This is a genomic window from Variovorax beijingensis, assembly GCF_003951285.1.
Lineage (GTDB): Bacteria > Pseudomonadota > Gammaproteobacteria > Burkholderiales > Burkholderiaceae_C > Variovorax > Variovorax beijingensis.
This window is the reverse complement of the sequence record NZ_RXFQ01000010.1, coordinates 166,977-223,241: the sequence shown is the minus strand read 5'-3', so window position 1 is coordinate 223,241 and position 56,265 is coordinate 166,977. Positions and strand designations below refer to the sequence as shown.

Here is a 56,265-nt window from a genome sequence, read left to right as displayed (position 1 = left end):
ATCTGCGCCGCCTCTTCCAGGCTGGGCGCAATGCCCTGCACCACCCCGCGCATGATCATGAAGGCGATGGGCGTGAAGGCGAACAGCTGCGCCACCAGCACGCCCGGCATACCGTAGAACCAGCGCGTCGGCTCGATGCCGAACGCGCTCTCGAGCAGCTGGTTGACGATGCCCGCGCGGCCGAACAGGAGGATCAGCCCCAATCCCACCACGAAAGGCGGCGTGATGATCGGCAGCAGCGCCAGCACCCGCAGCGCGCCCTGGCCGCGCTTGCTGCCGCGCTCGGCCATCAGCGCCATCAGGGTGCCGAGGAAGGTGGTGCCGGCGGCCGTCAGCAGCGCCAGCACGAGCGTGTTCCACGCCACGCCGCAGCGCACGCCGCCCGCCAGGCAGCCCACGCCCCAGATGCGTTCGGCGAACACGCGCGCGGCAAAGGCCGTGATCGACCAGCGGCCGTCTTCGTCGAGGAAGGCACCCGCGAGCGCCTTGCTCACCGGATAGGCGATGAACAGCGCCATCAGCACCCCGCAGCCGATGACCGCGGCCGCCACGAACAGGTCGCCCTTGAAAAGCCCGAGCCGCGCAATGCCGAAGGCCGCCAGCATCGTGAGCGCCGTGAGCGCCACGAAGCCGCCCGCACCGATGCCGAACTGGTTGATCGCGAGTTCGCCGAACTGCGTGTTGAGCGCCGCAAGGCTCCAGCCGCGCGCGCCGATGGTGAAGCCGGCAATGGCCAGGCCGAAGGCACCGATGGCGCCGCCCGCCAGCAGCCAGCGCCCCTGCGCGCGGCCGGCCGGCCGCCAGGCGCCAATGGCGCACATCGCCAGGCCGGCGAGCCCGATGAAGAGCCAGCCGCGCCCCTGCGTGAGCGCCTGCATCAGGCCGTTGGCGCCCTCGGCCCGGCCGAAAACCTGCGGAACGGCTTCGTACCAGGTGGCATCCTGGATCGCATACCAGGGCAGCAGCAGGTAGGCCGCGAAACCCAGCGCCACCCAGGCCCGGATCCAACGCTGCGCCCGCCGGGCGGCGGCCACCGACGCCGGATTGGCCGGCGCGCCGCCGATGGAAGCGGCCTGCACTTAGCGCGGCAGCGAATTGACGTCTTTTTCCCAGCGCGCGATCAGGCGCCGGCGCTCGGCGCTGGCGCCGTACTTCGCATAGTCGTAGTTGATGAACCTGATCTTCTTGAAGTCAGGGATGCGCGGGTCGAGCTTGGCATTCGCGTTGCTCGGCAACTGGAACTGCTTGTTGGCGGCGCCGAGTTCCTGCGCGCCGGGCGTGAGCGCCCATTCGTAGAACTTCTTCGCGGCCTCGAGGTTGCGCGCGCCCTTGATGATGCTCATGGAGCCGATCTCGGCGCCGGTGCCGTCGCCGGGCGTGACGGTCTCGACCGGGAAGCCCTGCATCTTCTCGCCCGGGCCGTCGTGCACGAAGCTGATCGACACCGCCGTTTCGCCGCGCGCCACCGCCTTGATGGGACCGGTGCCGGAACGGGTGTACTGGCCCACGTTCCTGTGCAGCGCCTTCAGGTAATCGAAGGCCTTGTCCTCGCCCATCAGCTGCACCAGCGTGGCGATCATGGTGTAGGCCGTGCCGCTCGATGCGGGGTTGGCCACCTGGATGTCGCCCTTGTATTCGGGCTTGAGCAGGTCGGCCCAGGTCTTGGGCACGGGCAGCTTCTTCTTGGCGAGCAGCTCGGGGTTGTAGCCGAAGCCCAGCGGGCCGGAGTAGATGCCCACGGTCCTGTAGCCCGACTGCCTGGCCTGCTGCTGGGCCCAGGGGTGCAGCTGCGCCAGCGTGGGCGACTTGTATTCGAGCGTCAGGCCCTGCTCGGCCGCCTGCAGGTGCGGGTCTCCGGTGCCGCCGAACCAGATGTCGGTCTTGGGGTTGTCCTTCTCGGCAATGAGCTGGGCCAGCGCCTCGCCCGAGCCCTTGAGCGACATGTTGATGCGGGTACCCGTGGTGCGCGCATACACGGTGGCAATCACGTTGCACCATTCGGCCTGGACCGAGCAGATCACGTTGACCGTGCCCTGTGCCGACGCGGCGGCCGACAAACCCACCAAGGCCGCTGCAGTAAAAAGCTTCTTCATGTGAAAACCCGCCTCCAAAACAAAAATAGGCCTCCCGGCCGGGGTCGAGCGTAGCTTTCGTACAGGTTTCATGAATTGGTACAAGTACCATTCGGTTGAACCGGAGAGCCCACTCGGCACCAAGACAAAAGGAAATTCGACTCATGAGCTTCGATCTCGTTCTGTTCGGCGGCACTGGCGATCTCGCATGGCGCAAGCTGATGCCTGCGCTGTTCCAGGCCTTCAGGCATGGCAGCCTTCCGAAAGACGGACGCATCATCGGCGTTGCGCGCGACGACCTCTCGGACGACCAGTACCGCGAACTGATCCAGTCGCGCTTCAATGCCGTCGAAGGCGCCAAGCGCCCTTCGGCCGAGGAGTTCGAGAAGTTCGCCTCGCTGCTGCACTACCTGCGCATGGACCTGTCCAAGCCGGCCGACTACGCGCGGCTTTCCGACCTGCTCAAGCAGCGCAATGCCGACACGGTGGTGATGTACGTGGCCACGGCGCCCGCGCTCTTCACCCAGGTGGTCGAGCAGATCGCCGCGGCCGGCCTGAACGGCCCGTCGACCCGGGTGGTGCTCGAGAAGCCGCTGGGCCACGACCTGGCTTCCAACCGCGCGATCAATGCCGCGGTGTGCAAGGTGCTCGACGAGAAGCAGGTCTTCCGCATCGACCACTACCTGGGCAAGCCCTCGGTGCAGAACCTGTTCGCCATGCGCTTCGGCAATGCGCTGTTCGAGCCCATCTGGCGCCGCGAGCACATTGCCAACATCCAGATCACCATTGCCGAAGACCTGGGCGTCGAAAAGCGCGGTGCCTTCTACGACCAGACCGGCGCGCTGCGCGACATGGTGCAGAACCATGCGCTGCAGCTGGTCTGCGCCATCGGCATGGAGCCGCCGATCAACTCGCATGCCGATGCCATCCGCGACGAGAAGCTCAAGGTGCTGCGCGCACTCAAGCCCTGGACGCCCGAGACGCTGGGGCTGCACGCCATTCGCGGCCAGTACACGGCCGGCACGGCGTATGGCGAACGCGTGCCGGGCTACAAGGACGAGCCCGGCGTCGACCCCGAGAGCCGCACCGAGACCTTCGTGGCACTGCGCACGGAAATCGCCAACTGGCGCTGGGCCGGCGTTCCGCTCTACATCCGCACCGGCAAGCGGCTGGCCTCGCGCGACGCGCGCATCGAGGTCAACTTCCGGCCCACGCCGCATGCGATCTACCGCGCGCCCGCCGGCGCCGTCAACAAGCTGGTGATCAACCTCCAGCCGCGGGACGGACTGGAACTGCACATGCTCGCGCAGGCACAGGACAACCGCCAGCGCAGCAACGGGCACCACAGCACTGCGCAGCTCGCGCCCGTGCAGCTGGATCTCGACTTCGACAAGCGCTTCGGCGCCGAGCGCGTGGGCGCCTACGAACGGCTGCTGCTCGACGTGATCGACGGCCGCCTGAACCTGTTCGTGCGCAGCGACGAGCAGGAAGAAGCCTGGCGCTGGGTCGAGCCGCTGATCGACAGCTGGGCATCGGACGGCGGGCCACGCCCCTACGCCGCCGGTACCTGGGGCCCGAGCGCCTCGAGCGCGATGATTGCGCGCGACGGCTTCTCGTGGAGCGAAGAGCAGTAGACCCGCGCGCCTGTCGTCAGCCGAACTGGATGCAGCGCATGCTCAGCGTGCCGGACTGGAATCCCTCGTAGACCGTCTTCGCGCGCTCGCTCGTTCCCGCGGCGCCGAGCGCGTAGAGAAACGGAAAGTAGTGGTCCGGCGTGGCCACTGCGGTCGAAGCGCCCGCCAGTTTTTCATAGCCGACCAGCGCGCGGTCGTCCCGCCCCGCGAGCGCGGCCTTCACCGCATCGTCGAACGATTGCGCCCAGGGTCGGCTGGCCGTGAGCCCATCGGGTGTGCCGCGGTCGGTGGCCCGCAGGTTGTGCACCACGTTGCCGCTTCCCATCACGAGCACGCCCTTGTCGCGAAGCGCCGCCAGGTCGCGGCCGACCGCGTAGTGGAAGGCGGCCGGCTGGTCGTAGTCGATGCTGAGCTGGAAGACCGGGATGTCGGCCTTCGGGTACAGGTGCTTCAGCACCGTCCATGTTCCGTGGTCCAGGCCCCATTGCTGGGTACCGACCACCGCGGCCTGCTTCACCGCGCCGACGGTTTCGCGCGCGAGCGCAGGGTGGCCGGGCGCCGGGTATTCGATGTCGAACAGCGCCTGCGGAAAGCCGCCGAAGTCGTGGATCGTCTTCGGCCGCTCCTGCATTCCGACGCCGGTGGCGCCGCGGCTCAGCCAGTGGGCCGAAACGCTCAGGATGGCCGAGGGCCGCGCAAGCTCCCTGCCCCAGGCGGCCAGCCGGCGCGTGAAGGCGTTGTCGGCCAGCGCATTCATCGGCGAGCCGTGGCCGATGAAGATGACCGGCATCCGCTGCGACGCGGCCGCGCCCGCCGCGTGCGACAGCGAGCAAAGCGAAGCCAGCGTCGAAGTGGCCGCTAGCGCGGAACCCATGAGAAAGCCGCGGCGGCCCAGCGCCGGCGGGATCGCCGGGTTGCCGCCGGTGCCTGTGTTCTTCTTCATGGTCATGGCCGCACTCTGCGCCGCTTTGCCGCGCATGTCGGTGCGTTTACGCACACCTTGGGCTAGATGCGGCCTTCCTCGGCCGCATGGCAGGCCACCTGCACGCCCCTGATGCTCAGCAGCTTCGGCCGCTCGGCCGAGCACCGCGCATTCGCGTGCGGACAGCGCGGATGGAACGCGCAGCCGGTTGGCGGATTCAGCGGGTTCGGCACTTCGCCCTGCACCGGCGTGCGCGCGCGGCCGGTGTGCTTCATCTGCGGAATCGCGTCGAGCAGCATCCGGGTATACGGATGCTGCGGTTCGGCGAAGAGCTTCTGCTTGTCGGCCACCTCGACCAGCCGGCCCAGGTACATCACGCCGACCTGGTCGGCCACGTGCCGCACCACCGCAAGGTTGTGCGAGATGAAGAGATAGGTCAGGCCCTGCTGGCGCTGCAGGTCCTTCATGATGTTGAGCACCTGCGCCTGCACGCTGACGTCGAGCGCCGAGGTGGGCTCGTCGCACACCAGGAACTCGGGCTCGGTGGCGAGCGCGCGCGCAATGGAGATGCGCTGGCGCTGGCCGCCCGAGAACTGGTGCGGATACTTGCTCATGTCCAGCGGCGAGAGGCCGACCGACTTGAGCAGCTCGCCCACGCGCTCGCGCAGTTCGGCCTTGCCGCTGAGGATGCCGTGCTCGCGCAGCGGCTCGCCGACGATGTCTTCCACGATCCAGCGCGGGTTCAGGCTTGCGTACGGGTCCTGGAAGATCATCTGGATGCGCCGGCGCAGCTTGCGGCCTTCGGGGGTCTTGAACGCGGCATGCGCATCCTGCCCATCGAACTGCAGGCCGCCGCGCGTGGGTGCGTAAAGGCCCACCAGCAGCCGCGCCACGGTGCTCTTGCCACAGCCCGATTCGCCCACCAGCGCCAGCGTCTTGCCGCGCTCGATCGAAAAGCTCACGCCGTCCACCGCATGCAGCAGCACGCGTGGCTTGCGTTCGAGCACGCGGTTGAGCCACGGCGGCGAGACGTCGAAGGTGCGGGCGAGGTCGTGCGCCACCACGAGCGGTGCGGTGCTCATCGGCTCACCTCCGCAAGCGGTGCGGCCGCATCGGGCACGGCGCGCTCGCCGGCCAGCTGCGCGTCGTGGTGCCGGGCCGCCAGTTCGGCCTGGCCCTTGTGCGGATCGGTGGCATCGTGCAGCCAGCATGCGGCGCGCGTGGCACCGGCATGCATGAGCTCGGGCCGCTCGGTGAGGCAGCGTGCAAAGGTGCGCGGGCAGCGCGGGTTGTAGGCGCAGCCCTGCGGGATGGCATTGAGCCGCGGCATCGCGCCGTCGATCTGGTTGAGCCGTTCGCGGTCGCTCGTCATGTCGGGAATCGAGGCCATCAGGCCCGAGGTGTAGGGATGCGCCGGCTGGTGGATCACTTCGTGCACCGGGCCGATCTCCGCGATGCGGCCCGCGTACATCACGGCCACGCGGTCGCAGGTCTCGGCGATCACGCCCATGTCGTGCGTGATCAGCATCACGGCGGCACCGCGGTCCTTGCAGATGCGCTTGAGCAGCTGGATGATCTGCGCCTGGATCGACACGTCGAGCGCCGTGGTCGGCTCGTCGGCCACGATGAGCTTGGGCTCGGCCGCCAGCGCCAGGGCAATCACCACGCGCTGGCGCATGCCGCCCGAGAACTGGTGCGGGAAGTGGTCGATGCGCTGCTCGGCAGCCGGAATGCCGGTGTCCTGCAAGAGGCCGATGGCGCGGCGGCGCGCTTCGGCCTCGGTCACCGGCAGGTGGGCGCGGATGGTCTCCACCAGTTGCCGGCCGACGGTGTAGAGCGGGTTCAGCGAGGTCAGCGGGTCCTGGAAGATCGCGCCGATCTTGCGGCCGCGAATGGGCCGCATCGCATCGAAGCCGAGGTTGTCGATGCGCTGGCCTTCGAGCACGATCTCCCCGCTGGCCACGCGGCCCGGCGGCTCGAGCAGCCCGATGATGGCCGCGCCCGTGAGCGACTTTCCGGCGCCCGACTCGCCCACCACGCCAAGGATTTCCCCGGGCGCGATGTCGAAGGAAATTCCGTCGAGCGCGCGCAGCGTGCCGCGGCGGTGCGGGAACTCGACGACAAGGTTCTTGACCTGGAGCAGCGTCATGGTGGCGTTGTCCTTTTTTTTATCAGCGCAGGCGCGGGTTCAGCGCGTCCCGCAGCCAGTCGCCCAAGAGGTTCACGCTGAGCGCGATCAGCACCAGCATCAGGCCCGGAAACACGGTGATCCACCACTCGCCCGAGAACAGGTACTGGTTGCCGATGCTGATCAGCGTACCCAGCGAAGGTGAGGTCGGTGGCACGCCGACGCCGAGGAACGACAGGGTCGCCTCGGTGATGATCGCGGTGGCCACCTGGATGGTGGCCAGCACCATCACCGGCCCCATCACGTTGGGCAGCACGTGGCGCAGCATGATGCGCAGCGGCGCCACGCCGGTCACGCGGGCGGCCTGCACGTATTCCTTGTTGCGCTCCACCAGCGTGGAGCCGCGCACCGTGCGCGCGTACTGCACCCAGCCGGTCAGCGAGATGGAAATGATGAGCACGCCGAAGGCCAGCGACTCATGCGCATTGGGAAACAGCGCGCGGCCGACGCCGGCAATCAGCAGCGCCACCAGGATGGGCGGAAACGACAGCATCACGTCGCACAGGCGCATGAGGAACGAATCGAGCCAGCCGCCGAGAAAGCCGGCCAGGAGGCCGAGCACCACGCCCACCGTGATCGACAGCGCCACCGATACGATGCCGACGATCAGCGAGATGCGCGCGCCGTAGATCACGGCCGAGAGGATGTCGCGGCCCTGATCGTCGGTGCCCAGCAGGTATTTGGAGGAGCCTTCCGCGCTCCATGCGGGCGGCAGGCGCGCGTCGCCGAGTTCGAGCGTCGCAAGGTCGAACGGATTGTGCGGCGAAACCCACCCGGCAAAGACTGCGCAGAACAGGCAGGCCAGTGCGATGAGCGCTGCCACCATGGCCACGGGCGAAGTGCGAAAGCTGTAGCCGACGTCGCTGTCGAGCCATCGAGCGAATGTTTTTTTCATCGTGAGGCAAAAAGGATGGGCCCGCAAGAAGCGGGCCCAGGATCGAGCCACTCAGGCCGCCCGCTGGCGGGCGGCCCGCGGGATCACGGCTTGATGCTCATCCACTTGAAGGGCATGTAGTTGTCGGCCATCTGCGTCAGCGCCACCTTCTTGCTCACGCCCCAGGCCAGCGCCTGCTGGTGCAGCGGCAGGTGGCCGACGTCCACGGTGTGCAGGTCGAAGGCTTCCTTGATCATCGCGTCGCGCTTGGGCTTGTCGGTTTCCGACTGGATCTTCTTGGTCAGCTCGTCCAGCTTCGGGTTGCAGTAGGCACCCAGGTTGAACTGTCCGGCGCCGGTCTTGTCGTCCGGGCAGGCCATCAGCGCCGTGAGCGCGTTGTGCGAGTCGTAGGTGGTCGGGGTCCAGCCCAGCAGGTAGAAGCTGGTGTCGCGGCGCAGGATCTTGGGGAAGTAGGTGCCCTTGGTTTCCGCCGCGAGGTTGATCTTGACGCCGATCTTCGCAAGGTTGGAAGCCACGCTCTGGCAGATCTGGCCGTCGTTCACGTAGCGGTCGTTCGGGCAGTTCATCGTCACTTCGAAACCGCTGGGATAGCCGGCTTCAGCCAGCAGCTTCTTGGCGGCCTCCACGTCGTAGGGCGGGCGCTTGTCCTGCGCTTCGTTCCAGCCGTTGATGCCGGGGCCGACCATCAGCGCCGTGGGGCGCGATGCGCCGCGCATCACCGTGCGCTGGATGCCGACGATATCGATGGCCTGGTAGAAGGCCTGGCGCACGCGCTTGTCCTTGAACGGGTTCTTGCCCTTGACGCTGGAGTACAGCAGTTCGTCGCGCTTCTGGTCCATGCCCAGGAAGATGGTGCGCAGTTCGGGGCCGGAGATCACGCGCGCGCTCGGGCTCGCGTTGATGCGCGCCACGTCCTGCACCGGCACCGGCTCCATCACGTCGATCTCGCCGGACACCAGCGCCGCGACGCGGGTGGCGGGATTGGCGATGGGCGTGAAGATGATCTCCTGCGCGTTGCCTTCGATCTTGCCCCAGTAGGTGGGATTGCGCACGAACACCGTGCGCACGTTGGGCTGGCGCTCGCGCACGCGGAACGGGCCCGTGCCGTTGGCCTTGAACGAGGCGGTGTTCTCGATGCCCTTGCGTCGATCGACGGGCGTGACGGCCTTGTTCTCTTCGCACCACTTCTTGCTCATGATCATGAGCTGGGTGATGACATCCGGAAGAATGGGGAACGGGCCCTTGGTCTCGATCTCGATGGTGTGCGCGTCGACCTTGCGCACTTCCTTGATGTCGGTGGTGTTGGACTTCATGTCCGAGCCCTCGCCGGCGGCGCGGGCGAAGCTGAAGAGCACGTCGTCGGCCGTGAAAGGCGTGCCGTCGTGGAACTGGACGTTCTTGCGCAGTTCGAAGCGCCACACGGTGGGCGAGGTCTGCTTCCAGCTGGTGGCCAGCAGCGGGGCAACGCTCAGGTCCTTGTTGCGGCCGACCAGCGTTTCATAGACGTTGGCGGTGGTGCTCAGCTGCAGCGACTCATTGAGCGAGTGCGGGTCGAGCGACAGCGCGTCCCCCTGGTTCGCGACGCGAATGGTCTGCGCGCCGGCCATCAGGCTGGTGGCGCCCAGCATGCACAAAACTGCGACCGCGGCCGCCTTCTTCTGGAAACTCATGGGAACACTCCTCGGGTTGGAATCGGAAATACATCAAGACGCCGCGGTAGCGGCGTCTCTCACGGGCTGCTCGCTGCGGGTAGCAGCCAGCGGCATGCCCTGCTCGATCAGCCCCGCATGCAATGCGGCGCCGAGCGGCAGGATCTCGTCGTTGAAGTCGTAGCGGCTGTTGTGCAGGAACGCGCCGCACTTGGCGTCCTGGCCGATGCGCAGGTAGGCGCCGGCCTTTTTCTGCAGCATGAAGGAGAAGTCTTCGGCGCCCATGCTGGGCTCCATGCTGCGGTCGACATTCTTCGCGCCGACCAGCGACTCGGCCACGTCGGCCGCGAACATCGCCTCCGGCGCGGTGTTGATGGTGGCCGGATAGATGCGCTCGTACTTGATGGTGGCCGTGGCGCCGAAGCCGGCGGCCACGGCCGTGCACAGCTCGGTCAGGCGCTGCTCGACCTGCGCCTGCACGCGTGCGCTGAAGGTGCGCACGGTGCCCACCAGCGTGGCCTCGCCCGGAATCACGCTCATCGCGCCCAGGTCGCCCGCCTGCACCGCGCAGATGCTGACCACCGCCGCATCGATCGGCCGCACGCTGCGCGACACGATGGTCTGCGCGGCGGTGATGATGTGCGCGGCGACCACCACGGGGTCGATGGTCTGGTAGGCATGGGCACCGTGGCCGCCCTTGCCCTTGATGTCGATCGTCACGCGGTCGGCCGCGGCCATCATGGCGCCGCGGTTGATGCCCACGGTGCCCGCGGGCATGGCGGGCCAGTTGTGCATCGCATAGACCGAGTCGACCGGAAAGCGGTCGAACAGGCCGTCTTCGATCATCACGCGTGCGCCGGCAAAGCCTTCTTCGCCGGGCTGGAAGATCAGCACCGCGGTGCCATCGAAGCTGCGGGTTTCGGCCAGGTAGCGCGCAGCGCCAACCAGCATGGCTGTGTGCCCGTCATGTCCGCAGCCGTGCATCAGGCCGTCGTTGGCGGAACGCCAGCCGAAGTCGTTGTCTTCGCGCATGGGCAGCGCGTCCATGTCGGCGCGCAGGCCGATCATCCGCCCGCTCGCCGTGGAGCGGCCGCGAATGACGCCCACCACGCCGGTCTTGCCGATGCCGTCGTGGATCTCGTCCACGCCGCAGGCACGCAGCGCTTCGCGCACGCGACCGGCCGTGTAGACCTCTTCGAAGCCGAGCTCAGGGTGGGCGTGCAGGTCGCGGCGAAAGGCCGTGATCTCCGGGTAGAAGCTCGCGATGTGCGCAAACGCCCTGCCCGAGGCTTGCAGTCGCGGTGCTGCAGCTGCAACCGTCATTTCAATGTCCTCCCGCCTTGCCCACGCGCAGTCGCGGATCGACCACGAAGTACAGCAGGTCGACCACCAGGTTGATCACCACGAAGATCAAGGCAATGAGGCACAGGTAGGCCGCCATCACCGGAACGTCGGCAAAGGTCACGGCCTGGATGAACAAGAGTCCCATGCCGGGCCACTGGAACACCGACTCGGTGATGATGGCAAAGGCAATGAGGCCGCCGAGCTGAAGGCCCGTGATGGTCATCACCGGCACCAGCGTGTTCTTGAGCGCATGGCCGAAATGGATGGCGCGGTTCGTCAGGCCGCGGGCCCGCGCAAACTTGATGTAGTCGGTGCGCAGGACCTCGAGCATCTCGGCGCGCACCAGCCGCATGATCAGGGTCAGCTGGAAGATCGCGAGCGTGACGGCCGGCAGGATGATGTGATGCCATCCGTCGGCCCGGAACAGGCCGCTGCTCCACCAGCCGAACTGCACGGTCTCCCCGCGCCCGAAACTCGGAAACCAGCCCAGCATCACCGCAAAGACCAGGATCAGCAGGATGCCGATCAGGAAGGTGGGCAGGGACACGCCGAGCAGCGACACGGTCATGAACACCTGGCTCAGGAAAGTGCCGCGGCGCAGCGCGGTGTACACGCCCATCGGGATGCCGATGAACAGCGCCAGCACCGCGGCCACGAGCGCGAGTTCGAGCGTGGCCGGAAAGCGCTCGCCGATGAGGCGCGAGACCTTCGCGCCCTGGCGCAGGCTCAGGCCGAACTCGCCCTGGGCCGCATTGACGAGAAAGTGCCAGAACTGCACGAAGAAGGGCTGGTCGAGCCCCAATGCGGCGCGCAGCTCGCGGATCTGCTCGGGCTTGGCGTCCTGGCCCAGCAGAAAGACGACGGGGTCGCCCACATATTGGAAGAGAAGAAAGGCGATGAACGCGACCGCGATCATGACGATCACGGCCTGGATCAGGCGGCGCAGGACGAAGGCAATCATTCAGCAAGCAAAGTGAACAGGCATGCTAGCAGTGCAAGGTGCGTGCCCGCACGGTGATTCCCCGGGGGTGCACGCGGATGGTGCGCTTCGGATGTGCACACGCAACATCAGCGAAGCCACAAATAAAAAAGCCACTCGACTTTCGTCGAGTGGCTTTTGAGTCTTTCGATTCAAAGCTGGCGCAAGGCCAGCCTCAAATTAGAAAGCGTGACGGATACCGAAGTCGTAGCCGGTGGAGTTCTTCGGGGTGAAGACGGCGTTGTTGATGAAAGCCGGGCCACCAACGGTCAGAGCTGCACCGTTCTTGTTGCTCACGCGAGCGATCGTTGCGTACAGAGCCGTGCGCTTCGACAGGTTGTGCACGTAGCCCAGAGCCAGCTTGCTGGCCTTCGGGTCGGCAACCGACGGTTCGAACGGCAGTTGGACTTCGTTGAAGTCGTACTTGACGCGCGAGTAGGAAGCGCGGATCAGGCCAGCACCGACCGGCACGGTCACGCCGAGCAGGTAGCCGGTGAGGTCGACGTCTGCAGCAGCCACGAACGGGGTGACTTCGTAGTCAACCTTGTTCTTGGTGCGCGACACTTCACCGAAGAGCTTCACGGGACCGAAGTCATACGAAGCGCCGAGGTTCAGGGTGTTGAGCTTCGTGGTCGTGCCAGCGTAGAACTGATCACCGATCGTGCTGCTGCCGTAAGCGATTGCGACGTCCAGAGGACCGTTCGCGTAGCCGAAGCGGCCAGCGATGTTACGGCCGGTGCGCGAGTTGTTCGCGACGTTAGGCGTAGCCAGGCCCGGATCGTACTTGGTCTTCTCGTGGAAGCCGTACTGCAGCTGACCGTAGAAGCCACCCAGGTTCGGCGGCAGGAAGTAGCCGATGGTGTTGCTTGCGCGGGTGGGGTGACCGAAGTCGGCGACAGCCGTCTGGATCAGGTTGGTGCCAACGCCGTTGGTGCCGAACGGATCGAACACGGTGTTGTTCCAGAACGTGGGGGTGTAGTCACGGCCGAGGCGGACTTCACCGAAACCACCCGACAGGCTCACGGTCGAACGACGGTTGAACGTTGCGACGCCTTCCGAGCCGTCGTCGTTCTTGATCGGGGCTTCGAGCCAGAAGCTGGCTGCCAGGCCACCACCGAGGTCTTCCGTACCACGGAAGCCCAGACGGCTGGAGTTGTAGCCCGAGTTAGCCAGTTCACGACGGCTGACCTTGACGCTGCCTTGGTTCAGGTAGAACGGGTTCAGGAACGTGGCACCGTTCAGGTCACGCGAGGTGCTCGAATAGCTGCTGATCGAAGCGTCGACCACGCCGAACAGCGTGACGGACGACTGAGCCGAGGCAACACCGGCAACAGCCAGGGCAGCCAGAGCAACTAGAGATTTTTTCATTGCAAGTTTCTCCAAGGTTAAACATAGGGCTCCGGTGCGAAGGGCTCACCGTGACTGGCACTTTTGTGCTCCCACCGGACCCCGGGCCAACCTCCTTTTGGGAAGTTGATGCTATTGCACCAGAGCCGCTGCGGCAGGGCAAAACAAATCGCCCGAAATCTCCAGCGGCCCACGCGTTTCGTTGCAGTCCTGCAACAAAGGACTTTGGCGCGCTCACAAACCACCATATGAAATGAAGCAACTGTTTCGCGCTGCTCTTTCCGCATACGTTCAAATACGGGCATGACTTCCACGCTCGACCCCGTCCTGACTGCGGCTGATGCGGCATTGCGCACTCTTTTTGCCCGACCCCATGCAACACGGGCCACGCCTGCGCCCACCCAGGCGCCCGGCGAGATGACCGATTCGGAGCGGCGCGAGGCCGGGGCATTGATGCGGGTGAACCACGTGGGCGAGGTGTGCGCCCAGGCGCTCTACACCGCCCAGGCCGCGGTGGCGCGCGACCCTGTCCTGCGGGCCCGCCTGCTCGAAGCCTCGCACGAAGAAACCGATCACCTGGCCTGGACGCGCCAGCGGCTGGACGAACTCGGCGCCCGGCCTTCCGTGTTGAACCCGCTCTGGTATGCGGGTGCCTTCGGCCTGGGCCTGGTGGCCGGACGCCTGGGGGATCCGCTGAGCCTCGGGTTCGTTGCCGAGACCGAACGCCAGGTGGAAGCCCACCTGGAGAGCCATCTCGGCCGCCTGCCGGCCGCCGACAGCGCCTCCAGGGCCGTGGTCGAGCAGATGAAGATCGATGAAGCGCAGCACGCCGCGCAAGCCATCGATGCCGGAGCGGCGGAGCTGCCGGCGCCGGCCAAGGCCCTGATGCGGTTCGCCTCCCGCGTGATGACCACGGTGGCGCACCGGATCTGAGGGCTGGCCGGACTCAGGTTTCGATCAGGTCGAAGCTGGTGGTGATCTCGGCGGTCTTCGCCAGCATGATGCTGGCCGAGCAGTAGGTTTCATGGCTCAGGGCAATCGCACGCTCGACGGCGGCGGCAGGAATGCCCTTGCCCGCCACGGTGAAATGCATGTGGATCCTGGTGAAGACCTTGGGGTCCTTTTCCGCGCGCTCGCTGGTCAGCTTGACGCTGCAGCGCTCGACCCGGTGGCGGCCCCGCTTCAGTATCAGCACCACGTCGTAGGCAGTGCAGCCCCCCGTGCCCGCGAGCACGGTTTCCATGGGCCTGGCCGCCAGGTTCTGGCCGCCGTTTTCGGGTTTGGCGGCGTCGGGCGCACCGTCCATCATCAAGACATGGCCGCTGCCCGTCTCGGCCACGAAACCCATGGCCGAGCGCGTTCCGGCGTCGCCGGTCCAACTTACTGTGCATTCCATCTGTGTCAGATCCATTCAGGATGTTCGGCAAAAAATCACGCCGACATCCAGTAGTGTGTGGGGAAATCGTCACTTGCTTGTTGCAACGCAACAAACACCCGATATACTTTATTTCATGGCGTACGAAACCGTGCGCACCGGTTGTCTCCTCCACCCTTCCAATTGGTGGATTTAGCCCCGAGCTGCAAGGCTCGGGGCTTTTTTCTTTTCGCTCGGGCGCACGAAGGTGTTGACCATCCAGCGGATCGACCATGGCAGCTCCTGCGGCATGACGAGCAGCTCGCGCGCGATCCAGAAGCGCTCGCCGGAGGCCAGCTGATCGAGCACCGGATGCGGCTGCCCGCGCAGTCGGCGCGCAGCCGCCACCACGGCCCGGTACTCCGCAACACTGAAGCTCCCGCGCGGCTGGCTGCGCACCTTGACCTTCGGGAAGGGCGGCGCATCGCGAAGCACACCGATGTTCACGCCGTGCATCAACACCTTTCGCAGCAACACGAGGTACTGCGCAATCGTGGTGCTGGTGAAGCCCTGCGCTCCGAGGTGATCGATCAGGCGCTGCGCATCCGAAGTAGCGAATGCCTGCGCCGGCACGGCACCCAGCAAAGGAATGACGTTCGCGCGCAATCTGTTGCCCATTACCTGCCAGGTCGGCCGTCCGATTTCGCCTCGCTGCACGCGCGCGGCCTCTGCCTGCATCAACCCTTTGGGAAAGGTCGCTGACAGAAAGGGTTAACAGATTTTGCTCATTTGTTAAATGACTGGCGGGCGCCTCGCTCGCGGGATAGCTGCGCGCAAAAAAACCGAATCGTTCGCGGCCGGGGCTCTCTGGATGAGGTCTATGACATTTGCGTCCATGCCATATCCCGTACGCAATCCCGATGCCTCTTATCATCGTCATTTATCAATTGAGATCTCCCTTGGACAAAACCGTGCGCGACGTACCTGTGCCGGCACTGACGCCCGCTGACTATCTCAGGAAAATCCTGAACGCCCGCGTTTACGACGTGGCGGTCGAATCCGGGCTCGAGAAAGCCAATGCGCTCAGCGAAAGGCTCGGCAACACCGTGCTGCTCAAGCGCGAAGACCAGCAGCCGGTGTTCAGCTTCAAGCTGCGCGGCGCCTACAACAAGATGGCGCACCTCTCGGCCGAGCAGCTCGCGAGCGGCGTCATCTGCGCATCGGCCGGCAATCACGCACAAGGCGTGGCGCTGGGTGCGCGCAAGCTGGGTGCGCGCGCGGTGGTGGTCATGCCGGTGACCACGCCTCGGCTCAAGATCGATGCGGTGCGCGGCTTCGGCGGCGAGGTGGTGCTGCACGGCGACAGCTATTCCGATGCCTACCTGCATGCGCTCGAGCTGCAGGCGCAGCAGGGCCTGACCTTCGTGCACCCCTTCGACGATCCCGACGTGATCGCGGGCCAAGGCACCATCGCCATGGAAATCCTGCGCCAGCACCAGGGCCGGCTCGACGCGGTCTTCGTGGCCATCGGCGGCGGCGGGCTCATCTCGGGCGTGGCCAACTACATCAAGGCGGTGCGTCCGGAGATCAAGGTGATCGGCGTGCAGATGAACGACTCCGACGCCATGATGCAGTCGGTGGCGGCGCGCCAGCGCGTGAGCCTGCCCGACGTGGGGCTGTTCTCGGACGGCACGGCGGTCAAGCTGGTGGGCGAAGAAACGTTTCGCATCGCCAGCAACCTGGTCGACGAATACATCGCGGTCGACACCGATGCGGTCTGCGCGGCCATCAAGGACGTGTTCGTCGACACCCGCAGCATCGTGGAGCCGGCGGGGGCGCTCGCGGTGGCCGCCATCAAGCAGTACGTCGCCGGGCACGGCCGCCACGGCGAGACCTACGCGGCGATCCTGTGCGGCGCCAACATGAACTTCGACCGGCTGCGTTTCGTGGCCGAGCGCGCGGAGGTCGGCGAGGAGCGCGAGGCGCTGTTCGCGGTGACCATTCCCGAAGAGCGCGGCAGCTTCCGCCGCTTCTGCGAACTGGTCGGCGAGATGCCGGCCAGCGAGTCGCAGGAAACAGGCTCGATCGGCGGTGCGCTGCGCAACGTGACGGAGTTCAACTACCGCATCAGCGACGCGGCCAAGGCGCATGTGTTCGTGGGCCTGACCACGTCGACGCGCGGCGAATCGACAACCATCGCGCAGACCTTCATTGCCCACGGCTTCGACGCGCTCGACCTCACGCACGACGAGCTCGCCAAGGAGCATCTGCGGCACCTGGTGGGCGGACGCACGGGCCTGGCACATGACGAGCGGCTGCTGCGCTTCGTGTTTCCGGAGCGCCCGGGCGCGCTGCTCAAGTTCCTGAGCCTGATGCGGCCGAACTGGAACATCAGCCTCTTCCACTACCGCAACCAGGGGGCCGACTACGGCCGCATCCTGGTGGGCTTGCAGGTGCCGGCCGGCGACGCGGCCGCCTTCGACGACTTCCTCGAAACGCTGGGCTATCCCTACGTCGAGGAAACGGCGAATCCGGCGTACAGGCTGTTCCTGCAGGCCTGAAAGGCCGCCCGGCTTTTATTGCTGCGCAGGCGGCTGCTGCGCAGAATCTGACGGCGGCGCTTGCGACGCCTGTGACGGTGCAGCTCCGCCGGCAGGTGGCGCCACCACGGGAGGCACCGTCGCCGGAAAAAGCCCGCTGGGCCTGGCCGATGGCGTTGGCGAGGCCGGCCCCCCCGCTGGAGCGGGGCTGCCGAAGCTGATCGGCGCGCGCACGGGCAGCTGCAGCGTGAAGGCCGCCGGTCCCTGCGCGCTGGTGCCTAGCGTCGCCGCGCGCACCCCGACCGACTGCAGCACGTAGTTGTCGCCCACGCGCGAGCCGACGCGGAACGGCCGCGGCGGCTTGCCGTCGATGGAGATCAGTGCAGCGCCCTGGTTGAACGGATCCGCCACCACACCCGACAGTGCAAAGCGGCTGGCCGCCTCGGGTGCGGCGGGCGCCGCGTCGGCCGCCGAAACCACGCCGAGCAGCCGCGCGACCGCATCCGCGTCGGCCGAGACGGCCGCCCGCGGCATGGTGGCCGCCGCGGCCACAGGCTCGGGCGGCGCCGCGAGCCGCAGCCCCCAGAACACCGCCGCACCGGCGGCCAGCGCCCACAGGCCCGTGGTTGCAACGGGGGCGTGCCAGCGCGCGGCGGAATAGGGACTTGTCATGGGCGCGGATTATCATGCAGCGCGCCTTCCGAACCATGTCATCCAAGCTATGAAAAAAATCCTACGCGACGCCACCCGCGCTGCCCAGCGCGGCTTCACGCTGATCGAACTGATGGTGGTGCTGGTCATCATCGGCGTGCTGGCCGCACTGATCGTGCCGAACGTGATCGAGCGCGCCGACGACGCCCGCGTGACCGCCGCCAGGACCGACATCAACAACCTGATGCAGGCGCTCAAGCTCTACCGCCTGGACAACCAGCGCTATCCGACGGCCGAGCAGGGCCTGCAGTCGCTGCTGGTGCGCCCCACCGCCGGGCCGGCCGCACCCAACTGGAAGCCCTACGTCGAGAAGCTGCCGAACGATCCGTGGGGCCATCCGTACCAATACATGAATCCGGGTATCAAGGGCGAAATCGACGTGCTCTCGCTCGGCGCCGATGGCCAGGCCGGCGGCGAGGGCAAGAATGCCGACATCGGCAGCTGGCAGTAGGCGCACGGGCGGCTTCACGCTGCTCGAGCTGATCGTGGTGATCGCGATCATCGCGATCGCGACGGCCAGCGTGAGCTTCGCGATGCGCGACACCAACGCGGCCCGGCTCGACCGCGAGGCCGACCGGCTGGCCGCGCTGCTCGAATCGGCCCGCGCCCAGTCGCGCGCGAGCGGCGTCGCGGTGCGGTGGCGCCTCGTGGAAGGCGGCAGCTTCGTGTTCGACGGCCTGCCGCCCGATGCCCTGCCGAGCGGCTGGGCCGCGAGCGGCATCAGCGCCACCGCCTCGCTGGCCGGTGGCGCGCCGGTGGCGGCGGTGCAACTGGGCCCCGACCCGATCATTGCCGCGCAGCAGATCGTGCTGTATTCCGAAGGCCCGCCCGCACGCTCGCTGCGCATTGCCACCGACGGCCTCAGGCCCTTCACCGTGAGTACGCCATGAGGCTCCGGCGCCATCCGGCATGCGGCGGATTCACGCTGATCGAGGTGCTGATTGCGCTGGGCATCGTCGCGCTGGCACTCGCGGCGGGCTCGCAGGCCACCATGTCGCTGACGCGCAATGCACAGCGCCAGTCCGACCTGCTGCTGGCCGACCTGTGCGCGGAAAACGAGCTCGCCAAGGCGCGGCTCGCCAGGCAGATGCCGGCGGTGGGCGATTCGGGCTCGATCTGCGTGCAGGCCGGCGTCTCGTTCAACGTGACCACCTCCACCATCGCCACGCTCAATCCCAATTTCCGGCGCGTCGACGTGCAGGTGCGCGACGAGGCCAACGCGCCGGTGCTGCGCGTCTCGACCGTGGTGGGCCGCTTCTGATGCGCCGCTTCGTAAGCCAGGGAGCCCGCCGCGGCTTCACGCTGATCGAGCTGCTGGTGGCCATTTCGGTGATGGCGCTGCTCGCGCTCGTGAGCTGGCGCGGCCTGGACAACATGTCGCGCGCCACCACGCAGAACCAGGAGCGCGCCGACGCTGTGCTGACGCTGCAGACCACGCTTGCGCAATGGAGTGTCGACCTCGACGCCGTGACCCCGATCGCGCAGACCCGCCCGATCGACTGGGACGGCCGCGTGCTGCGGCTCACGCGGCGCGGCAGCGATGCGGGCGCCCCCGCCATGCTGGTGGTGGCATGGACGCTGCGTACCGGTGCCGACGGCACCCGCTGGCGGCGCTGGCAATCGCCGCCCTTCACCACGCGCGGCGAATGGCAGCAGGCGTGGAACATGGCCGCCTCGTGGGCGCAGGAAGGCGGCGGCGGCGACGTCGCGCTGATGCCGGTCGCCAGCTGGCAGCTCTACTACTTCCGCGAGAACGCCTGGACGCCCGCGGGCGAGCTGCCGGCCAGCGCGCCCAATCCGGCGAACCCGGCCAATCCGGCCGGCGCCCTCGTGAACATGCCGGACGGCGTTCGCCTGGTGCTGACCCTGTCTCCGGGCGAAGGGCTGGCGGGCACGCTCACGCGCGATTGGGTCAAGCCCACGGTGGGAGCGCCGCGCTCATGACCGCATCCACGGTTTTTCGAACAAACGGGCGACGCCAGCGCGGCGCGGCGCTGCTCGCGGCCATGCTGACCGTGATGCTTGTCGCCACCTTCTCCGCCGCGGCGCTGTGGCAGCAGTGGCGCGCGTCCGAAGTCGAGGCCGCCGAGCGCGGACGCGTGCAGGCGGCGTGGGTGCTGATCGGCGCGCTCGACTGGTCGCGCCTGATCCTGCGCGAGGACGCCCTCACTGGCGGGCCCGACCACCTGGCCGAGCCCTGGGCCGTGCCGCTCGCGGAAGCGCGGCTCACGAGCTTTCTTTCGGCCGAGAGGAACGTGGCCAGCGACAACCTCGAAGGGCTGCCCGACGCCTTCCTGTCAGGCCGCGTGGTCGATGCGCAATCCAAGCTCAACGTGCTGTCGCTGGTCGACGGCAACAAGCCGGTGCCGGCCAGCGTGGCCACCTTCACCAAGCTGTTCAGCATCCTGGGCCTGCCGGCCTCGGAACTCAGCGCGATGACGGCCTCGCTCGCGCGCGCGCTGGCCACCGGCACCGATGCCGCAGGCGGCGGCGATGCCGGCGCGGCGCCGCTGATGCCGCAGGAGGTCTCGCAGCTGGTGTGGCTCGGCCTTTCGCCCTCGACCGCGGCCGCGCTCGAGCCCTACGTGACGATCCTCCCGATACGCACGCCGCTCAACATCAATACCGCGAGCGCCGAAGCCATCAGCGCCAGCCTGCCGTCGCTGAGCATCAGCGACGCGCGCCAGCTGGTGGAAAAGCGCACGCGCTCGTTCTTCAAGCAGATTGCCGACGCCAACGCCGCGCTGCCGAGCAACGGCACGCCATTCAACGCCGGCCAGCACAGCGTGGGCACCCAGTTCTTCGAGGTCTACGGCCGGCTGCGGCTCGACCGCACCTGGGTCGAGGAGCGCTCGCTGCTGCAGCGCGACGGCGTCACGGTGAAGACGATCTGGCGCAACCGCGGCGCCGGCCTTGCCACAGCCACTCCGGCTAAACCCTGAGTGCGACTTTCTTTCTTCATTTCTGTTGCATCAATACATCGTCCAGCGCCCGTCGCATCGACGTCAAATGCTACAAATAGAGTAGCAATGGCACCATCGGCGCACCCCTACAATCACCCGCCCTCCTGAAATCGAAATGACCCCGCTGCTGCTCATCGCCCCCCTCCCCCCGGCCGACGCCGCGGGCGAGTACGACTGGGCCCAGGCTGGCGACGACGGCATCGCACTGCGCAACCATGGCCGCGCGCTGCTCGCGCTGCTGCCGGCCAGCGCGGAAGTCACGCTCGGCATTCCGGCCGCAGCGTTGTCGTGGCACCGCGTCACGCTGCCCAAGGGCAGCATGAGCAGTGCATCGAAGCTGCGCGCCGTGCTCGACGGCCTGCTCGAAGAACATCTGCTCGACGATCCCGAGGTCCTGCACTTTGCGCTCGAACCCGAGGCCAAGGCCGGCGCGCCGGTCTGGGTGGCCGCCTGCAACCGCATCTGGCTGCGCACGCTGGTGCAGGGGCTGGAGTCGGCCGGGCGGCGCGTGGTGCGCATCGTTCCCGAATTCGCGCCGCAGCCCGCGGACGGTCCGCCGCTGCTGCAGGTCACCGGCGAAGCCGAGGCGCCGCAGCTCACGGTGTGCGATGCCGACGGCGTGGTCTCGCTGCCGCTCGCGGGCGCCGGCCTGGCGCTCGCCGCCGGCCTGCCGCTGGACACCGCCGTGATCAGCGCCGAGCCCGCCGTCGCGCAAGCCGCCGAGCACCTGCTCGAACGGCGCCTGCCCATCGTGCAGGCGCCGCAGCGATGGCTGCAGGCGGCGCGCTCGCCCTGGGAGCTCGCGCAGTTTGACCTGGCCGCGACGGGGCGTGCCCGCGCCGGCAAGAAATTTGCGTCGGTGGTCCAGACGCTGCGCTATGCGCCCGAGTGGCGCGCCGCGCGCTGGGGGATCGTCGCCCTGCTGCTGACCCAATTGATCGGCCTGAATGCCTGGGCCTGGAAGGAGCGCAATGCACTCGAGGCCAAGCGCCAGGCCGTCAAGACCATGCTGACCCAGACCTTCCCGTCCGTGAAACTCGTGGTCGACGCGCCGGTGCAGATGGCGCGCGAGGTCGCGGCGCTGCAGCAGGCCGTGGGCGATGTCGCGGGCAGCGACCTCGAACCGATGATCGGCGCGCTCGCTCCCAATCTTCCGCCGGGCAAGACGCCCAGCGCCATCGACTACAGCGCCGGCCAGCTGCGCCTGCGCGGGCTGGGCCTGCAGCCTTCCGAGCTCACGCGGCTCTCGGGCGCGATGGGCCCGCGCGGCTACAGCGTGCGCGCCGAGGGCGATCTGCTCCTGGTGCAGGCCGAGGCTGCGCGATGAACTTCGGCGAACAGCTCCGGGCCCGGTGGGCCGCCCTCGAACTGCGCGAGCGGCGCATGGTCGCCATTGCGGCCGCGCTCGTGACGCTCGCGCTGCTGTGGTGGATTGCGCTTGCACCCGCGCTGCGCACGCTGGCCGCGGCGCCGGCCGAGCATGCGCAGCTCGACGCGCAGCTGCAGCAGATGGCCCTCCTGCAGAACCGCGCCAAGGCGCTGCAGGCGCAGCCCCGACTGAACCGCGACGACGCGCTGCGCGCCCTGGAAACCTCGGTGCGCGAGAGCCTGGGCACCAATGCCCAGCTCATGACAGCCAGCGGCGACGGCGCCGCCACCATCACGATGCGCGCCACGCCGGCCGATGCCGTGGCCCAGTGGCTGGCGCAGGCACGCGGCAATGCGCATGCGGTGCCGCGCGAGGCCCACCTGACCCGTGCGGCCGCCGCGCCGCCGGCCGCCGGCAGCAAGGACCCGCAGCCCGCGAAGGTGCGCTGGGAGGGCACGCTCGTGATGGCGCTGCCCGCAGCCCGTTGAGCCCGGCCCGCATGGCGACGCGCTCCTCCCTTGCCGAATCCGCGCCGCGCCGCGGCTGGCGCTGGGCCCTGCTCGGCATCGTACTGGGGGCGCTGCTGGCGCTGGTACTGTTCGCACCGGCGCGCTGGCTGGCGATGGCGCTCTCGAACTGGAGCCAGGGCCGGCTGCTGCTCGTCAACCCGCGCGGCACGGTCTGGAACGGCACCGCGGCCGTGGTGCTTGCCAGCGGCGCCGGTGGCGCCGAGGCGGTCTCGCTGCCCGGCGCGCTCAACTGGCGCATGCGTCCCGCATGGAGCGGCATGTTCGCCGTGCTCGACCTGCCCTGCTGCGCGGCCCGGCCGCTCCAGCTCAAGGCCAGCCCGCGCACCAATGGCATGCAGCTGCAGTGGGGCGACGGCAGTTCGCGCTGGCCCGCCACCTTGCTGACCGGCCTGGGCGCGCCCTGGAACACGCTCAGGCTCGAAGGCACGCTCGACCTCTCCACCCGGGCCCTTTCCATGCAGTGGGACGGCCCCGTGCTGCGCATCGCGGGCCAGGCCACGCTCGACGCCACCGACGTGTCGTCGAGCCTGTCGACGCTCAAGCCGATGGGCAGCTACCGCCTCACGCTCGAAGGCGGCAGCCGCCCGAGCCTGCTGCTGAGCACGCGCGAAGGCAGCCTGCAGCTGAACGGCAGCGGCAGCTGGAACGGCACCGCCTTTCGCTTCAATGGCGAAGCCAGTGCCGCGGCCGGCCGTGAAGACGCGCTTTCCAATTTGTTGAACATCATCGGACGGCGCGACAACGCACGTTCGATCATCACCCTGGGTTGATCATGATGAAGCCACTGACTTCGCCCGGCAGCCGCCTCGCCGTCGTTGCACTCGCAGCGCAGATGCTGGTTGCCGCCACCTTGCTGCAGGCCGCCCCGCCCGCGTTCGCACAGTCCGGCGATGCGCCGCGCCGGGGCGAGCCCATCACGCTCAACTTCGCCAACGCCGACATCGAGGCCGTGGCCCGCACCATGGCGGTGGTCACCGGCCGCGACGTGGTGGTCGACCCGCGCGTGAAGGGCACGATGAACCTCGTCACCGACCGCGCCATCGCGCCGGCCGCGGCGTTCAACCAGTTCGCTTCCGCGCTGCGCCTGCAGGGCTTTGCGGTGGTGGAGGCCGAGGGGCTCTACAAGGTGGTGCCCGAAGCCGACGCCAAGCTCCAGACCCAGACCGTCAACACCGCCACCCCCAGCGCCGGCTCGGTGGCCGGCAACCAGATCGTCACGCAGATCTTCAGGCTCAACTACGAGTCGCCGAACAGCTTGCTGCCGGTGCTGCGCCCGCTCATTCCGCCCAACAACACCATCAACGTGAATCCGGGCAACAACTCGCTCGTGATCACCGACTACGCGGACAACATGCGCCGGCTGGCACGCATCATCGCGGCGCTCGACGTGCCCAATGCGTCGGACATCGAGGTGATCCCGCTCAAGCATTCGATCGCCACCGACATGCTGCCGCTGATCACCCGGCTGGTCGACGGCAGCGGTTCGGGCGCCACGCCGGGCGCCGCCGCGCCGGGTGCGGCCGATGCGTCGTTCCGCACCACCTTGCTGGCCGACCCGCGCAGCAATGCGCTGATCCTGCGCGCGGCCAACCCGGCGCGCGCGGCGCTGGTGCGCACGCTGGTCCAGAAGCTCGATCGCGCGCCCGCCGAGAGCAGCAACGGCGCCGCCGGCAACATCTACGTGGTCTACCTGAAGAACGCCGATGCGGTGCGGCTGGCGGCCACGCTGCGCGCCGCCATGGCGGCCAACCAGCTGCCAGGCACACCGGGCGCGCCGGGGGCCGCCGGAGGCGGCGGCGCACCGCAGCAGCAAGCCAATGTTCCGCAGGCCATGCCGGTCAACCTGAGCGGGCAAGGCGGCGGCTCGGCGGCCGCCAACGCGCCGCTCAACAATGCCAACCAGCCGTCGACCGGCGGGCAGATCCAGGCCGACCCGTCGACCAACTCGCTGATCATCACGGCGCCCGAGCCGCAGTACCGGCAGATGCGCGCGGTGATCGACAAGCTCGACGGCCGGCGCGCACAGGTCATGATCGAGGCGCTGATCGTCGAGGTCAGTGCCAAGAAGGCCGCCAACTTCGGCGTCCAGTGGCAGAGCGCGCTGGGCAACAACGCGGTCATCGGCACCAACTCGAGCCTGGCCAGCGCCAACATCCTGGCGCTGACGCAGGCACTGGCCACGGGCGACGTGGCCAACGTGCGGCCGTCGTCGGGGCTGAACCTCGGCATTGCCGGCAAGATCGGCGGCCAGTACATCCTGGGCGCGATCGCGAACTTCTTCAACAGCGACGGCGATGCCAACGTGCTCTCCACGCCCAACCTGCTGACGCTGGACAACGAAGAGGCCAAGATCGTCATCGGCCAGAACGTGCCCTTCGTCACGGGCCAGTACGCCAGCACCTCGGGCTCGGTGGGCATCAACCCGTTCACCACGGTGGAGCGCAAGGACGTGGGCCTCACGCTGCGCGTGCGCCCGACCATCAACGAGAACGGCACCGTGAAGATGACCATCTTCCAGGAGACCTCGACCGTCGACGGCAACACCATCAACAACCCCAACGGCCCGACCACCAACAAGCGCTCGATCGAATCGAGCGTGCTGGTGGAAGACGGCGGCCTGGTCATGCTCGGCGGGCTGCTGTCTGACGACTACGGCAACACGATCGAGAAAGTGCCGGTGGCGGGCGACATCCCGGTGCTCGGCAACCTGTTCAAGAACGAGATACGTACGCGCAACAAGAGCAACCTGATGATGTTCCTGCGCCCCGCGGTCATGCGCGACGGTGCCTCCACCGAAGCCTTTGCCTACGACCGCTACGACGAGATCCGCGGCATGCAGCAGCGCACCCAGCCGAACACCGACAACGTCATGCTGCGCGGCGTGGATGCCGCCCCCGTGCTGCCGGAGGCACCGCTGCCGCGCCCGGGCAGCCGCGACACCAGCAGCAACAGCAGCGGCAGCGACCGCATCCAGGGCACGCAGCTGATCCCGCCGCCGCGCCCGCCCGCCGACACGCGCACCCTGCGCCCGAGCCCGCTGCGCGGCGCCCTGCCGCCCACGGCCGACCCGACCAGCTCGCGCGAACTGCCCTGAAGCCCATGCGCCACCCCCTGCCCTACGCGTTCGCACGCAGCCAGCAGCTGCTGCTCGAAGAAGCCGACGACGGCAGCCACACGCTGTGGATGTCGAGCCATCCCTCGCGCAGCGCGGTCGGCGAGGTCACGCGCAAGTACGGCGTGCAGGCCTTCGAGGTGCTGGCCGACGGCCCGCTCGCGCAGCGCATCAGCGCAGCCTATGCGCAGGGCGAATCGAGTGCCGCCGCGGTGGTGAGCGAGGTGCAGAGCGACGCCGACCTCTCGCGCATGATGCAGGAACTGCCGGCGGTCGAGGACCTGCTGGAAAGCGCCGGCGACGCGCCCATCATCCGCATGCTCAACGCGCTGCTCACGCAGGCCGCGCGCGACGGCGCGAGCGACATCCACATCGAGCCCTACGAGCGCACCTCGTCCGTGCGCTTTCGCATCGACGGCACGCTGCGCGAGGTGGTGCAGCCCAACCGCGCGCTGCACGCCGCGCTGATCTCGCGCCTGAAGATCATGGCCGACCTCGACATCTCCGAGAAGCGGCTGCCGCAGGACGGGCGCATCAGCCTTCGCATCGGCACGCGCGCGGTCGACGTGCGCGTCTCCACGCTGCCGAGCGCGCACGGCGAGCGCGCGGTGCTGCGCCTCCTGGACAAGAGCGAATCGAAGCTCACGCTCGAATCGGTCGGCATGCAGGGCGACACGCTCGCGCGCTTCGAGAAGCTCATTGCGCAGCCGCACGGCATCATCCTGGTGACCGGCCCCACGGGATCGGGAAAGACCACCACGCTGTACGCCGCGCTGGCGCGGCTGGATGCCAGCCGCAGCAACATCATGACGGTGGAAGACCCCATCGAATACGAGCTGCCGGGCGTGGGCCAGACGCAGATCAACGCCAAGATCGAGCTCACCTTCGCGAAGGCGCTGCGCGCCATCCTGCGGCAGGACCCGGACGTGATCATGATCGGCGAGATCCGCGACTTCGAAACCGCGCAGATCGCCATCCAGGCCTCGCTCACCGGCCACCTGGTGCTTGCGACGCTGCACACCAACGACTCGGTCAGCGCCGTCACGCGCCTGACCGACATGGGCGTGGAGCCCTTCCTCTTGAGCTCGTCGCTGCTGGGCGTGCTCGCGCAGCGGCTGGTGCGCAAGGTCTGCACGGCCTGCGGCGGCGCCGGCTGCGAGGCATGCGGGCAGACCGGCTACCAGGGACGCACCGGCATCTTCGAGCTGCTGGTGGCCGACGAGACCGTGCAGGGCCTGATCCACAGCAAGGCGGCCGAGAGCGAACTGCTCCAGGCCGGCGCGCGCGGCGGCCTGCGCCTGATGCGCGAAGACGGCGAACGGCTGGTGCAGGCCGGCATCACCTCGCGCGCCGAATTGCTTCGCGTCACGCGCGACTGATCCGCCCGGCACCCGCCATGCCCGCCTATTCCTTCGAAGCCATCGATGCCAGCGGCCAGTCGCGCGAAGGCGTGCTCGAGGCCGACACCGCGCGCAGCGCCCGCAGCCTGCTGCGCGCGCAGGCGCTCATTCCGCTGTCGGTCACGCCGGTCGGCAGCAGCCACGTCAACGGCACCGGCAATGGCGGCCTACGCCGCTGGCTGGGCGGCGGCGCCAGGATCTTCAGCTCCACCGGCCTCGCGGTCTGGACGCGCCAGCTCGCGGGCCTCGTGTCCTCCGGCCTGCCGCTCGAACGCGCGCTGACCGCGCTCACCGACGAGGCCGAAACCGAGCCGCAGCGCAACCTGGTCGCCTCGCTGCGGGCCGAAGTCAACGCGGGCTCGCCCTTCGCACGCGCACTCGCGGCCCATCCACGCGAGTTCTCGCCCATCTACACCGCCGTGATCGGCGCGGGCGAGCAAAGCGGCAACCTCGGCCTCGTGCTCGACCGGCTCGCCGACGATCTCGAAGAGCGGCAGGCACTGCAGCAGAAGCTCATCGGCGCCGCGCTCTACCCGGCCATCGTCACTCTCGTGGCGATCGTGATCGTGATCTTCCTCGTGAGCTACGTGGTGCCGCAGGTGGCGCAGGTGTTTGCGGGCACCAAGCGCTCGCTGCCCTTCCTCACCACCGTCATGCTGTCGCTGAGCGCGGCGGTGCGCAACTACGGCTGGTGGATGCTGGGCGGCGTGGTGTTTGCCGCCATCGCCGCGCGATTGGCATTGGCACAGGAGGCCTTCCGCCTGAAGTTCGACGCTGCCTGGCTGCGGCTGCCGCTGGTCGGCAAGCTCGCGCGCGGCTACAACGCGGCGCGCTTTGCCAGCACGCTGGCCATGCTGGCCACCGCCGGCGTGCCGATCCTGCGCGCGCTGCAGGCGGCATCCGAAACGCTGGGCAACCGCGCCATGCGCGCCGATGCGCTCGATGCGCTGGTGCTGGTGCGCGAAGGCGCGCCGCTGGCCTCGGCGCTGGCGCAGAAAAAACGCTTTCCCGGGCTGGTCTCGATGTTCGCGCGGCTGGGCGAGCAGACCGGCACGCTGCCGCTGATGCTGCAGCGCGCGGCCAACCAGCTGGGCGCCGAAGTGCAGCGCCGCGCCATGCACCTGGCCACCATCCTGGAGCCGCTGCTGATCGTGGCCATGGGCGGCGTGGTGATGCTCATTGTGCTGGCCGTGATGCTGCCTATCATCCAGCTCAACCAGTTCGTCAAGTAAGTCCGCCAGGAAGCACTGCACGCCATGCCCGTCACGCTCGAAGACAAGCTCGTGGTCGCGATCTCGTCGCGCGCGCTGTTCAACCTCGAAGAAGAGAACAGGATCTTCGAGGCCGGCGACAACGAGGGCTACATGAAGCTGCAGCTCGACCGCATCGACGTGCCGGCCGCGCCGGGCATCGCGTACTCGCTGATCCGCAAGCTGCTGCGCTTCAACGACGACGGCGTGCAGCGCGTCGAGGTGGTCATTCTTTCGCGCAACGACCCGGTCTCGGGCATGCGCATCTTCCGCTCGAGCGCGGCGGCCGACATCAAGCTGCAGCGCGGCGTGTTCACCCAGGGGCGCCCGCCCTTCGGCTACCTGCGGCCGCTGCGTGCGCACCTGTTCCTGTCGGTCAATGCGCAGGACGTGCGCGAAGCGCTGGGCGCGGGCTTTCCGGCCGCGCGCGTGCTGGTCGAATCGGTGAAGGCCAGCGATGCCTGGCCCAACGAAGTGCGCATTGCCTTCGACGGCGATGCGGTGCTGTTCAGCGACGAGGCCGAGCGCGTGTTCCAGGCCGAGGGCCTCGATGCCTTCCAGGCGCACGAACTCAGCAAGGCCGACCTGCCGCTGCCCGAAGGGCCCTTCAAGCCGCTGCTGACGGCGCTGCACCGCCTGCAGATGGCGGGCAACGCGCAGATGCGCATCCGCACCGCGCTGGTCACCGCGCGCAGCGCCCCGGCGCACGAGCGCGCGATCCGCACGCTCATGAAGTGGAACATCCGCGTCGACGAGGCGATGTTCCTCGGCGGCCTTCCGAAGGGCGAGTTCCTGCGCGAGTTCGAACCCGATTTCTTCTTCGACGACCAGACCGGCCACGTCGATGCCGCGGCACGCCACGTGCCCGCGGGCCACGTCTCCAGCGGCATCAGCAACGAGCGCTGAGCGCTCCCGCGGCGCGCCCTGCGCCGCTGCCTTGTCATCGCTCGTTCATGGCGATGTAACGCGATCTCCCTAGTCTTGCGGCCTGTCCGCTGCGCGGTGCTTCGCGATGCTTTCCGGCGTCGCGTCTTCGAGCCCGCACAGCTTTTTTTTCGACGCTCTGCTTCCGAGCGCCCACGCAACGACGACTCCCGAGGAATCCCCCATGCGACTTTCATCCCTGCCTGCGCGGCTCGTTCCCGCACTGATCCTGGCCTGCACCCTTTCCGCCTGCGGCGGCGGCAACGGCGGTGGCGGCGGCTTCTTCGGCGGCCTGCCGGGCGTGGGAACTCCGACGCCGACCACGCCCACCACGCCGCCGCCCGACACCGGCGTGAAGCCCGAGATGCGCTGCGCACCCTGAACGCCACGAAACGCCAGAACAACACCATGACCTCACGCCGCAGCTTCCTCACAGCCACCGCCACCACCGGCGCCGCCGCGCTCGCACTCTCGGCCTTCCCGCCGAGCATCCGCCGCGCGCTCGCCATTCCCGCCAACAACAAGACCGGCACCATCAAGGACGTCGAGCACATCGTCATCCTGATGCAGGAGAACCGTTCGTTCGACCAGTACTTCGGCACGCTCATGGGCATACGGGGCTTTGGCGACCGCTTCACCATTCCGCTGCCCAACGGGCGCAGCGTGTGGCAGCAACTGGACGACACCGGCAAGGAAGTGCTGCCCTACCACCTCGACGGCTCGAAGGGCAATGCGCAACGCGTGGCCGGCACGCCGCACAGCTGGAGCGACGGCCAGGATGCGTGGGCCGGCGGGCGCATGCATGAATGGGTGAAGTACAAGAAAACCAAGACGGCGCCTTTCACCCAATCGATGGGCTACCTCCAAGAGGCGGAACTGCCCTTCCAGTTTGCGTTGGCCAACGCCTTCACGCTCTGCGACGCATACCACTGCAGCATGCACACCGGCACCAATTCGAACCGCATGTTCCTCTGGACCGGCACCAACGGCCCCACGGGCGCGAACGTGGCCACGGTCAACAACGAATGGGACGGTATCGACAGCTCCGCCAACGGCTACAGCTGGAAGACCTACCCCGAGCGCCTGCAGGAAGCCAAGGTCAGCTGGATCGTCTACCAGAACATGCCCGACAACTTCACCGACAACTCGCTGGCCGGCTTCAAGCAGTACCGGCTGGCCAACGAAGCCTCCGGCAAGCCAGTGAGTGGCAGCGCGATCTCGCCCGCCTACGACCCGGCCAGCGACGACGCCGGCAATCCGCTCTACAAGGGCATTGCCAACACCATGCCCGACGGCGGCTTTCTCGAGCAGTTCCGCCAGGACATCAAGAACGGCAAGCTGCCCCAGGTGTCTTGGATCGTCGCGCCCGCGGCCTATTCCGAACACCCCGGCCCTTCGAGCCCGGTGCAGGGCGCCTGGTACATCCAGGAAACGCTCGATGCGCTCACCGCCGTGCCAGAGGTGTGGAGCAAGACCGTGCTCTTCATCAACTTCGACGAGAACGACGGCTACTTCGACCACGTCCCTTCGCCGGCCGCACCGTCGATCAACGCCGACGGCACGCCCGCGGGCAAGACCACGCTGCCGGTGAAAGCGCTCGCGCCCGAATACTTCAACCATCCGAATCCGCCCGGCACCACCGACCAGCCGCCGCCCGACGGCCGCGTCTACGGCCCCGGCGTGCGCGTGCCGATGTATGTGGTGTCGCCCTGGAGCCGCGGCGGCTGGGTCAACTCGCAGGCCTTCGACCACACCTCGGTGCTGCGCTTCATCGAGGCGCGCTTCGGGGTGAAGGAGACCAACATCAGCGATTTCCGCCGCGCGGTGTGCGGCGATCTCACGAGTGCCTTCAACTTCGTGTCGCCCAACAACGAAGCGCTGCCCACACTCGCAGGTCGAAAAACCAAGGCGCAGGCCGACCAGTTGCGCACAGATCAACAGGCACTTTCGCAGGTGCCGTTTCCGGCGCTTCCGCAACTGCCGCTTCAAGCCAAAGGCACGCGCCCTTCGCGCGCGCTGCCCTACGAGCTGCACACGAGCGCCCGCATCGATGCCATCGGCGGAAAAGTCCAACTGCTGTTTGCCAACACCGGCACGGCTGCCGCAGTGTTCCACGTGTACGACAAGCTCAATCTCGACCGCCTGCCGCGCCGCTACATGGTCGAGCCCGGCAAGACGCTCGACGACACCTGGAACGCGATGCGCGACGACAGCGGCTTCTACGACCTGTGGGTGCTGGGGCCCAACGGCTTTCACCGCCACTTCAAGGGCGACCTGAACGCCCTTCGCGCCGGCGACGTCGCCGTGCCCGAGGTGCGCGTGTGCTACGACATCGCCAATGGCAACGTGTACCTGGAGATGCTCAATGGCGGCAAGAACGCCTGCAAGTTCACCGTGCGCGCCAAGGCCTACCGAACCGACGGCCCGTGGACCGCAACGGTGGCGGGCGGCGCCAAGGCCGAGCTGCACTGGGACCTGGCCAGCAGCGGCGCCTGGTACGACTTCGCCGTGACCTGCGATGCGGACACCAGCTTCGTACGCCGCTTTGCCGGCCGCGTTGAAACCGGCAAGCACTCGGTGAGTGACCCCGCCATGGGCCTGGCCGACCTGTGAGGCTGCACGCGCAATGAACTCACGCCGCAGATTTCTTACAGGCGCTGCCACCACGGGCGCCGCGGCGCTCGCGCTCTCGGCCTTTCCGCCGAGCATTCGCCGCGCGCTGGCCATTCCCGCCAACAACAAGACCGGCACCATCCAGGACGTCGAGCACATCGTCATCCTGATGCAGGAGAACCGTTCGTTCGACCACTACTTCGGCACGCTCATGGGCGTGCGCGGCTTCGGCGACCGGTTCACCATTCCGCTGCCCAAGGGGTTGAACGTGTGGCAGCAGACCGACGCCAGCGGAAAGCTGGTGCTGCCCTATCACCTAGACAGCCGCAAGGGCAACGCACAGCGCGACGGCGGCACGCCCCACGACTGGGCCGACAGCCAGAACGCCTGGGACGGCGGCCGCATGTACCAGTGGCCGCGCTACAAGACCAGCAAGGCCATGGGCTACCACAAGGAGGCGGAGATCCCGTTCCAGTTTGCGCTGGCCAACGCCTTCACGCTCTGCGATGCGTACCACTGCAGCATGCACACCGGCACCGACGCGAACCGGGCCTTCCACCTCACCGGCACCAACGGTGCGACCGCCGCCGGCACCGCCTTTGTCACCAATGAGTGGGACTGGATCGACGGGCGCCCCGAGTCGGTGAACACCGGCTACACATGGAAGACCTATGCCGAGCGCCTGGAAGACGCGGGCGTGCGCTGGATCAGCTACCAGAACATGCCCGACGAATGGGGTGACAACATGCTGGGTGCCTTCCGGCAGTTCCGCCAGGCGAACCTCGATTCGGGCTTTCCCGTGTCCAGCGGCGGCAAGCCGAACACGCCTTATGCCAATACGGGCCAGCCGCTGCCCTACCGCGCCTACGACCCAGCCACCGACGACGCGAAGAGCCCGCTCTACAAGGGCGTGGCCAACACGCTGCCGGGCACCCGGCCCGAGGACTACCTCGACGCCTTCAGGCGCGACATCCGCGAAGGCAAGCTGCCCCAGGTGTGCTGGATGAATGCGCCTTCGATCTACTGCGAGCACCCGGGCCCGTCGAGCCCGGTGCAAGGCGCATGGTTTCTGCAAGAGGTGCTGGATGCGCTCACGGCCGTGCCCGAGGTGTGGAGCAAGACTGTGCTGCTCGTGAACTTCGACGAGAACGACGGCTACTTCGACCACCTGCCCTCGCCTTCGGCGCCTTCGCCCGTCGGCGACGGCACCTTTGCCGGCAAGACCACGCTGCCCGATGCGGACCTGGCCCCCGAATATTTCACCCAGGCGGCGCCGCCCGGCAGCACCAAGCAGCCTGCGCCCGACGGGCGTGTCTACGGCCCCGGACCGCGCGTACCGATGTACGTGATCTCGCCATGGAGCCGCGGCGGCTGGGTCAACTCGCAGGCCTTCGACCACACGTCGGTGATCCGCTTCATCGAAGCGCGCTTCGGCGTGAAGGAGCCCAACATCGGTGCCTTCCGGCGCACGGTGTGCGGCGACCTCACCAGCGCCTTCAACTTTGCCAACCCGAACGACGAGCCTTTGCCCACGCTGGCGGGCCGCAGCACCCGCGACCAGGCCGACCAGCTTCGGCTGAGCCAGGAGGCGCTGGGCCAGGTACCGCTGCCTATCGACCCGCAGCTGCCGCGCCAGCCGACCGGCACGCGCCCCTCGCGCGCGCTGCCCTACGAGCTGCATGCCAGCGCGCGCGTCGATGCGGCGGCCGGCACGGTGCAATTGCTGTTCTCGAACACGGGCAAGGCGGGTGCGGTGTTCCACGTGTACGACAAGCTCAACCTCGGCCGCCTGCCGCGCCGCTACACGGTGGAAGCCGGCAAGACGCTCGACGACACCTGGAATGCGGCCATCGACAACAGCGGCTTCTACGACCTGTGGGTGCTCGGCCCCAACGGCTTTCACCGCCACTTCAAGGGCAATCTCGACGCGCTGCGCACGAGCGGCGCGATCCCTGAAGTGCGGGTGTGCTACGACATTGCCAATGGCAATGTCTACCTCGACATGCGCAACGGCGGAACAAAGAGCTGCAAGTTCACGGTGAGCGCCAAGGCTTATCGCAACGACGGCCCTTGGATTGCGACGGTCGATGGCAGCGCTGCGGCCGAACAGCATTGGGAGCTTGCCACCAGCGGCCAGTGGTATGACTTCGCGGTCAGCTGCGATGCCGACCCCGGCTACCTGCGCCGCTTTGCCGGCCGCGTGGAAACCGGAAAGCACACCGTGAGCGATCCGGCGATGGGCCTGTCAGATCTCTGAGGGGTCCTCGCACCGCAGCAGCGCGGGCCCTTGCGCGCTACGCCGCAGCGGTGCGAAGCCGCAGATGCCGGACCCTGAACAGCAGCATCGCCGCGATGCTGACGTTCAGCAGGTTCCAGCCGATGCCGTTGAGGAACGCCGCGTGGTAGCTGCCGGTCAGGTCGAACACCTTGCCCGACATCCAGCCGCCCAGCGCCATGCCGAACAGCGTGAACATCAGCACCGTGCCCACGCGCGCGCCGGCTTCCTCGGGCGGAAAGTGCTCGCGCACGATGATCGCGTAGGACGGCACGATGCCGCCCTGGAACAGCCCGAACAGCGCCGAGATCAGATAGAGCGACACCAGCCCGTCGAACGGCAGGAACAGCAGCAGCGCCACGCACTGCAGCGCGCCGCCCAGCAGCAGCGTGCGCAGCCCGCCAATGCGGTCGCAGATCGCGCCCGACACCAGCCGGCTCACCACGCCGAAGCCCAGCATCAGCGACAGCATCTGCGCGCCCTGCGCCGCGCCGTAGCCGAGGTCGCCGCAGTAGGCCACGATGTGCACCTGCGGCATGGCCATGGCCACGCAGCAGGCCACGCCCGCCACGCACAGCAGGCCCTGGGCCGTGCCCATGCCGAGGCCGAAGGGCCGCGTCATGTCGCGCCGCAGCACGGCCTGGCCCGCATGGCTGGCCGGCGCCGCGGCCACTGCCGGCGGCCGCGCACGGAAGAAGAGCGCGAGCGCCGCCATCGCGAGGCCGCAGAAAAGGCCCATGCCGATGTAGGTCTGGCGCCAGCCGACCGTCTCGATGAAGTGCTGCGCGATCGGCGGCCAGATGGCGCCCGCCACATAGTTGCCGCTCGCGCACACCGCCACCGCGATGCCGCGCCGCTTGACGAACCAGAGCGAGGTGTCCGCCACCAGCGGCGCAAAGGCCGCGGCGCTGCCGAGCAGGCCGACCAGCACGGCCTGCGCCGCGATGAAGGACACGATGCCGTTCGCCATGCCGCAAGCGACGTAGCCCACGCCAAGGCTCAGCGCGCCGATCAGCAAAGGCCACATCACGCCGAAGCGATCGGCCAGCCGGCCCATCAGCACGCCGCCCACGCCGAAGCCGATCATCAGCAGCGTGTAGGGCAGAGAGGCATCGGCGCGCGCAACGCCGAACTCGGCCTGCACGGCGGGCAGCATCACCGAGACCACGTACATGCCGCTGCTGCCGACCGTCATGACCAGCAGCGTGAGACCGAGCCGCAGCACGGCGTAGCGCGAATCCGCCTCGTGGGCGTTTGTCTCGAATGTCTTCATTGTTTTTTTGCTCCGCTTCGAGGATACCCCTCGGCGCGAATACGCGAAGGCGAGCGCGCGCAATGGCCGGCGGCGCGTGGCCGCCTGCGTGCCCGATGGCGAATCAGCCCGCGGACGGGACCGGCATCACGACATCCGCCGAAGCCTTCGGCACCGGCACGCCGGGCTTGGGCTTGTTGTCGCAGCCGGCCGCCACCAGGCCGATGCAGAGCAGAAGAACAAGGACTGTGCTTCTCATGCGGCGGATGCTATGCCCGCCTTCATGCAAGTCAAGTCGGACGCCGCGCCGACCGCGCCGTGCGGCGGCATGGCGCCTCATGGGGTTGGTCATGCCGGTGTCATTGCGGTGCGCGAAGCTGGCAGGTCCATGACACTCGACCTCGCCGAAATCGCCCGCCTGTTCGCCGAACGCGGCGGGGTCGCGTATGCGGGCGAGCCGGTGTCGCAGCTCGAGCATGCGCTGCAGTGCGCATGGCTTGCCGAGCAGGCCGGCGCGGGCGATGCGCTGGTCACGGCCTCGCTGCTGCACGACCTCGGCCACCTGCTGATCGCCGAGCACCAACAGCTTTCGCGCTCGCCCACCGAACTGGGCATCGACGACCGCCACCAGTACATCGCCATGCCTCTCTTGCGCGGCGTCTTTGGCGCCGAGGTGCGCGAGCCGATCCGGCTGCATGTGGACGCCAAGCGCTATCTCTGCGCGACACGGCCCGGCTATTTCTCGCGGCTCTCGCCCGATTCGGTGCGCAGCCTCGCGCTGCAGGGCGGCGTGATGGACGGCGGCGCGGCGCAGCGCTTTGCCGACCAGCGCTGGGCCAACGATGCGGTGCGGCTGCGACTGTGGGACGAGGAGGCGAAGGTGCAGGGGCGCGAGACGCCGCCGCTCAAGCACTTCCTGGAAGCAGCGGCACGGGTCATGCTGCGCTGAGCACTTTGCAGGGCGCCGGGCCGGTTCAGGCCCGCTTAAGGAACATTTGACTACCATCGTTTCCTCACGATGTCCGGCGCACCCGCGCCCAGCGAGGAAACCTGCATGTCTTTATCCGTCACGGCGCGCGCCGCCACGTTCGCCCAGGTAGTGAAGCGCGTCTTCGCGCTTGCGGCGCCCTACTTCCGCTCCGAGGAGAAATGGCGCGCCCGCACGATGCTGCTGGGCATCGTCGCGCTGAACCTGTTCTACGTGTACGTGGCCGTGCTGGGCAACCAGTGGTACGGGCGCTTCTACGATGCGCTGCAGAACAAGGATTCGGTGGTCTTCTGGCGCGAGGTGGGCGTCTTCGGCTGGATCGCCTTCTTCAACATCGCGGTGCAGGTGCTCAAGTTCTATGTGACGCAGCTGCTGCAGCTGCGCTGGCGCACCTGGATGACGCGCGACTATCTGTCGCGCTGGATGGCCGACCGCACCTTCTATCACCTTGAGCTTGCGCGCTATGCCAACAACGAGGGCCAGACGCCGGACAACCCCGACCAGCGGATCCAGGAAGACATGCAGATGTTCACCGACTACACGATGACGCTGTCGATGGGCCTCCTGAACGCCGTGGTCACGCTGGTGAGCTTCGTGGGCATCCTGTGGGGACTGTCCGGCAGCTTCGCGTTCTCGATGGGCGGCAGCAGCTACCAGATCGCGGGTGCCATGGTCTGGCTGGCGGTGGCCTACTGCGTGGTGGGCACGGCCATCACGCACTTCATCGGCCGCCCGCTCATTGGCACCAACTTCCGGCAGCAGCGCTTCGAGGCCGACTTCCGGCACCACCTGGTGCGGGTGCGCGAATACAGCGAGGCGATTGCGCTGGACAAGGGCGAGAAGGTCGAGCACGGCCAGCTCGACCTGCGCTTCGGCAGCGTGCTGCGCAACTACCTGGTGCTCATCAAGCAGCAGAAGAACCTGATCACCTTCACCTCGTTCTTCGGCCAGGCCGCGGTGATCTTCCCGTTCCTGGTGGCCGCGCCGCGCTTCTTCAGCGGCGCCATCCAGCTCGGCCAGTTGATGCAGATCTCGTCGGCCTTCGGCAAGGTGCAGGATTCGCTCAGCTGGTTCGTCGACAACTACGACCGCGTGGCCGTCTGGCGCGCAACCACCGACCGCCTCACCAGCTTCGACGATGCGATGCGCGCACATGCTGCGCAGAGCCAGGCGCTCGAGCGCGACGGCACCGCGCCCGCGCTGCAGACCGGCGACCTCACGGTGGCGCTGCCCAACGGCACTTCGCTGCTCGCAGGCGCGGCGCTGGCGGTCCAGCCGGGCGACAGTGTGCTGCTGCAGGGGCCGTCAGGCAGCGGCAAGTCGACCCTGTTCCGCACCTTTGCCGGCATCTGGCCGTTCGCACGCGGCCATGTGAAGGTGCCCGAGGGCGCGGTGTTCATGCCGCAGCGGCCCTACGTGCCGGACGGCACCCTGCGCAATGCGCTGACCTATCCGAATCCGGCCGAGAACTACAGCGATGCCGAGCTGCGCCAGGCGCTGGCCGACGCGCTGCTGCCCAACCTGGTGAGCCGCCTCGACGACAGCGATGCCTGGAGCCAGAAGCTTTCGGGCGGCGAGCAGCAGCGGCTGTCCATCGCACGCGTGCTGCTGAAGAAGCCGTCATGGCTCTTTGCCGACGAGATCACCAGCGCGCTCGACGCCGAGGCCGAGGGCGTGCTCTACAAGCGGCTCTCCGACCGGGTGAAGGCCGCGGGCGGCGCCATGGTGTCGATTGCGCACCGCGCGGCGGTCGGTGACTTCCACAACCAGCGCTGGACACTGGTGCCCCAGGCCGAAGGCGCACCCGCGGGCGGCGCACGCTACCGGCTGGAGACTGCGGCTACCTAGGCCTCTTGGGGGCGCGAGGCGTAGCGCTCCCAGCCCTTCTTGCGCAGGTCGCAGGCGGGGCACTCGCCGCAGCCATAGCCCCAGGCCTGGCGATGCTCGCGGTCACCAAGGTAGCAGGTGTGGGTTTCTTCCACGATCAGGTCGACCAGCGGCTCGCCGCCCAGGCGGTGCGCCATCTGCCAGGTCTCGGCCTTGTCGATCCACATCAGCGGCGTCTCGATGACCAGGCGGCGCTCCAGCCCGAGCGAGAGCGCGAGCTGCATGGCCTTCATGGTGTCGTCGCGGCAGTCGGGGTAGCCCGAGAAGTCGGTCTCGCAGACGCCGGTGACGATCACCTGCAGCCCGCGCCGGTAGGCCAGCGCGCCGGCCAGCGTGAGGAACAGCAGGTTGCGCCCGGGCACGAAGGTGTTGGGCAGGCCGTCGGCCTGCATTTCGAAGGCGACTTCCTCGGTGAGCGAGGAGCCGCCGAGCTGGGCCAGCGCGGCCAGCGTGAGCACGTGGTCTTCGCCCAGGCGTGGCGCCCAGTCGGGGAAGCGCTCGCGCATCTTCGCGAGGATGGTGCCGCGCACGTCGAGCTCGACACGGTGCCGCTGGCCATAGTCGAAGCCCAGCGTCTCGACGCGCTGGTACCTGGAAAGCGCGTCCGCGAGGCAGGTGGTCGAATCCTGGCCGCCGGAGAACAGGACGAGGGCGGTGGTGTGCAGGGGCATGTCCGTCTCTTGAAAACCGCGATTTTCGCAGCCTTGGCGGCGCAGCGTGGCGCCGCCCCAACAGCCGGGGCCGTCCGGCCCCGCCGATGCACCACCAAAGTGCTATCTCGGGCAGAATCCGCGCGATTCGAAGGAGAGGCACCGCTCAACATGCGCGAACAAGGGTCGATCCACGGCCCCGACGATTACCTGGAGACCCGCAATTTCGCAGCGCTCGATGGGCTGCGGGCGGTGGCCGTCTTCCTTGTTTTCGGGTTCCACTTCGGCGGGCCGCGCTGGGACAAGTTCTCGGGCTGGCTCGGCGTGCATGCCTTCTTCGTGCTCTCCGGCTTCCTGATCACCACGCTGCTGCTGCGCGAGCGCGATGCCACGGGCAGGGTGTCGCTCAAGGCGTTCTACATCCGGCGCGCGGCCCGGATCCTGCCTCTTTATTTTCTCGTCTACCTGGTGGTACTCGGGCTGAGCTATCTCGCCCAGGGCGCGGCCTGGGAGCAGATGAAGGCGGCCACGCCCTACTACCTCACGCTGCTGAACGAGTTTGCCGGCTTCGCGCCGCTGCAGATGACCTGGACCCTGGGCATCGAGTGGAAGTACTACCTGGTGTGGCCGGCGCTGTTCGCGCTGTTCGGTTCCACCGCCGCCTCGCGCTTCGGAACCGCCGCGTGCAGCCTCGCGCTGCTGGTTGCCGTCTGGATGACGGGCGCCCACCCGGCCGGATTCTCGCCCTGGCACTACCTTGGAATGCTGGTGGGCTCGATGGTGGCAATGGCAATGCACACGCGCCGGACCTTCGCATGGATGCGCATCTTCATGACGCAGGCGGCCGCCATCGCCATTGCGCTGGCCCTGTTCCTGGTGCACCGCAAGTCGCTCGCGATCAGCGCCCGCTTCGGCGAGCCGCAGCTCATCGCGTTGTACGTGGTGCTGGTGGGCCTGTGGCTGCCTTCGCTGGTTGCGGCGAACAGCTGGCTGCGCAGGCTTCTTTCGTCGCGCTTCATGCTGTTCGTGGGGCGCCGCTCGTACGCGATGTACCTGGTGCAGTACCTGGCGGCGCAGGCCGTGATCGGCATCTCGCCCACCACGGTGGCGGGGGCGACGCTGCTGTTCGCGTCCTTTGGCGTGGCGCTGGTTGCCTCCGACTTTCTCTACCGCCGGTTCGAGAAGCCGATCACCGACTGGGGCCACCGGCAGGCCCGGGCGGCCACCCAGCCGGCACCCGCATCGCCGGCCGCGCCGGGCGGGGCTGCGTCGGCCTGAACGCGCGGCGGCCTAGAGAAAGCGCTCCAGCAGCTTGCGCGAGGCGCGGTCGAGCGCCTTCACGTCGGGAATGCGGAACTGCACGCCGTGCGCGCTGGCAATCAGCAGTGCACCGCCGTCGAGCCGGCGGATGTCTTCCTCGGCCTTGAGCACGAAGCTGGTGTCGCCGCGGTCGGTGCTCACGGTCCAGGTGCTGGGCACGCCGAAGCTCGACACGCCATGCAGCTTCAGCAGCGTGGGCGCGAAGTCGCGCACCGCGAGCTCCTGTTCGAGCAGCGCGCGCGTCTGCGCAGGCAGCGCTTCGATGCGGTCGATCCAGACCAGTTCGCGGCCCTCGCTGCCGACCAGCGACACGCCCTCGCCGGGCGCGCTGAGCGGAAAGGCGCGCACGGGCGTCACGCCCACGTGGCGCTCGCCCTCGGCATCGGTCAGCACCAGGCGGCCGAAGGCGTCGCGCTCGAGATCGAAAGTGGGAATGGTGTCGCTCATCATGCGTCTCCGGCGGGGTGGGCCGCATGGCTGATGGCCAGCGGCAGCTGCGCGCCGGCGCGTTCTTCGACAGCGCCTTCGCTCGCATCTTCGTCAGCCTGGCGCAACTGCGCCTGGTAGAGCCGCCAGTAGGCGCCCTGCTTCGCCATCAGGGTGTCGTGCGGACCGACCTCGACCACCTCGCCGCGGTCCATGACCACCAGCCGGTCGGCCTTGCGCAGCGTCGAGAGGCGGTGCGCAATGGCGATGGTGGTGCGGCCCTGCACGAGGTTGTCGAGTGCCTTCTGGATTTCCTTCTCGGTCTCGGTGTCGACGGCCGAGGTGGCCTCGTCGAGGATCAGGATGCGCGGGTCGATGAGCAGCGCGCGCGCAATGCTGATGCGCTGCCGCTCGCCGCCCGACAGGCCCTGGCCGCGCTCGCCCACCAGCGAGTCGTAGCCGTGCGGCAGGCGCAGGATGAAGTCGTGCGCATGCGCAGCCCGCGCGGCGGCCACCACTTCGGCGCGCGTGGCGTCGGGCTTGCCGTAGGCGATGTTCTGCGCGATGGTGCCGAAAAAGAGGAACGGCTCCTGCAGCACCAGCCCGACGTGGCGCCGGTAGTCGGCCACGGCAAAGCGGCGGATGTCGGTGCCGTCGACCTTGATGGCGCCGTCGGTCACGTCGTAGAAGCGGCAGATCAGATTGACCAGCGTGCTCTTGCCCGAGCCGCTGTGGCCCACCAGGCCGATCATCTCGCCAGGCTCGATGGTCAGGTCGAGGTCGTGGATCACGGCGCGCGAACCGTAGCGAAAGCCCAGCCCGCTCATCTCGATGCGGCCCTGCACGCGCTCGATCTTCACCGGGTTGGCGGGCTCGGGCACGTTGCTCACGTGGTCGAGGATGTCGAAGATGCGCTTGGCGCCGGCCGCCGCCTTCTGCGTCACCGAGACGATGCGGCTCATCGAGTCGAGCCGCGTGTAGAAGCGGCCGATGTAGGCAATGAAGGCCGTGAGCACGCCCACCGTGATGCTGCCGCGCGCCACCTGCCAGATGCCGAAGCCCCAGACCACGAGCAGGCCGATCTCGGTCAGCAGCGAGACGGTGGGCGTGAACAGCGACCAGGTGCGGTTGAGCTTGTCGTTGACCTGCAGGTTGTAGGCGTTGGCCACGCGGAAGCGCTCGGCTTCGCGGCGCTCCTGCGCAAAGGCCTTGACCACGCGGATGCCCGGGATGGTGTCGGCCAGCACGTTGGTCACCTCGGACCACACGCGGTCGATCTTCTCGAAGCCGGTGCGCAGCCGGTCGCGCACCACGTGGATCATCCAGGCGATGAAGGGCAGCGGCACCAGCGTGACCACCGCCAGCAGCGGGTTGATGGAGACCAGGATGACCGCGGTCATCACGATCATCAGGACGTCGTTCGCAAAGTCGAGCGCATGCAGCGACAGGAACACGTTGATGCGGTCGGTTTCCGAGCCGATGCGCGCCATCAGGTCGCCGGTGCGCTTGCCGCCGAAATAGTCGAGCGGGAGCGTGAGCAGATGCTCGTAGGTGGTGGTGCGCAGGTCGGCGCCGATGCGCTCCGACACCAGCGCCAGCAGGTAGGTGCGCGCCCAGCCCAGGCCCCAGCCGACCAGCGCCGCGCCCAGCAGACCGCTCAGGTAGAGCCCGACGCGCGCCGGGTCGATCTTCTGCCCGTTCTGGAACGGGATCAGGATGTCGTCCATCAGCGGGATGGTCAGGTAGGGCGGCACCAGCGTCGCGGCCGTGGAGATCAGCGTCAGCACGAAGCCCGCGATCAGCTGCTTGCGGTAGGGCTTGGCGAAGCGGCCCAGCCGCAGCAGCACCCAGGTCGAGGGCGGCGTCTGGAGCTCGGCGTCGGGCGAGGCCAGGTCGTCGCCGTCGGGCTCGGCTGTCGCCTCGGCGACAGTGCCGTTCTCGCGCTGGCCGAAGAGCTTGAGCAGCCGCAGCGCGGCCGGCTGGCTCGCCAGCGTGTAGCGCCAGCGCGCAAGGCGGCCTTCGGCGCCCATCAGGTCGAGCGTTCCAACGCCCGAATGGTCGCTCAGATGAAGGCGGAGCGATGAATCCGATAGTGTCCACTCACACCACTGGCCATCCGGTTGCAGCGCCAGCAGCCGCCGGTCGGTGAGGGCCACGAACCCAAAGGTAAACAGAAGTTCATCGTCAAGGTCAACCGGCAGTGTGACCAGAACGTTTTCCGCGGCTGCGAGCCGGCTTTTCAGCGCGTCTGAGGCCGCCTCGGTTTCGCCCTCCCGGGTGCCGACTGGATCGTGATGTTGCATTGTGTTTCTTTGACTCTTGCCCGTCGCGGGCCGCAGGGACCGCGCCATGGCGTCCTTTGTCGGGCGCCGATTCTGACCGATTGCCATGGGCGCGCTTGAAGGCGCCGCGGTGCTCGGCCAAAGCACATCGAACGTTTGCATGACCCGTTTCGACGACATCCGCCTGCTGCGCATCAACTATTTGCGCGGTCCCAACCTCTGGACCTACCGGCCCGTGCTGGAAGTCTGGCTCGACCTGGGCCAGTTGGAAGACTATCCCTCCAACAAGATCGACGGCTTCACCGACCGGCTCACGGCGCTGCTGCCGGCGCTCATCGAGCACCACTGCGGCGTGGGCGAGCGCGGCGGCTTCATCCAGCGGCTGACCGAAGGCACCTGGTCGGGCCATGTGCTCGAGCACGTGGTGATCGAGCTGCTGAACCTGGCCGGCATGCCGACCGGCTTCGGGCAAACCCGCAGCACCTCGGAGCACGGCGTCTACCGCATGGTGTTCCGCGCGCGCGACGAGCAGGTGGCCCGCGTGGCGCTGGCCCAGGGCCACCGCCTGCTGATGGCGGCCATCAACAACGACCCGTTCACCGCCGATGACGTGCAGAAGGCGGTCGAAGCGGTCAAGGCCAAGGTCGAGGACTGCTACCTGGGCCCGAGCACCGCGGCCATCGTGTCCGCCGCCACCGACCGCGGCGTTCCGCACATCCGGCTCAACAGCGGCAACCTGGTGCAACTGGGCTACGGCGCCAACCAGCAGCGCATCTGGACCGCCGAGACCGACTACACCAGCGCCATCGGCGAATCGATCGCAAGCGACAAGGAGCTCACCAAGTCGCTGCTCGCGAGCTGCGGCGTGCCGGTGCCCGAGGGCCAGGTGGTGGCCAGCGCCGAGGAAGCCTGGGAAGCCGCCGAGGACATCGGCCTGCCGGTGGTCGTGAAGCCGTCGGACGCCAACCACGGCCGCGGCGTGTCGCTCGAATTGACCACGCGCGAGGAAGTCATGGCCGCCTTCGCCGTGGCCGAGCCCGAAGGCAGCGACGTGATGGTCGAGCGCTTCATCCGCGGCCACGAACACCGCCTGCTGGTGGTGGGCGGCGAGGTGGTGGCGGCCGCGCGCGGCGAGATCATCACCGTGACCGGCGACGGCAAGAGCACCGTGGCCGAGCTGATCGACAAGCAGCTCAACAGCGATCCGCGCCGCGGCGCCGAAGAGGAATATCCGCTCGACCTGATCGTGCTGGACACCGACGCCAAGCTGCAGCTCGAACTCAAGCGCCAGGAGCTCGACGGCGCCTCGGTGCCGGCGGCCGGCCGCGTGGTCACGATCCAGCGCAACGGCAACATGGCCAACGACTGCACCGACCAGGTCCACCCTGAAGTCGCGCATGCCGCCGTGCTGGCCGCACGCGTGGTGGGCCTGGACATCGCGGGCATCGACCTGGTCGCGCAGGACATCGGCAAGCCGCTCGGACCGCAGCGCGGCGCCATCGTCGAAGTGAATGCCGGCCCCGGCCTCCTGATGCACCTGAAGCCGGCCGTCGGCTCGCCGCGCCCGGTGGGCCGCGCGATCTGCGACCACCTGTTCCCGGGCGATGCGCCGGGCCGCATCCCCGTGATCGGCGTGGCCGGCTCGCGCGACACCGCGGTGCTCGCGCGCCTGGTCGCCTGGCTCATCAACCTGGGCGGGCGCCACACGGGCCTGGCCTGCCGCGACGGCCTGTTCCTGGAGCGCCGCCGCGTCGATGCGCGCGACAGCGCCAACTGGGACGCCGGCCGCCGCCTGCTGGTGAACCGCGCGGTGGAAGCCGTGGTGATCGAGAACGGCGCCGAGACCATCCTGCGCGACGGCCTGGCCTACGACCGTTGCGAGATCGGCATCGTGACCGACCTCGAAGGCGCCGAGGCGCTCGCCGACTACGACATCACCGAGAGCGACCAGATGGTCAAGGTGCTGCGCACGCAGGTCGACGTGGTGCTGGGCGAAGGCACCGCGGTGCTCAACGCGGGCGATCCGCGCGTCGCGGGCCTGGCGCCGCTGTGCGACGGTGCCGTCATTCTCTATGCGGCCGACCCGCAGGCCGCCGCGCTCACCGCGCACCAGGCCGCCGGCGGCAAGGCCGTGCTGGTGCGGCAGGACCGCGTCGTGCTGGCCAACGGCAGCAGCGAATCCTTCCTGCCCGGCCTTGGCCGGCTGACCGTCTGGCGCGCCACGCACGTGGGCGTGAGCCTGGAGAGCCTGCTGGCCGCGGTGGCCGCGGCCTGGGCGCTGGGCATTCCGCTGAACCTCATCGGCGCCGGCGTCGAGGCCTTCGAGGCCGACCTGCAGGCGGCGCTGGCCTCGCTGCAGCTTTCGCAGACGCAGCCGCTTTCGTCCCCCCAACTGCAACTCGCCTGAAGCGCACCGCCGCCCCATGAAAGTCACCCGTATCCGCGCCTTGCGCGGCCCCAACCTCTGGAGCCGCCACACCGCCATCGAAGCGGTGGTTGCCTGCGAAGGCGACGAGAATGCCATCAGCCGCCTGCCGGGCTTCGAAGCACGGCTGCGCGCGCTGTTCCCCACCATCGGCGAGCTGCATCCGATGGTGCTGGGCCAGCCGATGGCCGTGGCGCACGTGCTCGAGAACGCCGCCGTGGCGCTGCAGGCCCAGGCCGGCTGCGCGGTCAACTTCGGCCACACCTCGCCCACCGTGGAAGACGGCGTCTACCAGGTCGTGTTCCAGTACAGCGAAGAAGCCGTGGGCCGCCGCGCCATCGAACTGGCCGAACAGCTGATCGCGGCCGCGCAGGCCGACACCGCATTCGACGCCGCCGCCGCCATCACCGAGCTGCGCGACCTCGACGAGTCCGAGCGCCTCGGCCCGAGCACCGGCTCCATCGTCGATGCCGCCGTGGCGCGCGGCATTCCCTACCGCCGGCTCACCAGCGGCAGCCTGGTGCAGTTCGGCTGGGGTTCCAGGCAGCGGCGCATCCAGGCGGCCGAGGTCGACAGCACCAGCGGCGTGGCCGAATCGATCGCGCAGGACAAGGAACTCACCAAGCAGCTGCTCAACGCCGCCGGCGTGCCGGTGCCGCTCGGCCGGCCGGTCGCGGATGCGCAAGACGGCTGGGCCGCCGCCATGGAAATCGGCCTGCCCGTGGTGGTGAAGCCGCAGGACGGCAACCAGGGCAAGGGCGTCACGGTCAACATCACGACCCAGGAGCAGCTCACGGCCGCCTACGACTCGGCCTGCGCGTATGGCGAAGTCATGGTCGAAAAGTTCCTGCCCGGCTTCGACTTCCGCCTGCTGGTGGTGGGCGACCGCCTGGTGGCCGCCGCGCGGCGCGATCCGCCGCACGTGATCGGCGACGGCAGCGCCACGGTGCGCCAGCTGATCGACGCAGTGAACCTCGACCCGCGCCGCGGCGAAGGCCACGCCACCTCGCTCACCAAGATCCGCCTGGACGACATCGCCATCGGCCGCCTCGAGGCCCAGGGCCTCACGCCCGACAGCGTGCCCTCGCGCGGCCAGCGCGTGGTGCTGCGCAACAACGCCAACCTGTCCACCGGCGGCACCGCCACCGACGTGACCGACACCGTGCACCCCGAAGTGGCCGCGCGCGCGGTCGATGCGGCGCAGATGGTCGGGCTGCACATCTGCGGCGTCGACATGGTCTGCGAGAACGTGCTGCGCCCGCTCGAGGAACAGCACGGCGGCGTGGTCGAGGTCAATGCCGCGCCCGGCCTGCGCATGCACATCTCGCCCTCGTTCGGCCGCGGCCGCGCAGTGGGCGAGGCCGTCATGGACACGCTCTTCGCGCACGGCGACGACGGCCGCATTCCGGTGGTGGCCGTGACCGGCACCAACGGCAAGACCACCACGGCACGCCTCATCAACCACCTGCTCTCGTCGAGCGGCCTGCGCACCGGCATGACCAACACCGACGGCGTGTACGTCGACGGCCGCCAGACCGACAGCGGCGACTGCAGCGGCCCCAAGAGCGCGCGCAACGTGCTCATGCACCCCGACGTGGATGCGGCCGTGTTCGAAGTGGCGCGCGGCGGCGTGCTGCGCGAAGGCCTCGGCTTCGACCGCTGCCAGGTGGCCGTGGTCACCAACATCGGCAGCGGCGACCACCTGGGCCTGAACTACATCACCACCGTCGAAGACCTCGCGGTGCTCAAGCGCGTGATCGTGCGCAACGTCGCGCCCGATGGCTACGCGGTGCTCAATGCCGCCGACGTCAACGTCGCCGCCATGGCCGCCGGCTGCCCGGGCCACGTGATCTTCTTCACCGCCGACCGCCAGCACCCCGTGATGGCCACGCACCGCGCGCAGGGCAAGCGCACCGTCTACGTCGACCAGGACACGCTGGTCGCGGCCGAAGGCTCCTGGCGCGAGCGCATCGCGCTGCGCGACGTGCCCATCACGCGGGGCGGCACCATCGGCTTCCAGGTCGACAACGTGATGGCGGCCGTGGCCGCCGCGTGGGCCGTGGGCCTCGACTGGGACACCATCCGCAGCGGCCTCGCGAGCTTCCTGAACGACGCGGCCGGCGTGCCGGGACGCTTCAACGTCATGGACTACCGCGGCGCCACGGTGATCGCCGACTATGGCCACAACACCGATGCCATGCGTGCGCTGGTCTCGGCCGTGGACACCATGCCGGCCAACAAGCGCTCGGTGGTGATCAGCGGCGCGGGCGACCGGCGCGATTCCGACATCCGCGACCAGACCGCCATCCTCGGCCAGGCCTTCGACGACGTGATCCTCTACCAGGACGCGGCCCAGCGCGGCCGCGCCGACGGCGAGGTGATGGCACTGCTGCGCCAGGGCCTGCAGGGCGCGGCGCGCACGCGCTACATCGACGAGATCCGCGGCGAGTTCGTCGCCATCGACACCGCGCTTGCGCGGCTGCAGCCGGGCGACCTGTCGCTGATCCTGGTCGACCAGGTCGAGGAAGCGCTCGCGCACCTCGCGCAGCGCATCGCGGCGGGCTGACACACACGCCCCGGGGCCGGCCACGCCGGCCCATGCCGGACACGTCCCACACGCAGGGGCGAGTCCGGCCGGGTCTGCTGTCTGTGCCGTCCCACACCCTGCAAGGGATGCACCGGACCACACTGCGTGTCCGGTCGCGCTTTCGGAGGGCGCGCCCTAACCAGGAGCACCCGATGACAACAACAGTTCGTTCCACCTTTTGTGCTGCCGCGCTTCTTGCAGCAAGCGGTCTGCTTTTTTCCGGCGCATCGTTCGCGCAGGCGCCCGGCACGGCCGCGCGTGCGCAGCAGGAGCGCGCCACCTGCGACGGCGTGCAGCAGGACCGCGCGGCGTGCCTGCGCGAAGCCGGCGCCGCGCGCCAGGAAGCGGGACGCAACGGCCTCACGAGCGCCAGCCCCGGACGCTACGACGCCAATGCGATGGCGCGCTGCCGCGAACAGCCTGCGGCCGACCGCGCCGACTGCGAGGCCCGCCTGCAGGGCGGCGCACGCACCAGCACCGAAGGCAGCGTGATGGGCGGCGGCGTCATCCGCGAGACAGTGACGCCACTGCCGGCGCAACCGGCCGCACCCGCGCGCTGACCGGCATGAGCCGCGAGGAACCCGATGCGGCTCGCCTTGTCCAACAGTTTCGTGTTTCAGGTCACTCCAAGGAGCACCCCATGAACAGCACCACCCGTTCGATGATTGCCGCCCTGATTGCCGTGGGCGGCCTGGCCGCCGCCACCTCGGCCTCGGCCCAGCCGCGCCGCGGCGACTCCACCTACCAGCAGGAACTCGCGGTCTGTGGACACAACCAGCAGGACCGCGCGGCCTGCATCCGCGAGGCCGGCGCCGCACGCCAGGAAGCTGCGCGCGGCGGCTTGACCAGCGCGCCCGACTACCGGCGCAATGCGCTCGCGCGCTGCGGGCTCCAGCCCCCGGCCGACCGCGCCGACTGCGAAGCCCGCGTGCTGGGCGGCAGCGGCAATACCCGCGGCAATGTGGATGGCAGCGTGATGGGCGGCGGCGTGATCCGCGAATCGGTCACCACCGTCGTCATGCCGGCACCCGCCGCGGCGATACCGGCGCCGATGCCCGCGCCTTCGCGGGTTCCGCCACCGGCCATTGCGCCCATCGCACCGATGGAGCCGGTGCCGATGCCGGCTCCCATGCCGGCGCCGATGCGCTGAAGCTCGCTGCCCAGCGGCGTCCCCGTCGCCCGCCCGAGCCGGGCGGCGGCGGATGCATGCACCACGCCCGTCACGGGCAATGACCTTTGTTTGTCACACGACTGTCATAAAGAGCGGCGGCATGCTAGCTATAGTTCGCGGTCTCTGCCTACCGAGGAACACTATCCCATGAATGCCATCAAGGTCGCTCGCCGATTCATAGAAACGGACCCGGCCAACGAGTCGGCCAAGATCCTGGCGCAGCTCGTGTTGGCGCTCGAATCCGAACGCAGCTTCGAACTGGTCACGCTCTACAGCCTCGACTACAAGAGCTTCGAGCTCGCCATGGACATCCTGAAGGAATGGCGGCTCGACCGCTACTACGCGAGCAAGTCCAAGCTGTTCGACCTGTCCTTGCAAGTGAGCGAGCTCGAGAAGAGCTGAGCCCCAAGCTGCCGGGTGCGCCGCGCGCTCAGACCAGCATCCCTCCGGAAGCTTCGATGCGCTGGGCATTCACCCAGCGATTGCCCTCCCCCAGCAAGCCCGCGATCGCTCCGCCGATATCGTCGGGCTGGCCCGCGCGTCCCAGCGCGGTGAAACCGGCCACCATCGCGTTCACCTGCGGGTTGTCACGCACCATGCCTCCACTGAAGTCGGTTTCGATCGCACCCGGCGCGATCGTGTTGGCCGTAATGCCGCGCGCGCCGAGTTCCTTCGCGAGGTAGCGCGTGAGCGTTTCCACGCCGCCCTTCATCGCGGCATAGGCGGACGCACCGGCCATCGAAAACCGGGTGAGCCCCGACGACACGTTGACGATGCGTCCGCCGTCGTTGATGAGCGGCAGCAGTTTCTGCGTGAGGAAGTACGGGCCCTTCAAGTGCAGGTTGAAGAGCATGTCGAACTGGGCTTCCGTGGTGTCCTCGAAGTTCGCGTGCAGGCCCACGCCGGCGTTGTTCACCAGGAAGTCGAAGCGCTCGCGCTGCCAGGTGGCAGCCAGCGCCGCCTTCACCGAATCCGCGAATGCGGCGAAGGTCGTGCTGTCCCCGACGTCGAGCCTGAGGGCGACGGCGCGGCGCCCCTCCGCCTCGATCTGCGCCACCACCGCCTGCGCGCTGGCGTCGTTCGACACGTAGGTGAGGATCACGTCGACGCCATCGGCGGCGAGCGCCAGCGCGGCGCTGCGGCCGAGGCCGCGGCTGCCGCCGGTAATGAGGGCGATGCGGGATGGGTCGGCGGTTGTGGAAGCTGTCATTTCAAAGTCCTTGGTGGGTTGATCGGCGAGTCGATGGGTGGACTTTAAAAATTACCGGCAGAAAGATAAATTCCGGGAAACTGCGCACACTGTTACCCAAAAAGGAAACAATCCTCGACCATGAACACCGATGAATTGCGCATCTTCTCGAGGGTGGCCGAACTCGCGAGCTTCAGTCGCGCCGCGGACCAGCTCGGCCTGACCCGCGCGCGCGTCTCGGTGGCCGTGCAGCAACTCGAAGAGCGGCTCGGCACGCGGCTCCTGCAACGCACCACGCGCAGCGTGCGGCTCACCGAGGACGGAGGGCGCTTCCTCGAGCGCTGCAAGGACTACCTGGCCGAGGGCGAGCAGCTCGCCACCATGTTCCGCTCGCACGCCGGCGGCCTCACCGGCCGGCTGCGCGTCGACCTGCCGAATGCCATCGCGCGCGACCTCGTCATTCCGCGCCTGCCCGAATTCCTGGCGCGGCATCCCGCGCTCGAAGTCGGCATCAGCACCTCGGACCGCCGTGTCGACCTGGTGCACGAAGGCTTCGACTGCGTGCTGCGCGTCGGCATGCTCGGAGATTCGGAACTCGTCGCTCGGCCGCTCGGTGCCCTGCGCATGGCCAATGCGGCGAGCCCCGGCTACCTGCGCGCGCACGGCACGCCTCGCACGCTCCACGACCTGGCGCAGCACCGTGTCGTTCATTTCGCGCAGACGCTCTCCTCCAGCGACGCAGGCTGGGAGTACCTCGACCCCGCCGATGGCATGTACAAGACATGGCCCGTGCCTGCGACCGTCACGGTGAATGGCACCGACGCCTACCAGGCAGCCGCGCGGGCCGGCCTGGGCCTGATCCAGGCGCCGTTCGCGGGCCTGGAAGCGAGCCTCGCCGCGGGCGCGCTGGTGCAGGTGATGCCGGAGTTCAACGCGCGCCCGATGCCGGTTTCGCTGCTCTATGCCAACCGGCGCCAGCTCGCACCGCGCGTGCTGGCCGTGATGGACTGGCTGACCGAGATCGTCGCGCCCTACTTCGTCGAAGGGCGCGGCGCCGCTGTCAACGCCCCCAGCGCAGCACCATCGGGTCGAGCCGCTTCGCCGTCTCGATCAGGCCGGCGCGCGTCTCGGGGTGCATCGCCGGCAGCGGATGCCGCGGCGCCTCGCAGGCGATCACGCCGCCCTCCTTCATGAGCGACTTGCAGGCCAAAAGGCCGGCCTGGCGGTTCTCGTAGTTGATGAGCGGCAGCCACTGCTGGTAGAGCGCGAAGGCCTTGTCGCGGTCGCCCGCGCGGTGCGCCTCGATGATCGGGCGGATGCCGTCGGGATAGCCGCCGCCGGTCATCGAGCCGGTGGCGCCGGCATCGAGGTCGGGCAGCAGCGTGATGGCTTCCTCGCCGTCCCATGGGCCTTCGATGGCATCGCCGCCGAGGCGGATCAGCTCCCGCAGCTTCGACGCAGCACCGGCCGTCTCGATCTTGAAGTACGCGACGTGCTCGATCTCCCTGGCCATGCGCGCGAGGAACGGCGCCGACAGCAGCGTGCCGCTCGCGGGAGCATCCTGGATCATGATCGGGATGCTCACCGCATCGGAGAGGCCGGCGTAGAACTCGAAGATCTGCGGTTCCGGCACGCGGAAGGTGGCGCCGTGGTAGGGCGGCATCACCATCAGCATGGCGGCGCCCATGTCCTGTGCGCGCCGGCTGCGCTCGGCGCAGATGCGGGTGCTGTAGTGGGTGGTGGTGACGATCACGGGCACGCGGCCCGCCACATGCTCGAGCACCGTGCGCGTGAGCACTTCGCGCTCCTCGTCGGACAGCACGAACTGCTCGGAGAAGTTGGCCAGGATGCACAGGCCGTCCGAGCCCGCGTCGATCATGAAGTCGACGCAGCGCTTCTGGCTCTCGAGATCGAGCGCGCCCTGTTCGGTGAAGGTGGTCGGCACCACCGGGAAGATGCCGCGGTATCTGGGGGTCATGATGGATCAGTGTGAGTGGCGGGGAACGGCGGAGCCTCTGCAGCCCACCAGAAAATCGAAGTCGCAGCCTTCGTCGGCCTGCAGCACGTGGTTGACGTAGAGCTTCTGGTAGCCGCCGCCGCGCGTGCTCATGGGCTGCGCGTCGGTGCTGGTCAGCGAAGCCAGGCGCGCGGCCAGCTCTTCATCGCTGATGTCGAGGTGCAGGCGGCCCGCATCGCAGTCGAGCTCGATCCAGTCGCCATCGCGCACCGCCGCGAGCGGTCCGCCGTCGGCGGCCTCGGGCGCGACGTGCAGCACCACCGTGCCGTAGGCCGTGCCGCTCATGCGTGCATCCGAGATGCGCACCATGTCCTTGATGCCCTGGCGCAGCAGCTTGGGCGGCAGCCCCATGTTGCCGACCTCGGCCATGCCGGGGTAGCCCTTGGGGCCGCAGTTCTTCATCACCAGCACCGAGCTCGCATCGACCTCGAGGCTCTCGTCGACGATGCGCTCCTTGTAGTGCTCCAGGTTCTCGAACACCACCGCGCGGCCGCGGTGCTTGAGCAGTTCGGGCGACGCCGCCGAAGGCTTGAGCACCGCGCCGCGCGGCGACAGGTTGCCGCGCAGGATGCGGATGCCGCCGTCGGCGATCAGCGGCTTGTCGAGCGGGCGGATCACCTCGTCGTTGAGGCTGGGCGCCTCGCGCACGTTGTCCCAGATCGAGTGGCCGTTGACGGTGAGCGCGCCGGGGTGCGGCAAGAGGCCGCTTTCGCCCAGGCGCCGCAGCACCGCGGGCAGGCCGCCTGCGTAGTAGAACTCCTCCATCAGGAAGCGACCCGAAGGCAACAGGTCGACGATGGTCGGCGTGTTGCTGCCGATGCGCGTCCAGTCCTCGAGCTCCAGGTCGACGCCGATGCGCCCCGCAATGGCCTTCAGGTGGATCACCGCATTGGTCGACCCGCCGATGGCGGCGTTGACGCGAATGGCGTTCTCGAACGCCTCGCGCGTGAGGATCTTCGACAGCGTGAGCCCCTCCTTCGCCATCTCGACCGCGCGCACGCCCGACATCTGCGCGAGCACGTAGCGCCGCGCGTCGACCGCTGGAATGGCCGCGTTGTGCGGCAGCGAAGTGCCCAGCGCCTCGGCCATGCAGGCCATGGTGGAGGCCGTGCCCATGGTGTTGCAGGTGCCGGCCGAACGCGACATGCCGCCTTCGGCCGAGAGGAACTGGTGCAGGTTGATCTCGCCGGCCTTGAGCGACTCGTGCAGCTGCCACACGGCTGTGCCCGAACCGATGTCCTTGCCATTGAGCTTGCCGTTGAGCATCGGCCCGCCCGTGACCACGATGGCCGGGATGTCGCAGCTCGCCGCGCCCATCAGCAATGCGGGCGTGGTCTTGTCGCAGCCCGTGAGCAGCACCACCGCATCGACCGGGTTGCCGCGGATGGCTTCTTCCACATCCATGCTCGCGAGGTTGCGCGTGAGCATGGCGGTGGGCCGCAGGTTCGATTCGCCGTTGGAGAACACCGGAAACTCGACCGGGAAGCCGCCCGCCTCCGAGATGCCGCGCTTCACATGCTCGGCGATCTTGCGGAAGTGCGCATTGCAGGGCGTGAGCTCCGACCAGGTGTTGCAGATGCCGATGATCGGGCGACCGTCGAACTCGTGGTCCGGTATGCCCTGGTTCTTCATCCAGCTGCGGTACATGAAGCCGTTCTTGTCGGCCGAGCCGAACCATTCGGTCGAGCGCAGCTTCTTCTTGGGGGTTTGGTCCGGCATGCGGAATTTCCTGAAAGCGAGAAAGAAGGAAACGCGTCAGCGCCGTGGCGCACGCGAAGTGAAGAAGCGCTGCAGCAGGCAGAACACGAAGAGCAGTGCCCCGACGACGATGCGCGTCCACCACGAGCTCAGCGTGCCGTCGAAGGAGATCAGCGTCTGGATGATCCCGAGCATCAGCACGCCGAACAGCGTGCCCGCCACATAGCCCACGCCGCCCGTGAGCAGCGTGCCGCCGATCACCACCGCCGCAATCGCATCGAGCTCCAGTCCCAGCGCATGCAGGCCGTAGCCCGAGAGCATGTAGAAGGTGAAGATCACGCCCGCCAGCGCCGAGCAGAAACCCGACAGCGTGTACACGCCGATGAGCGTGGAGCGCACCGGCAGGCCCATGAGCATGGCCGACTGCTCGCTGCCGCCAATGGCGTACACCGCGCGGCCGAAGGGCGTGCAGTGCGCAATGAACACCGCCGCCAGCAGCACGCCGATGGCGATCACCGCGCTGATCGACAGCGAGGCCTCGCCCCAGACCGGAATGCGGATCTGCGAGACCTCGGCATAGAAGGCGTTGGTGATGCTGATGGAGTCGATGCTGATCAGGTAGCAGAGCCCGCGCGCGAGGAACATGCCCGCGAGCGTGACGATGAAGGGCTGCAGCCTGAAGCGCTCGATGAGCAGGCCCATGAACGCGCCGAAGGCGGTGCCCATGGCCAGCACCAGCGGAATCACCACCGCCGGGCTCCAGCCGTGCTTTTCGACCAGCGAAGCCGACACCATCGTGGTGAGCGCGATCACCGAGCCCACCGACAGGTCAATGCCGCCCGAAAGAATCACGAAGGTCATGCCCACGGCCACGACGATCAGGAAGGCGTTGTCGATCAGCAGGTTGAGGAACACCTGCGCCGAGAAGAAGCCGTCGTAGAACACCGAGCCCAGCGTGGCCACGAGCATGAACAGCGAGATGGTCGCGGCCAACGGCAGGTACTTGGGATTGAACCCTGCCTTGCCCCCTCTCCCACTTGCGGCAGAGGGCTGGGGCGAGGGCGCAGCCTCGATCACGGCGCTCATGGCTGCACTCCCTGGTGCACCGGCCGCTGCACCAGCGTCCGGATCTCTGCCCTGAATTCCGGCGACTGCAGCAGCATCACCGCGAACACCACCACCGCCTTCACCACGAGGTTGATCTCGGGCGGCACGCCCAGCGAGTAGATCGCATAGGTCAGCGTCTGGATGATGAGCGCGCCGATGACGCTTCCCATGAGGCTGAAGCGCCCGCCCGTGAGCGCGGTGCCGCCCAGCGTCACGGCCAGGATCGCGTCGAGCTCCAGCAGCTGGCCGGCGTTGTTGCCGTCCGCGCTCTTGACATTGGAGCTGATCAAGAGGCCCGCCACGCCCGCGCACAGGCCGCAGAACGCATAGGCGCCCACGACGAGCCTGCGCGCCTGCACGCCGGCCACGCGCGCGGCCGTCGGGTTGATGCCCACCGCCTGGATGAAAAGCCCGAGCGCCGTGCGCGTGATGGCCAGGTAGAGCAGCACGAACACCGCGGCCACGATGAACAGCGAGAACGGCAGGCCCAGCAGGTAGCCGCTGCCGAGGAAGAAGAAGGGCTTGTAGTAGATGGTGATGATCTGCCCGTCGGCGATGAGCTGCGCAACGCCGCGGCCCGCCACCATGAGGATCAGCGTGGCGATGATCGGCTGCATGCCGACCTTGGCCACCAGCATTCCGTTCCAGAGGCCGCACAAGAGCGCAACGCCGAGGGCCGCAAGGATCGCAAGCGGCATCGGAAACCGGCTCACGTCGCTCGCGACCGAGCCGCCGATCATCCAGGCCGCAACGGCCGCCGCAATGGCCACCACCGCGCCCACCGAGATGTCGATGCCGCGCGTGGCAATCACCAGCGTCATGCCCAGCGACACCAGCACCAGCGGCGCCGCGCGGTTGACGATGTCGATCAGGCTGCCGTAGAGATGGCCGTCGCGCCATTCGAGGTGCAGGAAGCTGGCATTGAACGCGGTGTTGACCGCGAGCAGCAGCAACAGCGTGACCAGCGGCCAGGCGAGGCGGTGGCTCATGAGGGATGAGAGGCGAGTCATGTTGCCGCAATCATTTCGTAGACCTCGTCCTCGGTCGAGCCGCCCGGCAGCTCGCCCACCTTCTTGCGGTCGCGCAGCACCACGATGCGATGCGCGACGCGCACCACCTCGCTCATCTCCGACGAGATGAAGATCACCGCCATGCCCGCCTTCGCGAGCCGCAGGATCTCTTCCATGATCTCCTG

50 protein-coding genes and 1 pseudogene (2 of these 51 running past the window's edge) are annotated in these 56,265 nt (G+C 68.2%); 27 read left to right on the top strand and 24 right to left on the bottom strand.

From position 1 onward, the window contains the following. Positions 1 to 1,079, bottom strand: the beginning of a protein-coding gene (locus EJO66_RS19200) for an ABC transporter permease (protein ID WP_124957482.1). 1,195 nt of this gene lie to the left of the window's left edge; 1,079 of the gene's 2,274 nt are visible here — the first part of the coding sequence; the start codon lies at positions 1,077 to 1,079; the stop codon falls past the left edge of the window. Then, entirely contained in the window at positions 1,080 to 2,093 is a 1,014-nt protein-coding gene (locus EJO66_RS19195; RefSeq protein WP_124957483.1) for an ABC transporter substrate-binding protein, read from the bottom strand. It abuts the gene before it with no gap. Between the two features lie 143 nt (positions 2,094 to 2,236). Here EJO66_RS19195 and zwf point away from each other — a divergent pair, with 143 nt between their 5' ends. Further along, positions 2,237 to 3,706, top strand: coding sequence for a glucose-6-phosphate dehydrogenase (zwf, locus tag EJO66_RS19190; protein WP_124957484.1), 1,470 nt, complete (start codon positions 2,237 to 2,239; stop codon positions 3,704 to 3,706). A 16-nt stretch (positions 3,707 to 3,722) separates the two neighbouring features. On the opposite strand, the gene ygiD is transcribed toward zwf, so the two are convergent. The 8 genes from ygiD to EJO66_RS19150 all read right to left on the bottom strand — a co-directional run bounded on the left by ygiD (position 3,723) and on the right by EJO66_RS19150 (position 13,051). Next, positions 3,723 to 4,649: a 4,5-DOPA-extradiol-dioxygenase gene (ygiD, locus tag EJO66_RS19185; protein ID WP_476756209.1), complete on the bottom strand. Its 927-nt coding sequence runs from the start codon at positions 4,647 to 4,649 to the stop codon at positions 3,723 to 3,725. 62 nt (positions 4,650 to 4,711) lie between these two features. After that, complete coding sequence (locus tag EJO66_RS19180; protein ID WP_125965793.1) at positions 4,712 to 5,710, bottom strand: ABC transporter ATP-binding protein; 999 nt, start codon at positions 5,708 to 5,710, stop codon at positions 4,712 to 4,714. Beyond that, a complete protein-coding gene (locus EJO66_RS19175; RefSeq protein WP_124960954.1) occupies positions 5,707 to 6,777 on the bottom strand; it encodes an ABC transporter ATP-binding protein in 1,071 nt (356 codons plus the stop codon). The genes EJO66_RS19180 and EJO66_RS19175 overlap by 4 nt, the downstream gene beginning before the upstream one ends. A 22-nt stretch (positions 6,778 to 6,799) precedes the next feature. Beyond that, positions 6,800 to 7,711 carry an ABC transporter permease gene (locus EJO66_RS19170; RefSeq protein ID WP_124960953.1) on the bottom strand — a complete coding sequence of 304 codons (912 nt, stop codon included), beginning with the start codon at positions 7,709 to 7,711 and terminating at the stop codon, positions 6,800 to 6,802. 83 nt (positions 7,712 to 7,794) lie between these two features. Next, entirely contained in the window at positions 7,795 to 9,381 is a 1,587-nt protein-coding gene (locus EJO66_RS19165; protein ID WP_125965792.1) for an ABC transporter substrate-binding protein, read from the bottom strand. 33 nt (positions 9,382 to 9,414) lie between these two features. After that, positions 9,415 to 10,683: a M20 aminoacylase family protein gene (locus tag EJO66_RS19160; RefSeq protein WP_125965791.1), complete on the bottom strand. Its 1,269-nt coding sequence runs from the start codon at positions 10,681 to 10,683 to the stop codon at positions 9,415 to 9,417. A 1-nt stretch (position 10,684) separates the two neighbouring features. Next, positions 10,685 to 11,665, bottom strand: coding sequence for an ABC transporter permease (locus EJO66_RS19155; protein WP_012746238.1), 981 nt, complete (start codon positions 11,663 to 11,665; stop codon positions 10,685 to 10,687). Positions 11,666 to 11,863: 198 nt separating this feature from the next. Continuing rightward, entirely contained in the window at positions 11,864 to 13,051 is a 1,188-nt protein-coding gene (locus tag EJO66_RS19150) for a porin (protein ID WP_125965790.1), read from the bottom strand. Positions 13,052 to 13,333: 282 nt separating this feature from the next. Between EJO66_RS19150 and coq7 the strand changes: the two genes are divergently transcribed. Further along, positions 13,334 to 13,963, top strand: coding sequence for a 2-polyprenyl-3-methyl-6-methoxy-1,4-benzoquinone monooxygenase (gene coq7 / locus EJO66_RS19145; RefSeq protein ID WP_124960949.1), 630 nt, complete (start codon positions 13,334 to 13,336; stop codon positions 13,961 to 13,963). A 13-nt stretch (positions 13,964 to 13,976) separates the two neighbouring features. On the opposite strand, the gene EJO66_RS19140 is transcribed toward coq7, so the two are convergent. Together EJO66_RS19140 and EJO66_RS19135 are read right to left on the bottom strand one after the other, a co-directional pair. Next, a complete protein-coding gene (locus EJO66_RS19140; protein WP_124960948.1) occupies positions 13,977 to 14,426 on the bottom strand; it encodes an OsmC family protein in 450 nt (149 codons plus the stop codon). 171 nt (positions 14,427 to 14,597) lie between these two features. Then, positions 14,598 to 15,062 (bottom strand): hypothetical protein, encoded by a 465-nt coding sequence (locus tag EJO66_RS19135; RefSeq protein WP_240648610.1) that lies wholly within the window; start codon positions 15,060 to 15,062, stop codon positions 14,598 to 14,600. A gap of 269 nt (positions 15,063 to 15,331) precedes the next feature. Here EJO66_RS19135 and ilvA point away from each other — a divergent pair, with 269 nt between their 5' ends. Beyond that, positions 15,332 to 16,945: a threonine ammonia-lyase, biosynthetic gene (ilvA, locus tag EJO66_RS19130; RefSeq protein WP_124960958.1), complete on the top strand. Its 1,614-nt coding sequence runs from the start codon at positions 15,332 to 15,334 to the stop codon at positions 16,943 to 16,945. A gap of 15 nt (positions 16,946 to 16,960) precedes the next feature. On the opposite strand, the gene EJO66_RS19125 is transcribed toward ilvA, so the two are convergent. Next, a complete protein-coding gene (locus tag EJO66_RS19125; RefSeq protein WP_124960947.1) occupies positions 16,961 to 17,596 on the bottom strand; it encodes a type II secretion system protein N in 636 nt (211 codons plus the stop codon). A 49-nt stretch (positions 17,597 to 17,645) separates the two neighbouring features. Here EJO66_RS19125 and gspG point away from each other — a divergent pair, with 49 nt between their 5' ends. From gspG to EJO66_RS19050, 15 genes are all read left to right on the top strand, one after another. Further along, positions 17,646 to 18,086, top strand: coding sequence for a type II secretion system major pseudopilin GspG (gene gspG, locus EJO66_RS19120; protein ID WP_018903564.1), 441 nt, complete (start codon positions 17,646 to 17,648; stop codon positions 18,084 to 18,086). Further along, on the top strand, positions 18,061 to 18,525 hold the full coding sequence (locus tag EJO66_RS19115; protein ID WP_124960946.1) for a GspH/FimT family pseudopilin: 465 nt from the start codon (positions 18,061 to 18,063) through the stop codon (positions 18,523 to 18,525). The genes gspG and EJO66_RS19115 overlap by 26 nt, the downstream gene beginning before the upstream one ends. Further along, positions 18,522 to 18,896 carry a type II secretion system minor pseudopilin GspI gene (gene gspI / locus EJO66_RS19110; protein WP_124960945.1) on the top strand — a complete coding sequence of 125 codons (375 nt, stop codon included), beginning with the start codon at positions 18,522 to 18,524 and terminating at the stop codon, positions 18,894 to 18,896. The genes EJO66_RS19115 and gspI overlap by 4 nt, the downstream gene beginning before the upstream one ends. After that, positions 18,896 to 19,579 (top strand): PulJ/GspJ family protein, encoded by a 684-nt coding sequence (locus tag EJO66_RS19105; RefSeq protein WP_125965789.1) that lies wholly within the window; start codon positions 18,896 to 18,898, stop codon positions 19,577 to 19,579. The genes gspI and EJO66_RS19105 overlap by 1 nt, the downstream gene beginning before the upstream one ends. Then, entirely contained in the window at positions 19,576 to 20,577 is a 1,002-nt protein-coding gene (gene gspK, locus EJO66_RS19100) for a type II secretion system minor pseudopilin GspK (RefSeq protein WP_124960943.1), read from the top strand. The genes EJO66_RS19105 and gspK overlap by 4 nt, the downstream gene beginning before the upstream one ends. A 136-nt stretch (positions 20,578 to 20,713) precedes the next feature. After that, positions 20,714 to 21,925 (top strand): type II secretion system protein GspL, encoded by a 1,212-nt coding sequence (gene gspL, locus EJO66_RS19095; RefSeq protein ID WP_124960942.1) that lies wholly within the window; start codon positions 20,714 to 20,716, stop codon positions 21,923 to 21,925. Then, on the top strand, positions 21,922 to 22,455 hold the full coding sequence (gene gspM / locus EJO66_RS19090) for a type II secretion system protein GspM (protein WP_124960941.1): 534 nt from the start codon (positions 21,922 to 21,924) through the stop codon (positions 22,453 to 22,455). The genes gspL and gspM overlap by 4 nt, the downstream gene beginning before the upstream one ends. Before the next feature lie 11 nt (positions 22,456 to 22,466). Next, on the top strand, positions 22,467 to 23,267 hold the full coding sequence (gene gspN, locus EJO66_RS19085; protein ID WP_124960940.1) for a type II secretion system protein N: 801 nt from the start codon (positions 22,467 to 22,469) through the stop codon (positions 23,265 to 23,267). 2 nt (positions 23,268 to 23,269) lie between these two features. Next, on the top strand, positions 23,270 to 25,591 hold the full coding sequence (gene gspD, locus EJO66_RS19080; protein WP_124960939.1) for a type II secretion system secretin GspD: 2,322 nt from the start codon (positions 23,270 to 23,272) through the stop codon (positions 25,589 to 25,591). Positions 25,592 to 25,596: 5 nt separating this feature from the next. After that, a complete protein-coding gene (locus EJO66_RS19075; RefSeq protein WP_012746221.1) occupies positions 25,597 to 26,988 on the top strand; it encodes a GspE/PulE family protein in 1,392 nt (463 codons plus the stop codon). 17 nt (positions 26,989 to 27,005) lie between these two features. After that, positions 27,006 to 28,241 (top strand): type II secretion system inner membrane protein GspF, encoded by a 1,236-nt coding sequence (gspF, locus tag EJO66_RS19070; protein WP_124960938.1) that lies wholly within the window; start codon positions 27,006 to 27,008, stop codon positions 28,239 to 28,241. 24 nt (positions 28,242 to 28,265) lie between these two features. Beyond that, a complete protein-coding gene (locus tag EJO66_RS19065; RefSeq protein ID WP_012746219.1) occupies positions 28,266 to 29,165 on the top strand; it encodes a 5'-nucleotidase in 900 nt (299 codons plus the stop codon). A 202-nt stretch (positions 29,166 to 29,367) separates the two neighbouring features. Continuing rightward, positions 29,368 to 29,565, top strand: coding sequence for a hypothetical protein (locus EJO66_RS19060; protein ID WP_124960937.1), 198 nt, complete (start codon positions 29,368 to 29,370; stop codon positions 29,563 to 29,565). A gap of 26 nt (positions 29,566 to 29,591) precedes the next feature. Beyond that, a complete protein-coding gene (locus EJO66_RS19055) occupies positions 29,592 to 31,796 on the top strand; it encodes a phosphocholine-specific phospholipase C (protein ID WP_124960936.1) in 2,205 nt (734 codons plus the stop codon). A gap of 13 nt (positions 31,797 to 31,809) precedes the next feature. Then, positions 31,810 to 34,053 carry a phosphocholine-specific phospholipase C gene (locus EJO66_RS19050; protein ID WP_125965788.1) on the top strand — a complete coding sequence of 748 codons (2,244 nt, stop codon included), beginning with the start codon at positions 31,810 to 31,812 and terminating at the stop codon, positions 34,051 to 34,053. Positions 34,054 to 34,090: 37 nt separating this feature from the next. Here EJO66_RS19050 and EJO66_RS19045 read toward each other — a convergent pair whose 3' ends face one another. Both EJO66_RS19045 and EJO66_RS33215 read right to left on the bottom strand, forming a co-directional pair. After that, on the bottom strand, positions 34,091 to 35,344 hold the full coding sequence (locus EJO66_RS19045) for an MFS transporter (RefSeq protein ID WP_125965787.1): 1,254 nt from the start codon (positions 35,342 to 35,344) through the stop codon (positions 34,091 to 34,093). A 103-nt stretch (positions 35,345 to 35,447) separates the two neighbouring features. After that, positions 35,448 to 35,582, bottom strand: a complete 135-nt coding sequence (locus EJO66_RS33215) for a hypothetical protein (protein ID WP_276311982.1) — start codon at positions 35,580 to 35,582, stop codon at positions 35,448 to 35,450. A 129-nt stretch (positions 35,583 to 35,711) separates the two neighbouring features. Here EJO66_RS33215 and EJO66_RS19040 point away from each other — a divergent pair, with 129 nt between their 5' ends. Together EJO66_RS19040 and EJO66_RS19035 are read left to right on the top strand one after the other, a co-directional pair. Continuing rightward, entirely contained in the window at positions 35,712 to 36,272 is a 561-nt protein-coding gene (locus EJO66_RS19040) for a phosphonate degradation HD-domain oxygenase (protein ID WP_124960933.1), read from the top strand. A 105-nt stretch (positions 36,273 to 36,377) separates the two neighbouring features. Continuing rightward, the gene (locus EJO66_RS19035; protein WP_124960932.1) at positions 36,378 to 38,159 is read left to right on the top strand and encodes an ABC transporter ATP-binding protein/permease; all 1,782 of its coding nucleotides are present in this window, start codon (positions 36,378 to 36,380) and stop codon (positions 38,157 to 38,159) included. Here the strand turns inward: EJO66_RS19035 and queC are convergent. Beyond that, positions 38,156 to 38,869 carry a 7-cyano-7-deazaguanine synthase QueC gene (gene queC, locus EJO66_RS19030; protein ID WP_124960931.1) on the bottom strand — a complete coding sequence of 238 codons (714 nt, stop codon included), beginning with the start codon at positions 38,867 to 38,869 and terminating at the stop codon, positions 38,156 to 38,158. The genes EJO66_RS19035 and queC overlap by 4 nt on opposite strands. Before the next feature lie 150 nt (positions 38,870 to 39,019). Here queC and EJO66_RS19025 point away from each other — a divergent pair, with 150 nt between their 5' ends. Next, the gene (locus tag EJO66_RS19025) at positions 39,020 to 40,126 is read left to right on the top strand and encodes an acyltransferase family protein (protein WP_125965786.1); all 1,107 of its coding nucleotides are present in this window, start codon (positions 39,020 to 39,022) and stop codon (positions 40,124 to 40,126) included. 12 nt (positions 40,127 to 40,138) lie between these two features. On the opposite strand, the gene EJO66_RS19020 is transcribed toward EJO66_RS19025, so the two are convergent. Next, positions 40,139 to 40,615 (bottom strand): cyanophycin metabolism-associated DUF1854 family protein, encoded by a 477-nt coding sequence (locus EJO66_RS19020; protein ID WP_124960929.1) that lies wholly within the window; start codon positions 40,613 to 40,615, stop codon positions 40,139 to 40,141. After that, entirely contained in the window at positions 40,615 to 42,897 is a 2,283-nt protein-coding gene (locus EJO66_RS19015; protein ID WP_125965785.1) for a cyanophycin metabolism-associated ABC transporter, read from the bottom strand. The genes EJO66_RS19020 and EJO66_RS19015 overlap by 1 nt, the downstream gene beginning before the upstream one ends. Before the next feature lie 139 nt (positions 42,898 to 43,036). Here EJO66_RS19015 and EJO66_RS19010 point away from each other — a divergent pair, with 139 nt between their 5' ends. The 5 genes from EJO66_RS19010 to EJO66_RS18990 all read left to right on the top strand — a co-directional run bounded on the left by EJO66_RS19010 (position 43,037) and on the right by EJO66_RS18990 (position 49,461). Continuing rightward, positions 43,037 to 45,283, top strand: coding sequence for a cyanophycin synthetase (locus tag EJO66_RS19010; protein ID WP_223262413.1), 2,247 nt, complete (start codon positions 43,037 to 43,039; stop codon positions 45,281 to 45,283). A 16-nt stretch (positions 45,284 to 45,299) separates the two neighbouring features. Further along, positions 45,300 to 47,867, top strand: a complete 2,568-nt coding sequence (cphA, locus tag EJO66_RS19005; protein WP_124960926.1) for a cyanophycin synthetase — start codon at positions 45,300 to 45,302, stop codon at positions 47,865 to 47,867. Positions 47,868 to 48,040: 173 nt separating this feature from the next. Then, on the top strand, positions 48,041 to 48,448 hold the full coding sequence (locus tag EJO66_RS19000) for a hypothetical protein (protein ID WP_124960925.1): 408 nt from the start codon (positions 48,041 to 48,043) through the stop codon (positions 48,446 to 48,448). Positions 48,449 to 48,528: 80 nt separating this feature from the next. Beyond that, complete coding sequence (locus EJO66_RS18995; RefSeq protein ID WP_124960924.1) at positions 48,529 to 49,038, top strand: hypothetical protein; 510 nt, start codon at positions 48,529 to 48,531, stop codon at positions 49,036 to 49,038. A 168-nt stretch (positions 49,039 to 49,206) separates the two neighbouring features. Next, positions 49,207 to 49,461, top strand: coding sequence for a hypothetical protein (locus EJO66_RS18990; RefSeq protein WP_012746204.1), 255 nt, complete (start codon positions 49,207 to 49,209; stop codon positions 49,459 to 49,461). Positions 49,462 to 49,489: 28 nt separating this feature from the next. On the opposite strand, the gene EJO66_RS18985 is transcribed toward EJO66_RS18990, so the two are convergent. Further along, on the bottom strand, positions 49,490 to 50,269 hold the full coding sequence (locus tag EJO66_RS18985) for an SDR family NAD(P)-dependent oxidoreductase (protein ID WP_124960923.1): 780 nt from the start codon (positions 50,267 to 50,269) through the stop codon (positions 49,490 to 49,492). 120 nt (positions 50,270 to 50,389) lie between these two features. Between EJO66_RS18985 and EJO66_RS18980 the strand changes: the two are divergent. Beyond that, a pseudogene (locus EJO66_RS18980) lies at positions 50,390 to 51,256 on the top strand (LysR family transcriptional regulator); the annotation flags it as partial. Between the two features lie 52 nt (positions 51,257 to 51,308). On the opposite strand, the gene EJO66_RS18975 reads toward EJO66_RS18980, so the two are convergent. The 5 genes in view from EJO66_RS18975 to EJO66_RS18955 are tightly spaced (at most 36 nt apart) and all read right to left on the bottom strand, a layout consistent with a single transcriptional unit that may run on beyond the window. Then, positions 51,309 to 52,226: a dihydrodipicolinate synthase family protein gene (locus EJO66_RS18975; RefSeq protein WP_124960922.1), complete on the bottom strand. Its 918-nt coding sequence runs from the start codon at positions 52,224 to 52,226 to the stop codon at positions 51,309 to 51,311. A 6-nt stretch (positions 52,227 to 52,232) separates the two neighbouring features. Beyond that, a complete protein-coding gene (locus EJO66_RS18970; RefSeq protein ID WP_124960921.1) occupies positions 52,233 to 53,984 on the bottom strand; it encodes an IlvD/Edd family dehydratase in 1,752 nt (583 codons plus the stop codon). Positions 53,985 to 54,020: 36 nt separating this feature from the next. Further along, positions 54,021 to 55,049 carry a galactofuranose ABC transporter, permease protein YjfF gene (gene yjfF, locus EJO66_RS18965; RefSeq protein ID WP_124960920.1) on the bottom strand — a complete coding sequence of 343 codons (1,029 nt, stop codon included), beginning with the start codon at positions 55,047 to 55,049 and terminating at the stop codon, positions 54,021 to 54,023. Then, on the bottom strand, positions 55,046 to 56,080 hold the full coding sequence (locus EJO66_RS18960; RefSeq protein WP_125965784.1) for an ABC transporter permease: 1,035 nt from the start codon (positions 56,078 to 56,080) through the stop codon (positions 55,046 to 55,048). The genes yjfF and EJO66_RS18960 overlap by 4 nt, the downstream gene beginning before the upstream one ends. Further along, on the bottom strand, positions 56,077 to 56,265 hold the final stretch of the coding sequence (locus EJO66_RS18955; protein WP_124960918.1) for a sugar ABC transporter ATP-binding protein. Its footprint extends 1,332 nt past the window's final position; the window shows 189 of its 1,521 coding nt (coding positions 1,333–1,521); its start codon lies off the right edge, out of view — the gene reads right to left on this strand; it ends in the stop codon at positions 56,077 to 56,079. The genes EJO66_RS18960 and EJO66_RS18955 overlap by 4 nt, the downstream gene beginning before the upstream one ends.

Excerpts from the sequence above, each read along its gene's own strand:
- EJO66_RS19195 (WP_124957483.1), bottom strand. The coding sequence starts at position 2,093 with ATGAAGAAGCTTTTTACTGCAGCGGCCTTGGTGGGTTTGTCGGCCGCC.
- zwf (WP_124957484.1), top strand. The coding sequence starts at position 2,237 with ATGAGCTTCGATCTCGTTCTGTTCGGCGGCACTGGCGATCTCGCATGG.
- ygiD (WP_476756209.1), bottom strand. The coding sequence starts at position 4,649 with ATGAAGAAGAACACAGGCACCGGCGGCAACCCGGCGATCCCGCCGGCG.
- EJO66_RS19180 (WP_125965793.1), bottom strand. The coding sequence starts at position 5,710 with ATGAGCACCGCACCGCTCGTGGTGGCGCACGACCTCGCCCGCACCTTC.
- EJO66_RS19175 (WP_124960954.1), bottom strand. The coding sequence starts at position 6,777 with ATGACGCTGCTCCAGGTCAAGAACCTTGTCGTCGAGTTCCCGCACCGC.
- EJO66_RS19170 (WP_124960953.1), bottom strand. The coding sequence starts at position 7,711 with ATGAAAAAAACATTCGCTCGATGGCTCGACAGCGACGTCGGCTACAGC.
- EJO66_RS19165 (WP_125965792.1), bottom strand. The coding sequence starts at position 9,381 with ATGAGTTTCCAGAAGAAGGCGGCCGCGGTCGCAGTTTTGTGCATGCTG.
- EJO66_RS19160 (WP_125965791.1), bottom strand. The coding sequence starts at position 10,683 with ATGACGGTTGCAGCTGCAGCACCGCGACTGCAAGCCTCGGGCAGGGCG.
- EJO66_RS19155 (WP_012746238.1), bottom strand. The coding sequence starts at position 11,665 with ATGATTGCCTTCGTCCTGCGCCGCCTGATCCAGGCCGTGATCGTCATG.
- EJO66_RS19150 (WP_125965790.1), bottom strand. The coding sequence starts at position 13,051 with ATGAAAAAATCTCTAGTTGCTCTGGCTGCCCTGGCTGTTGCCGGTGTT.
- coq7 (WP_124960949.1), top strand. The coding sequence starts at position 13,334 with ATGACTTCCACGCTCGACCCCGTCCTGACTGCGGCTGATGCGGCATTG.
- EJO66_RS19140 (WP_124960948.1), bottom strand. The coding sequence starts at position 14,426 with ATGGAATGCACAGTAAGTTGGACCGGCGACGCCGGAACGCGCTCGGCC.
- EJO66_RS19135 (WP_240648610.1), bottom strand. The coding sequence starts at position 15,062 with ATGGGCAACAGATTGCGCGCGAACGTCATTCCTTTGCTGGGTGCCGTG.
- EJO66_RS19125 (WP_124960947.1), bottom strand. The coding sequence starts at position 17,596 with ATGACAAGTCCCTATTCCGCCGCGCGCTGGCACGCCCCCGTTGCAACC.
- gspG (WP_018903564.1), top strand. The coding sequence starts at position 17,646 with ATGAAAAAAATCCTACGCGACGCCACCCGCGCTGCCCAGCGCGGCTTC.
- EJO66_RS19115 (WP_124960946.1), top strand. The coding sequence starts at position 18,061 with ATGCCGACATCGGCAGCTGGCAGTAGGCGCACGGGCGGCTTCACGCTG.
- gspI (WP_124960945.1), top strand. The coding sequence starts at position 18,522 with ATGAGGCTCCGGCGCCATCCGGCATGCGGCGGATTCACGCTGATCGAG.
- EJO66_RS19105 (WP_125965789.1), top strand. The coding sequence starts at position 18,896 with ATGCGCCGCTTCGTAAGCCAGGGAGCCCGCCGCGGCTTCACGCTGATC.
- gspK (WP_124960943.1), top strand. The coding sequence starts at position 19,576 with ATGACCGCATCCACGGTTTTTCGAACAAACGGGCGACGCCAGCGCGGC.
- gspL (WP_124960942.1), top strand. The coding sequence starts at position 20,714 with ATGACCCCGCTGCTGCTCATCGCCCCCCTCCCCCCGGCCGACGCCGCG.
- gspM (WP_124960941.1), top strand. The coding sequence starts at position 21,922 with ATGAACTTCGGCGAACAGCTCCGGGCCCGGTGGGCCGCCCTCGAACTG.
- gspN (WP_124960940.1), top strand. The coding sequence starts at position 22,467 with ATGGCGACGCGCTCCTCCCTTGCCGAATCCGCGCCGCGCCGCGGCTGG.
- gspD (WP_124960939.1), top strand. The coding sequence starts at position 23,270 with ATGATGAAGCCACTGACTTCGCCCGGCAGCCGCCTCGCCGTCGTTGCA.
- EJO66_RS19075 (WP_012746221.1), top strand. The coding sequence starts at position 25,597 with ATGCGCCACCCCCTGCCCTACGCGTTCGCACGCAGCCAGCAGCTGCTG.
- gspF (WP_124960938.1), top strand. The coding sequence starts at position 27,006 with ATGCCCGCCTATTCCTTCGAAGCCATCGATGCCAGCGGCCAGTCGCGC.
- EJO66_RS19065 (WP_012746219.1), top strand. The coding sequence starts at position 28,266 with ATGCCCGTCACGCTCGAAGACAAGCTCGTGGTCGCGATCTCGTCGCGC.
- EJO66_RS19060 (WP_124960937.1), top strand. The coding sequence starts at position 29,368 with ATGCGACTTTCATCCCTGCCTGCGCGGCTCGTTCCCGCACTGATCCTG.
- EJO66_RS19055 (WP_124960936.1), top strand. The coding sequence starts at position 29,592 with ATGACCTCACGCCGCAGCTTCCTCACAGCCACCGCCACCACCGGCGCC.
- EJO66_RS19050 (WP_125965788.1), top strand. The coding sequence starts at position 31,810 with ATGAACTCACGCCGCAGATTTCTTACAGGCGCTGCCACCACGGGCGCC.
- EJO66_RS19045 (WP_125965787.1), bottom strand. The coding sequence starts at position 35,344 with ATGAAGACATTCGAGACAAACGCCCACGAGGCGGATTCGCGCTACGCC.
- EJO66_RS33215 (WP_276311982.1), bottom strand. The coding sequence starts at position 35,582 with ATGAGAAGCACAGTCCTTGTTCTTCTGCTCTGCATCGGCCTGGTGGCG.
- EJO66_RS19040 (WP_124960933.1), top strand. The coding sequence starts at position 35,712 with ATGACACTCGACCTCGCCGAAATCGCCCGCCTGTTCGCCGAACGCGGC.
- EJO66_RS19035 (WP_124960932.1), top strand. The coding sequence starts at position 36,378 with ATGTCTTTATCCGTCACGGCGCGCGCCGCCACGTTCGCCCAGGTAGTG.
- queC (WP_124960931.1), bottom strand. The coding sequence starts at position 38,869 with ATGCCCCTGCACACCACCGCCCTCGTCCTGTTCTCCGGCGGCCAGGAT.
- EJO66_RS19025 (WP_125965786.1), top strand. The coding sequence starts at position 39,020 with ATGCGCGAACAAGGGTCGATCCACGGCCCCGACGATTACCTGGAGACC.
- EJO66_RS19020 (WP_124960929.1), bottom strand. The coding sequence starts at position 40,615 with ATGAGCGACACCATTCCCACTTTCGATCTCGAGCGCGACGCCTTCGGC.
- EJO66_RS19015 (WP_125965785.1), bottom strand. The coding sequence starts at position 42,897 with ATGCAACATCACGATCCAGTCGGCACCCGGGAGGGCGAAACCGAGGCG.
- EJO66_RS19010 (WP_223262413.1), top strand. The coding sequence starts at position 43,037 with ATGACCCGTTTCGACGACATCCGCCTGCTGCGCATCAACTATTTGCGC.
- cphA (WP_124960926.1), top strand. The coding sequence starts at position 45,300 with ATGAAAGTCACCCGTATCCGCGCCTTGCGCGGCCCCAACCTCTGGAGC.
- EJO66_RS19000 (WP_124960925.1), top strand. The coding sequence starts at position 48,041 with ATGACAACAACAGTTCGTTCCACCTTTTGTGCTGCCGCGCTTCTTGCA.
- EJO66_RS18995 (WP_124960924.1), top strand. The coding sequence starts at position 48,529 with ATGAACAGCACCACCCGTTCGATGATTGCCGCCCTGATTGCCGTGGGC.
- EJO66_RS18990 (WP_012746204.1), top strand. The coding sequence starts at position 49,207 with ATGAATGCCATCAAGGTCGCTCGCCGATTCATAGAAACGGACCCGGCC.
- EJO66_RS18985 (WP_124960923.1), bottom strand. The coding sequence starts at position 50,269 with ATGACAGCTTCCACAACCGCCGACCCATCCCGCATCGCCCTCATTACC.
- EJO66_RS18975 (WP_124960922.1), bottom strand. The coding sequence starts at position 52,226 with ATGACCCCCAGATACCGCGGCATCTTCCCGGTGGTGCCGACCACCTTC.
- EJO66_RS18970 (WP_124960921.1), bottom strand. The coding sequence starts at position 53,984 with ATGCCGGACCAAACCCCCAAGAAGAAGCTGCGCTCGACCGAATGGTTC.
- yjfF (WP_124960920.1), bottom strand. The coding sequence starts at position 55,049 with ATGAGCGCCGTGATCGAGGCTGCGCCCTCGCCCCAGCCCTCTGCCGCA.
- EJO66_RS18960 (WP_125965784.1), bottom strand. The coding sequence starts at position 56,080 with ATGACTCGCCTCTCATCCCTCATGAGCCACCGCCTCGCCTGGCCGCTG.